Genomic DNA, 48,372 nt, shown 5'->3' on the forward strand with positions numbered 1-48,372 from the left:
GGCGTCGGGCGGGGCGGGTTCGGCGTCGGGCGGGGCGGGTTCGGCCTCGATCGGGTCGGCGTCGGTGCGGCGTGTCGGCGACCCGGAGGACGAGCGCACCGCCGCTGTCGGATCCATCGGCCGTGAGGGCGCCTTCGCGGAGTCCGCGCCGCGCGAGCGGGACTCGGCGGGGCGCGAGCGCTCGGCCGACCCCGTGGAGAAGGCCGGGCAGGACGAGCCGGCGGCAGCCGCCGAGACCCCGAAGCCGTCGGCCGGCACAGCAGTGCGGTCGGGCACCGCCTCGAGCACCACGCGCGGCAACGGGCCGGCGCAGGAGAAGGCGAGCGCCGGCGCGGCTCCGGGGAAGGACGCGTCCGACTCGACGCAGGACGTGGCCCCGAAGAAGGCCACGAACCCGGCGCAGGACGCACACGCCAGGAAGACCGCAGAGCCGGCGAAGGACACGGACTCCGAGAAGGTTGCGCCTGCGAAGGCCACGGCTGCGAAGGACACGGCGCGGCCCGCCCAGCAGGAGCAGCGCGACCGGACACCCGCCGTGGGCGAGGCGCCCGACGAGCCCTCCGCCCCGAGCTCGGCAGAGGACGAGAGCGCTCCGGCGCCGGCCGCCGAGGCGCGCCCCGCCGGCCGGACCGGGAGCGACCAGGCTGCCCCCGCCAAGCGCACCAAGAAGGGCAAGCCGGTCATGCCGTCGTGGGACGAGGTGCTGCTGGGCGTCCGCGGCCGCTGAGGAGCGACCGCTCTCCGGTCCTCACGGTCGGGAGATCCTGCACCGCGAGTCGCGAGTTCGTGCACCGCGAGTCGGGAGTTCTGGCAGCGCGATTTGCGAGCGTCGGATGGCGGGCACGATCGGCGGGAAGGGCACGGCTCACGTGACAGGGCATGTCGTGCCCAAGATCGTCATCTGTGACCGCTGACCCGCCGAATCGGGCGGATTGCGGTCCCAAGTAGTGATCATGGGTCGGCCGCTCCGCGCCGCACGCGGATCCGCGGGCATTGCAAAGGTGGGCTCAAGGGTGTCCCCACCGGCGCAGGCGTCGCGACGGACTGCTGGGTGTCGGTAAGAACGGCCCGGAAGCGGCCCGAGGAATCATCGCCCTGGCGCACTGCAGCCTGGAAGAACGCACCGCACACCGATCACGCTGTCGCACAACTCCTCGACGGGGTGTGCGACGTCGTCGGGGATGTGCGGCCACCGGAGAGCCGGGCGTGGGTCAGAGGAACTGCCCGAGCAGCAGCACCACCCACGCCACCCCGAGCCCCACCGCCACGCCGAGCCCGATCCAGCGCCAGAAGGGCAGCCGACGGATCAGCCAGAGCGAGGGTGCGAGACCGCCGACGACCAGCACGTTCGCCGGGATCCAGAGCAGCCCGAACGCCTCGCCGAAGGCCCGGCTGAGCGTGATGTCGCCGATCGCCGCGAGCACCGCGAAGAAGGCCGCGACCACCAGCCCGGTCGCCCAGGGTGTCGGCTCGTCGGGATGCGGGGGGACGAGCGGGACCGGTTCGGTGGTGCGGCCGTGCACCAGGTCGATGCCCCCGGTCAGGGGGTCGACGTACTCGACAGGCCTGCCCAGGACGTCGGACACCCGCCCGGCCAGCTGGCGCCCGCGCCTGCTGACGATGTCCTGCTGCTCGGGCCGTACCTCGATCCCGCGGATGCTGGCCGCGACCGCGCCCCACTGCTGCAGGTCGGCCGTGAGGTCCGCGGGCAGCACGGCATCGCCCGGCCGCCGCTCACCGAGCACCACCTGACCCCCCGCAGCGAGGTGCACGTGATCAGGGTACGGGCGCGGACACCGCGTGGAAGGCCACCGCGGCAGCCGTTGCGACATTGAGAGAGTCGACGCCCGTGGCCATCGGGATCCGCACCCGGACGTCGGCCGCGGCCAGCGCCTCCGGCGTCAGACCCGGCCCCTCGGCCCCCAGCAGCAGCGCCACCCGCTCCCCCGCCAACCCGGCGGCCGAGATCGGGACCGCGTCCGGCGCCGGCGTCAGCGCGGCGACCCGCAGACCGGCCTCCCGCAGCAGGTCCAGCGACTGCGGCCACGGGTCGGGCAGGGCCGCGAACGGCACCCGCAGCACGTGCCCCATCGACACCCGCACCGACCGCCGGTACAGCGGATCGGCGCAGCGCGGTCCGAGCAGGATGCCGTCGACGCCGAGGGCCGCGGCGTTGCGGAACAGGGACCCGAGGTTCTCGTGGTCGTTGACGCCCTCGCACACGGCGAGGACGCGGGCGGTCCGAGCGAGCTCGCCGGCGTCGACCGGCGCGGCGCGGTCCGCGACCGCGAGCACCCCGCGGTTGAGGTGGAAGCCGACGGTGGTGGCCATGGTGTCCGCGTCCGTCGCGTAGGCGGGGACGTCCAGATGTGCGAGATCGGCGGTGAGCTCCTCGATCCGACGGGGTACCCCGAGCAGGGACCGGACGGGATAGGGGGACTCGATCAGACGTCGGACGACGACCACGCCCTCGGCGATCACGAGCCCGCGGCCGCCGGGGCGGTCGGGGCGGCGGTCGGCGGTGGTGAGGTCGCGGTAGTCGTCGAGCCGGGGGTCGGTGGGGTCGCCGATCGCGGTGATGATGGCCACGGCGACCGATCGTCCCAGGTGGTCTGCCGTTCGTCGCACGGGGTCGCCCGGTCAGCCGGTACCGCCGCATCCGGGGATGTGTCACGGTGGAGAGCCGCCGCGGGCGGACCGGCAGCTAGGAGGCATCGGGAGAGCATGGGCCAGGACGTCGACCGGACCCGGTTCAGTCGGCGGGAACGCCAGCGGTATCGAGCCAAGGTGCAGCGTTGCCTCGAGGCGTTGACGACGATGCTGCGGGAGCACCCGTTCGCCGAGGACGACCCGATGACCGGTATCGAGGTCGAGCTGAACCTGGTCGACGGCTCGCTGAGTCCCGCGATGACCGGCAAGGACGTCCTCGATGCCATCGGCGGCTCCGAGTTCCAGACCGAGCTCGGCCGCTGGAACATCGAGCTGAACCTCCCGCCGCGCCCGCTGCCCGGTGACCAGTGGCGGCACCTGGAGCACGAGCTGCTCGACGAGCTGGCCGTCGCGCGGGCCAAGGCGCGGGACTGCAAGTCCCAGCTCGCCATGATCGGGATCCTGCCGACGCTGGAGCGCAGCCACCTCGTCGCCGAGTCGATCTCCGCCGACGACCGGTACGCCGTCCTCAACGACCAGATGCTGGCGGCGCGGGGCGAGCCGATCCACGTCGACATCTCGGGCGGGGACCCGGGCGGGCTGCACGCCGTGGCGCCGGAGCGGTTCACGGCGGACTTCGAGACGATCATCCCCGAGGCCGCCTGCACGTCGATGCAGCTGCACCTGCAGGTGTCGCCGAGCTCCTTCCCGGCGTACTGGAACGCCGCGCAGTGCCTGGCCGGCGTGCAGCTCGGACTGGGGGCGAACTCGCCGTTCCTGTTGGGCTCGCGGTTGTGGGCCGAGACCCGGATCCCGCTGTTCACGCAGGCCTGCGACGTCCGGACGGTCGAGCTGCGCAACCAGGGCGTCCGGCCGCGGGTGTGGTTCGGCGAGCGCTGGATCTCCTCGGTGCTCGACCTGTTCGCGGAGAACGCGCGGTACTTCCCGGGAATCGTCCCGTTCCCTGGCGACTCCGACCCGATGACGACGCTACGCAACGGCGGGGTGCCGGACCTCGACGAGCTCAAGCTGCACAACGGCACGATCTGGCGGTGGAACCGGCCGGTCTACGACGTCGCGGACGGGCAGCCGCACATCCGGCTGGAGAACCGGGTGCTGCCCGCCGGGCCGACCGCGGTCGACATGGTGGCCAACGCGCTGTTCTTCTACGGGCTGCTGCGCGTGCTCGTGGAGGCCGACCAGCCGCTGTGGCAGTCGATGTCCTTCGAGGCGGCCGAGGAGAACTTCACGACCGCCGCGCGGCACGGCATGGAGGCGCCGCTCTACTGGCCGGGCACGGGGTGGATCAAGCCGGACGAGCTGGCCCTGCGCAAGCTGCTCCCGCTCGCCCACGAGGGCCTGGCCCGGTGGGGCGTGAGCTCGGCCGTGCGGGACCGGTACCTGACGGTCGTCGAGCGGCGGTGCGTGACGGGCCGGACGGGCGCGACATGGCAGCTCGACACGGTCGCGGCGCTCGAGGCCCGCGGCTCGAGCCGGCAGGGTGCGCTGACCGGGATGCTGGAGCGGTACCTGGAGGCCTCGGAGGCCAACGAGCCCGTCCACACCTGGGCCCTCCCCGCCTGAGCCCGGCGTTCGGCGACACGCCGCCCCTTCGCGAGTCGGAGTTCCGGCAGCGCGGGTCGAGAGGTGTGCGCCGGCGGTGAGCACCGGGTGTTCGCGATAGTGAACTCCTGCTCCGTTCCGCCTCGCCGCGGCACCGTGCATTCCTAGGGTTCCTCTCGTCCCACCGGCCACCCGCCTTAAGGCACAGCCGGTCCTTCGCTCGCCGAACCCGCGGCCCTCCGCGGGCGGGAGCGCCCGCCCACGAGAGGGAGCGATGTCTCCAGTCCGCATGCCCGGGAGGCGGTGACGTGGCCGCCTTCCGGATGTTCGGCCGCCCGGCCGGGGCGCCGCGGGAGATCGTCCCCGGCAGCGCCACCAGCCACGCACGGCTCTCGCGGCGCGCGGAGGACCTGCTCGCACCACCGCGACGCGACCGGGACCGGCCCGACGCCCCCGTCGACCCGCCGACCGACCCGCACGGCTTCCCGCCGATCACGGCCGACCCCGCGACGGGCGCGCACCGCAGCTGGCCCGACGCCGGCTCACCTGCCGTCGCCGCGGCCTGGTCCGTCACTACGGCCGAATCTCCGACGCTGCGAGGGGGGCTCGAGCCGGCCGAGTGGAACGGGAGCCCGGCTCCACCGGCACGCGTCGGCACACGACCGACCGGGCCCGCTCCGGACCTGGCCGGAGCCGGGCACCCCGTCCCGCACCCGGCGGAGGCAGCCGCGCTGGCCGCCGCCTTCGCCGCCGACTACCTCTCCTGGGACGAGGACGACCCCGACCGTCGCGCCGCCGTGCTCGGGGACTACCTGGCCGACCGCCGGCCGGTCCGACTCGGCTGGTCCGGGCACGGCCGGCAGCGCGCCGACTTCGCCCTGCCCGGGCTCGTCCGGCCGGACGGCGAGGGCCGCGTGCTCGTCGACGTCCGGGTCCGCGTCACCCCCTACCGCCGGGTCCCCGGCGGCCGCGCGGGCCCCGGGGACGACCCGGACGACGGGCCCGCCGTCCCGGCCGCCGCACCCGCCCCCGCCGCCCGCGGGTGGCGTGGGCTCCCCGGCCGGTGGGTGCGCATCGGCGTGGCCGTCCGGGTGGAGGGCGACCGGCTCGTCGTGGACGCCGAGGAGGAGCTCGACGACGAGGCCCCCGACCCGCCCGCCACCGATCCCGACCCGGCCCCCGGCCCGGCCTTCGAGACCGACCTCGACGACGCTCCCCTGGAGATGCGATGACCGGCTTCCGTCCACCGTCCGTCGCCGGCGTGTCCGGTGGTGTCGGCACGACCACGCTCGCCCTCGCCCTGCACGGCCGGGACAGCGGGACCGGCGCGGGCGCCGAGGCCGACATCGTGGTCTGCCGCAGCAGCGCCGAGTCGCTGGACCGGGCGGTGCGGATCGCCGACCTCGTCGATCCGACCGCGGTGCCGCCGGTGCTCGCCGTGACGGTCGACGGCGCCGACCGCCGGCACCCCGAGCGGCTGGACGAGCTCGGCCCGGGCTGGTCCGCGGTCGTCCTGCTACCGCACGTGGGACGGTGGCGCGGGATCGTCGACCCGTACCGCGAGGCCGCGGGCCTGCTCGGGACGCCGCGCGAGCGGCTCCCGCGTGCCCTGCGGCCCTACCTCGACGCCGTCGCACGCCTGGCGCGGGCGGTCGCCGATTCGGGCAGGCTCGGCCGTCCCGCGGCGAGCGCGATATCCCGGCCGGTCCCGCCACCCGCACGACCGGCGGCCGGCGGAGAGCGCCCGTTCACGTCGTACCGTGCCTTCGTCCCGGTCGGCGCCGACGGCCCCCTGACCTCGATCGCCGTCCCCTCGCACCCGGGCCCCGAACACCTCCGGCCGGCGGATTCGGCGGCGGTCGAGGTGCCAGGGGCCACACCGGCGGTCCCTGCCGCCTCCACCCGCGTCCAGCCGATCCTGTCCCCGTCCGACGCTGCGCCGACGGTCACCGGTGGATCGCCTGACCGGGGCGTCGGCGCCGGCCCGCACCCCGATCTCCGTCCCGTCCGCGGGATCCGGCTCCTCGAGGTCGGGGGCCGGTCGGCATGACCACCACCGCCGGCCGGCAGGGATGAGCCCGTGTTCCGCCTGCTGCTCGCCGCCGCGCTCGTGGCGGCGGGACTCGCAAGCGCGAGCCCGCCGGCCCCCGCCGTCCACCTCGCCGCCGCCGAAGCAGGACCGACCGGGACCGGGTCGTCCGAGCAGCCCGATGTCGACGACGTCCGGGTGGTCCCCGCCCCCACCCGCGCACCCCTCGTCGAGCGGGTGGCGGCGCAGCAGTGCCCGGAGCTCGCGCCTGCCCGTGCGGGTGTCGTCCGACGGGTGGCCGCCCGGTCCGCGGACGAGCCCGCCCGGTCACCGACCTGCGGCGAACCTGCTCGGCCCTGCGCACGGGCGTCGCGAGGATGCTCCGCCGGCCCGCACCGGCCGGCAGCTGCGCGACCGCCTGTCCGGACGCCCTGCGCAAGGCCGTGACCGGAGCCCGCGACCGGGCCGTCCCCGCCGCCGCACCGACCGCGTGGACGGGCGGCCGCACCGCCTGCACCCCGCCCGACCCGACCGGCGGCGACGGCTGCGTCACCGGCGCGACCCGGCACGGCGTCGCGGCGGTGACCGCGGCGTTCGGCCCCCTCGGCAGCGGCCCCGCGATCCGCTCGGCCGGCTGCTGGGACGCCCACGCCTGGAACCCGCGCAGCGACCACCCGCAGGGCCGCGCCTGCGACTTCTTCCCCGGCACCGCCGGGGCCTTCCCCGAGGGCGACGAGCTGGCCGCCGGCTGGGCGGTCGCGAACCACCTGCGCACGCACGCCGGGCCGCTCGCCGTCGCGTACCTGATCTGGCAGGGCCGCTACTGGGACCCCTCGGTGACCGACGAGGGCGGCTGGGGCCGGCCCTACACGAGCAGCGTCTACGACACGAGCGACGTCACCGGCGGCCACTTCGACCACGTCCACGTCAGCTTCGCGCAGTGACCGAGGAGTGAGGCCGTGCCCCCCATCGACCTGACCGCCCACCTCGCGCGCCTCCTGGCCACCGGGGTCGCCGCGGTGCTCGGTCTCGTCGGGCCGGGGGCGGCGGCCTCGCCGGCCGACCTCCCGGTGGTCCGGACGGCGGCCGAGCGCGCCGACAGCGGGGGCGAGCGGGTTCGCCGGATCCCGGCCCCGCCACGCCGCCCCGCGACCCTCGGCCCCGCCCGGAGCCGCGCCGCGCAGGACGGTGCCACCCGCGACTCCGCTCTGAGCCCGAGCCGGCGCGCCACCACCGGTACCACCGGCCGCCTCACCCGCACCGGCGAGGGCCGTACCGCAGCCGCGACCCTCGGCTGGGGCACCCTGAACCGGGTGGACGACTTCAGCGACGGCCTGGACGGCTGGGGGCTCTACGACGGCGCCGGGCACGGCGGGAAGGGCCGCCGCTCCCCCGACGCGTTCTCGATCGAGAACGGAGTCCTCGTCGTCACCGGTTCACCGGACGGCACCACGGGTGGCATGGCCTGGAACCCGGGGCAGAAGTACGGCCGCTGGGAGGGCCGCGTCCGCGCCCCGGAGAGCGACCGCAGCTACCACGCCCTGCTGCTCCTCTGGCCCGACGCCGAGGACTGGCCCTCGGGCGGCGAGGTCGACTTCATGGAGATGTCCGACCCCGACCGGCAGAGCACCGACATGTTCCTGCACTACGGCTCGGACAACTCGCAGCTGCACGGCAGCGTGGAGATCGACGCCACGCAGTGGCACAACTGGGCGGTGGAGTGGACGCCGGACCACATCGCGGCGTTCGTCGACGGCGAGGAGTGGTGGCGCACGGAGGACAGGAAGACGTTGCCGCCGGGGCCGATGCACCTGACGATCCAGCTGGACTGGTTCCCGCACGGTGGCGAGGTCCGCGAGTCCCGGATGGAGGTCGACTGGGTCCGCCAGTACGACCTCTGACGCGGAACGACCGGTGCGGAGGACCCTCCGACGCGAGTGGGCCCCGGCCGATCCGGCCGGGGCCCACTCGTTTCCCGAACTGACGCGCCGCTCCCACCACGAAGCGACGTACTGAAGTTAGCCTACCCTTCGCTCGGTCCGCAACCCCCTGGCGGAAATCCGCGCGAGACCGGTCGGACCGGGGGCCTAGCGTTGAGCCGTGCACGAATCCGCCCGGGACGCCGCGACGACCGACCCCGACGTCCCGGCAGCCGACCCGATCGTCCCCGCCGACGACCTCACCACCGACGACCTCACCACCGGAACGACCGACCCCGCGGCCACCGCCGCCCCGGCCACCGAGCACGCGACCCCCGCCGGACCCCGCCGGGGTGCCCTGGCCGCGGTCTGCGTGACCGTGCTGGCGTGGGCGAGCGCGTTCGTCGGGATCCGGTTCGTCGGCCGCACCTACGAGCCGGGGGCGCTCGCCCTCGGCCGCCTCGCCGTCGGCACCCTCGCGCTCGGCGCCCTGCTCCTCGCCCGCGGCCGCTGGGTCCGTCCGTCGCCCCGCGAGTGGGCCCTGCTGGTGTTGTGCGGCCTGGCCTGGTTCGCGGTCTACAACGTGGCCCTCAGCGCCGCGGAGCAGCGCGTCGACGCCGGCACGACGGCGATGCTGGTCAACGTCGGGCCGATCCTGATCGCCCTGTTCGCGGGCGTGCTGCTGCACGAGGGCTTCCCGCGGTGGCTCGTGATCGGGGCGGGCGTGGCGTTCACCGGGGCCGTGGTGATCGGTGCGTCGACGGCCGGCGGCGACGGCTCGGACCTGCTCGGCATCGTGCTGTGCGTGGTCGCGGCCGTCACGTACGCCGTCGGCGTCCTGGCCCAGAAGCCCGTGCTGCGCCGGCTCCCCGCCCTGCAGGTGACGTTCCTGGCCTGCGCGATCGGGACCGTCGCCTGCCTGCCGTTCGCCGGCCCCCTCGCCCGCGACCTGGTCGCGGCCGACTGGAGCGCGACGGCCGGGCTCGCCTACCTGGGGCTCGTCCCGACCGCGCTCGCCTTCAGCACCTGGGCCTACGCCCTCGCGCGGATGGACGCCGGTCGCCTCGGGGTGACCACCTACCTGGTCCCGCCGATCACGGTTGGGCTCTCGGCACTGCTGCTCGCCGAGGCCCCACCGGCCCTGGCGCTGCTCGGCGGCGCACTCTGCCTCGTCGGCGTCGGTCTCACCCGTCGCCGGTAGGGCCGGCGTCGGGTCGGAGTCGCACCGGCCGGACCTGCCCGGGGCCTGGCCGAGCCCGAGAACGAACCAGGCCCCCGGCCGGAGCCGGAGGGCCTGGTCCTTCCCGAACTGACGCGCCGCTCCCACCACGAAGCGACAAGATGAAGTTAGCCTTACCTTGGTAGCGCCGTCAAGCCCTTGATCCGGAGAAGTTCGCGATCCCCGATCGGCGAGCCAGGACCAGGCCGACGACCAGCACGGACAGCACCGTCACGATCCCGCCGACGACCAGCGGCGCGCGCCCGCCGAAGTGCTCGGCCAGCAGCCCCAGCAGCGGCCCGCCCAGCGGCGTCCCGCCCAGCAGGAGCAGCATGTAGAGCCCCATCACCCGGCCGCGCATGGTCGGGTCGACCGAGAGCTGCACGGACGAGTTCGCGGCCGTGGTGAAGATCAGCGCCGCGAACCCGACGGGCACGAGCGCGAGCCCCGCCGCGAGGTACGTCGGCATCAGCCCGGCCACCACCAGCAGCGCGCCGAACACCACACCGGCGCCGGCGACCAGGCGCAGCCGCGGCTTCCGGGTGCGCCGGGCGGCGGCCGTCGTCCCGAGCACCGACCCGACGGCCAGCAGCGTGGTGAGCAGGCCGTAGCCCTCCGCGTCGCGCCCGAAGACGTTGCGGGCCAGCAGGGCGAGCGTCATGAAGAAGTTGATCCCGAAGGTCGAGACCAGGAAGACCAGCACCATGACGGCCATGAGGTCCGCCCGGCTCCGGACGTAGGCGAGCCCGTCGCGGAGCTGGTGCGGGGCCCGTGGCACCCGCTCGGTCCGGTACAGCTTCTCCGGTCGCATGAGCAGCAGGCCCGTGATCACCGCGGCGAAGCTCACGGCGTTGATCAGGAAGACCCAGCCCGTCCCGACCGCGACGATCAGCACGCCGGCCACTGCGGGCCCGACGATCCGGGCGAGGTTGAAGCACAGCGAGTTGAGCGCGACGGCGTTGACGACCTGACCCGGCCCCACCATCTCGGACACGAAGGCCTGCCGCATCGGGGCGTCGAGCGCGGAGAAGCAGCCCAGCAGCAGGCACAGCAGGTAGACCTGCCACAGCGCGACCACGCCGGTGAGCACGACCGTGCCGAGCACCACCGCGCACAGCCCCATCGCCAGCTGGATCCCGACCAGGACGAGCCGCTTGTCCACCCGGTCGGCCAGCACCCCGCCCCACAGCGAGAGCACCAGCGTGGGCGCGAACTGCAGGGCCGCCGCGATCCCGAGCGCGGTCGCGCTGCCGTGGGTCAGGTCGAGGACCAGCCAGTCCTGCGCGATCCGCTGCATCCAGGTGCCGACGTTGGACACCACCTGGCCCGAGACGAAGAGCCGGTAGTTGGGCACGCGCAGCGAGGCGAACATGCCTCCCGGCGGTGGGTGCGCCGAATCGGAACCTCTCTCGGAACCTGCAGGGACCGGGGTTTCGGCGACAGCACTCACGATGTAGTTAGTTTACTACAACTACCCGAAGAGCGCACGCAGCGGGCCCACCGCGAAGTAGCCCACGAACGCCACCGCGACGACCCACATGAGCGGGTGCACCTGGCGCGCCTTGCCGGTGGCCGCGGACAGCACGACGTAGCTGATGAACCCGGCCCCGATGCCGTTGGCGATCGAGTACGTGAAGGGCATGATCACGATCGTCAGGAAGGCCGGCAGCGCGGTCCGCAGCTCGGTCAGCTCGATGCCCGCGACCTGCCGGAACATCAGCGCCCCGACGACCACGAGCGCCGGCGCCGCCGCCTCCACCGGCACGATGGCGTAGAGCGGGGTGAAGAACATCGCCGCCAGGAACAGCACGCCGGTGAGCACGTTGGCCAGTCCGGTGCGTGCGCCCTCGGCGATGCCCGAGGCGGACTCCACGAAGACCGTGTTCGACGACGACGAGCCGACGCCGCCGGCCACCGCGCCGGCGCCCTCGACCACCAGGGCCCGGCCGATGTTCGGCAGCTGCCCCCGGTCGTCCGTCAGCCCGGCCTGCTGGCCGAGCCCGGTCATGGTGCCCATGGCGTCGAAGAAGTTGGCCAGGACCAGTGTGAACACCAGCAGGATCACGGTCAGCGCGTCGAGCCGCCCGAAGGCACCGAAGGAGAAGTCGCCGACCAGGGAGAGGTCGGGCCAGCCGACCACGCTGTCCGGCAGCGCCGGCACAGACAGCGACCAGCCCTTGGGGTTGGTGGCCGAGGACCCGACCTTGACGATCGCCTCGACGATGATCGCGATGACCGTCGTGGCGACCACGCCGATCAGCAGGCCGGCCCGGACCCCGCGCACCACCAGCACGCCCGTGAGCAGCAGCCCGATCACGAAGACGAAGGTCGGCCAGGAGGCGATCGAGCCGTTGATCCCCAGGCCGACCGGCACCGTCGTGTTCGCGGCGTCCGGCAGGCGGCGGACGAAGCCGGCGTCGACGAGCCCGATCAGCGCGATGAACGCGCCGATGCCGACGGCGATGGCGGACTTGAGCGCGGCGGGCACGGCGTTGAACACCGCGGTCCGGAAGCCCGTCACGGCGAGGACGACGATCACGATGCCGTCGAGCACGACCAGGCCCATGGCCTCGGGCCAGGACATCAGCGGTGCGATCGTGACCGCGAGCAGGGTGTTGATGCCGAGGCCCGTGGCGATCGCGAAGGGCAGGTTCGCGACGAGTCCGAAGAGGATCGTCATGACGCCCGCCACGAGCGCCGTCACCGCGGCCACCTGCCCGATCGGCAGGATGTTGCCCAGCGCGTCCGCCTTCGCGCTCGGGTCACCGGGCGCCACGCTGCCGAGGATCAGCGGGTTCAGCACGATGATGTAGGACATCGTCACGAACGTGACGAGGCCGCCGCGCATCTCGCGGGACACCGTCGTCTTGCGTTCCGTGAGCTTGAACAGACGCTCCAGCACGGGCACACGGTAGGCGTCCGCCCCGTGCGCCGCTCACCCGACGGGCACTGTGGACCAGGTTCGCGCGCCACCCGGTCGAACTGGGTGAACGCCGCGTTTGAGCGGCGGGCGGGCGGGCATCCGGCCGGGTTGCGACGCCGCCGTGATCACCCGAGCGGGTCCGGCACCTCCGCCGCCCGGGCCGCCGCCCGCAGCACCGACCCGGCGATCGGGCGCCCGTGCCCGACGCACGCCGGCTCGACCTCGACCTCGGCGAACCGCCGGAAGGACCGGCGGGCGAGCTCGCGGTCGGTGGTGAACGGCCCCAGGATCACCCCGCCCTCGTACTCGGCCGCGAGGTCGCCGGTGAAGACGACGCCGGCGTCGTCGAGCACGAGGGCGATGCTGCCCGCGGTGTGCCCCGGTGTGGCCAGCACCCGCGCGCCCGAGGACAGCGCGAGGCACATCGACCCCGTGTTCGCGGGGAGCGAGCGCCGGGGCGGACTAGGCTCGGCGCGTGGTCGATCCGCCGCCCCTGCCCCGCAGCACCACCGACGTCACGCTGGTCGCGGGCATCGGCACGCTGCTGTGGCTGTGCGGGGCGATCGGCCTGTTCGTCGCCCACGTCGTGGCCGACCGACCCCTGGACATCTGGTTCACCACCTGCGTGACGGGCACGGTGCTCGGCGCCATCGGGTTCGGCATCTTCCGCTGGCAGCGGGCGGCGGCGCGGCGCGGCTCCCGGCTGGCCCAGCGCGGCCTCGACGGCTGAGCCCGTCGGGCCGCCCGGGTCCACCGCGGACACGGGCACGCGGTCCGGTCCGGGGCGGCGAACTAGGCTCGCGGCATGACCGACCGTCCCACCGCCGTCGTCTCCGGGGCCAGCTCCGGCATCGGAGCCGCCACCGCCCGCGCCCTCGCCGAGGCCGGTTTCCACGTCGTGCTCGGCGCCCGCCGCGTCGACCGTCTGGAGGCCGTCGCCAAGGAGATCGACGGCACCGCGCTACGGCTCGACGTCACGGACAAGGCATCGGCCGCCGCCTTCGTCGAGGCGGTCCAGGAGTGCCGGCTGCTGGTGAGCAACGCCGGTGGCGCCAAGGGGCTCGAGCCGGTCGCCGAGGCGGACGAGGACGACTGGCGCTGGATGTTCGAGGCCAACGTGATCGGCACGCTGCGGCTCACCCAGGGCCTGCTGCCGAAGCTGCGCGCCTCCGGCGACGGGCACATCATCACGGTCACCTCGATCGCGGCGCTCGCCCCCTACGACAACGGCGCGGGCTACACGGGCGCCAAGCACGCCCAGGCGATGCTGCACCGCACGCTGCGCGGGGAGCTGCTCGGCGAGCCGATCCGGCTCACCGAGATCTGCCCGGGCATGGTGGAGACCGAGTTCTCGCTGGTCCGCTTCGGGGGCGACCAGGAGAAGGCGGACAACGTCTACCGCGGCCTGCAGCCGCTGACGGCCGAGGACGTGGCGGACGTGATCGCCTTCGCGGCGACCCGGCCGAGCCACGTGAACCTGGACCAGATCACGCTCATGCCGCGGGCCCAGGCGAGCGCCAGCCGCGCCTACCGGGAGGACTGACCGCCGGGCGACTCAGACGGTGTCCTCCGACCGCCGGTTCTCGTAGGCGGCGTCGGAGGGCGCGGGGCCCGCGTCGGCCTCGGCGATGCGCTCCTCGGAGTCCGCGAGGATGCCCTCGGCCTCGGCGTACCGGTCCTCGTCCGGCCCGGTGACCCGCGCCTCCTCGGGCAGCGGCTCGGCGCGGGTCTCGGCGCGCTCGGCGGCGGTGTCGTTCACGGACGGATCGGTCATGGCCCCTGCCTACCCGAGGCGGCCGGGCACCAACCGCGCGCCGGGCCCGGCCGCGCGATCGGTCGGAGAGCCGCAGGCCGGTCGGTCAGAGGGCCGACAGCCGCTGCCACTGGTCCCAGGACAGGGTCCAGTCCCAGATGTCGCCGTCCTTGGCCGAGAGCTGCACCGGGGTGCCCGTGACCTCGACCGGGTCGCCGTAGAGGGCCGTGTCGTAGTAGGCCTTGGCGTTCTCCAGCGACAGGTTGACGCAGCCGTGGGTCACGTTCGAGGAGCCCTGCGCGTTCGCCGAGGCCGGGTTGGCGTGGATGAACTCGCCGTTGTTGCTCATCCGCACGGCCCACTTCTCCACGACGTCGTAGCCGTACTGCTCGCTGACCATCCGCTTGTCGGTGAACTTCTCGGTCACCACGTGGATGCCGGAGCGCGTGTTGCGGTTCGGGTCGGCGGCCAGCCCGTAGCTCGCGGGGTAGTCGGCCACCTGCACGCCGTCCCGGACCACGACCATGCGGTACGACTGCGCGTCCGCCTTGACGACCTGCGCGCGGCCGATCCGGAAGTCACTGGTCACGTCCGCGGCGCCGAACTGCCCGCCGCCGTAGTCGACCCCGTAGAGCTTCGCCGCGACCGAGACCGTCGTGTGGGCCGGCCAGTACTCCTTCGGCCGCCAGTGCACGCGGGAGCCGCCGGCCTCGTCCGGCAGCCAGCCCCAGGCGCCCTCGACCGGCACCGAGGTCCGCACGCTCAGCGCCCGCTCGACGGCCGCGCGGTCCTCGACGTGGCTGTTGAACTGGATCTCGATCGGGGCGGCGATCCCGACGGTCCGGCCGTCGCCGATGTTGATCACGCCCCGGACCTGCTTCGTCGGGACGACGGTGTGGAAGCCACCCGCCAGCGGCACGCCGACGCCGTCCTCGCCCCTCGCGGTGCCGGACCAGGTGTACTCGGTGTCGTAACCCAGGGGCTCGCCGCTGGTCCAGACGGTGCGGTCCGCGTTCAGCGAGCCGGTGACCTGCTTCCCCTGCGGGTTGGTCAGCGCGACCTGCTCGAGGGTGCCGTCCGTCACCGTCACCGTGACGGGCGACGTCGGGCTCACCCCGGTGGCCTGCGCAGCCGGCTGGTAGGCCAGCGTCGCCGCCCTCGCCAGCAACGCCGGCGTGGTGTCGCCGCCGCGCCCGGCGGCCGTCGCCGCCGTGACCACACCGACGGTCCCGACCGCGATCACGGCCAGGACCAGCAGGAACCGCCTCATCGTCCTCCCCCGTACGTAAACCTCGCCCCACATCAGGACGCGGAGGGGCGGCGGACGTTGCCCGCGCCGGGCGTCCGACCGACGAGGTTACGCGTCACCACCGACAGCGACGACCGCCGACGCGGGCGGGGTTGCACACGCCCCGGGGCGGTGAAACGTCACCATCGGTCACAGGGTGCAGCCGACGAGCACGGGCTCCGGGTGCAGGTCGATCCCGAACCGCTCACGCACGCCCCCGCGGACCTCGCGGGCCAGCGCCAGCAGGTCGGCGGTGCTGCCGCCGCCGCGGTTGGTGAGGGCGAGGACGTGCCGCGTCGACAGCCCGACCCGCCCGCCGGGCCCCTGGTGGCCGCGGCCGAACCCCGCGTGCTGGATCAGCCAGGCGGCGGGCAGCTTGGCGCGGCCCTTCCCGGCCGGCCAGCGCGGCATCGCCGGGTCCGGGACCGCCGCGTCGTCGACGATCGGGTTGGTGAAGAAGGAGCCGGCGCTCCAGGTGTCGTGGTCGGCGGCGTCGAGCACCATGCCCTTGCCGCGGCGCAGCTCGAGGACCGCCTCGCGCGCCGCCGCGGCCGGCACCGTGGCCCCGGGGTCGACGCCGAGCGCGCGGGCGAGCTCCGCGTAGCCGATCGGCATGCTGGCCCCACCACCGGGCAGCGCGAACCGCACCCGCAGCACGATCGCGGCATCGGTGTTCTTCAGGACGCTGGTGCGGTAGCCCAGGCCCAGCTCGGCGGCCGGGACGTGGGTGCGGACGGCACCCGTGCGCCGGTCGTAGAGGTCCACGTCGACCAGCAGGGAGGAGACCTCCACGCCGTAGGCCCCGACGTTCTGCACCGGGGTCGCCCCGGTCAGGCCCGGGATGCCGGACAGGCACTCCAGCCCGCCGAGGCCCTCCGCGACCGTTGCGGCGACGACCGCGTCCCAGTCCTCCCCCGCCTCGACGGTGAGCAGCACCGTCCCGTCCGGGCGCCGCTCGAACGCGATCCCGCCGCCGGTCAGCCGCACGACGGTGCCCGCGAACCCCTCGTCGGCGACGACGACGTTGGACCCGCCGCCGAGCAGCAGCAACGGCTCGCCGGACTCGTCCGCCGCACGGACGGCGTCGACGGCCGTACCGGCGTCGGGCGCCTCGATCAGGCGCGCGGCGGGTCCGCCGAGCCGCAGCGTGGTCAGGGGGGCGAGCGGCGTGCCGGCCCGGACGGGGGTGGTCTGCACAGGGCGCCACGGTAGCGGGCGGGGTAGCCTCCGGCCGTGTCCCGCCCGACGGAGTTCCGCGCCACCAGCCCGTTTCCGGTCGACCGGGTGTACGCCACCATGGTCGACCGTCAGGTCCTCGCCGACCGGCTCGCCACGATGGGCGGTCCGGGCGCGGCGATCCTGGAGTACACCGGCGACGAGAACGGCGCCAAGTACCGGATCCGGCACGGCATCGACGAGAAGGACCTGCCCGGCGTGGTCAAGTCCTTCGTCGGCTCGCGCGGCATCACCATCGAGCGCGACGAGACCTGGACCCGCTCCGGGGAGGGCTACGACGGCACCGTCGGCGTCGAGCTGCCGGGGATGCCGGCCGGGGCGCGGGGCACCATGCGGCTCTCCCCGCGCGGCGAGGGCTCCGAGCTCGTGGTGAACGTCGACGTCACGGTGAAGGTGCCGATCATCGGCGGGAAGATCGAGGAGTCGGTCGCCCAGCAGATCCACCACCTGCTGGAGATGGAGACCGAGTACACGCTCTCCCGCGTCTGACCGGGCAACCCGGTTGCGCCGGCCGGCGGCGGGAGCGGATCCTCCCGGCGACCGCCCGCTGCCCGGAGGACGCCCCGTGACCGCCCCGACCGACGTCGACCTGTACGCCGGGGGCACGGCCACCCTGCTCGCGGCCTGGGAGGAGTACGCCCGCGGGACCTCCGGCGCCGCCGTGCACCGCCTCGGGGGCGTCGCCGCCGCGGTCTTCCCGCACGGGCCGGAGCGCGGGGTCTACAACAACGCGGTCCTCGACCGGGACCTCCTCCCGGCGGAGCGCGCCGCCGCGCTCGACGCGATGGAGGAGGTCTACGCGGTCGCCGGGATCGGCCGGTTCGCGGCCTGGGTGCACGAGGACGACCGGGCGATGCGCGCCGACCTCGAGCGCCGCGGGTACGGCCTCGACGAGACCACGCGGGCGATGGGCATGTCCCTCGACGACCTGCGGACCCCGCGCCCGTCGCTCGACCTCGCGGCGGCGGACTGGACCGAGTACCTGCGCGTGATCGAGGTGCCGACGGACCTGCTGGCCGGGGCCGACCACGCCGCGTTCCACGTCGTCGTCGTGCGGCACGACGGCGGGAACGCCGCCGCCGCGATGGCCTACGACCACGGCGAGGACTGCGGGATCTACAACGTCGGCACGCTCGGGCACGCCCGCCGGCGCGGCCTGGGCACCGCGCTGACCACGGCGCTCCTGCACGACGCGCGGGACCGCGGCCGCCACACCGCGAGCCTGCAGGCGACATCGATGGCCGAGCGCCTCTACGCCGCGATCGGCTTCCGGGACCTCGGGCGGATCCTCGAGTTCGTCCCGCCGTGACGATCGCCCGCGGCGCGGGTGCCAGGCGCGTGACACCGGACTGACAGGTCCGCCCCGCACCCTTCCGTCATGGCTGACTTCGACGGCCGCTCCGGCCGAATATTCCACGACAGCTGGCTCCCGGACGGCGAGGCGCGCTGCGCCGTCGTCGTGCTGCACGGCTACGGCGAGCACGTCGGGCTCTACGACCCGCTGGCCCGCCGGCTCGTCGCCGACGGGCACGCGGTCCACGCGCTCGACGCCGTGGGGCACGGGCGCAGCGAGGGCGAGCGGGCGGTGATCCCGTCCTGGGACGACTGGGTGGACGACGCGCGCACGCTGGTCGGGCTCGTGCGCGGCCGGCACCCGTCCGCACCCGTGGTCGTCCTCGGCCACTCGGGCGGGGCCGTGACCACGATGCTGCTCGGGCTGCGCGACCCGCGGGCCGCCGACGCCCTCGTGCTCTCCGGCGGACCGCTGCGCCCGCTGGGGTGGGTCGACGAGGAGCTCGCGACCGGGGCGGCCGAGACCGCCGAGGGCGAGCCGACGGAGTTCCTGAGCACCCACCCGGACTACGTGCACGCGCTGCTGCACGACCCGTTGACCTGGAAGGGCGGCTTCCGCCGGGAGACCCTGCTCGCCCTCGCGGCCACGTGGCCCGAGATCGCCTCGGCGCTCGCCGACGGCCGGCCCGCCGTGCCGGTGCTCATGGTGCACGGCGAGGCCGACCCCGTGGTCCCGGTGCAGGACGCCCACGAGGTCGCCGCGCGGCTGCCGGACGCGACGCTCCACTCCTTCCCCGGGGACCTGCACGACGTCCTCAACGAGCACGACCGCGAGGCCGTGCACGAGGTCGTCGCCCGGTTCGTCGGCAGGATCGCCGCGCGCGAGGGCGCGGAGCTGGTGTCGGGCCCCTCCGCATGAGGTGACGCGGGCGCGGACGACCACCGGCCCGACGTCCGTCTCCGCGGGCATCGTGACCACGGGCCGGCGACGGGCGTGGTGCACCCCACGGCGGGCCTGACGTCCGCGATGGCACGCTTGTCGTCGTGCAACCGGAAGCCGACCGCCGCTACGTCATCACCTTCAGCTGCCCCGACCGCACGGGCATCGTCGCGCGGATCGCCGGTTTCCTGGCCGAGACGGGCGCCTGGATCGTCGAGGCCGCCTACCACGCCGACGCGGAGGAGGGTTGGTTCTTCACCCGCCAGGCCGTCCGGGCGGACTCCGTGCCGTTCGACGTCGACGAGCTCCGCAGCCGGTTCGCCGTCATCGCCGAGGAGTTCGGACCCGAGGCCACGTGGCAGGTCACGGACAGCGGCGTGCCCAAGCACGCGGTCCTGCTCGTGACGCGCGAGCCGCACTGCCTGCACGACCTGCTCGGCCGCGTCGCCGCCCGCGAGCTACCGGTGACGATCGACGCCGTCGTCGGCAACCACGAGGACCTCGCGCCGCTGGTCAAGGCGTACGGCATCCCGTTCCACCACGTGCCCTTCCCCGCGCCGCGCGACCGGAGGCGCGAGCAGGGCAAGGTGGAGTCGTTCGAGAAGGTCCGCCAGATCGTCGACGCCCACGAGCCGGACGCGATCGTGCTCGCCCGGTTCATGCAGATCCTGCCCGCGCACCTGTGCGAGGAGTGGGCCGGCCGGGCGATCAACATCCACCACAGCTTCCTGCCGTCGTTCGCCGGCGCCCGGCCGTACCACCAGGCGCACGCCCGCGGCGTGAAGCTGATCGGCGCGACCTGCCACTACGCCACGGCCGACCTGGACGCCGGCCCGATCATCGAGCAGGACGTCATCCGGGTCGACCACGGCGACACCGTCGCCGACATGGTCCGGCGGGGCCGGGACGCCGAGCGCCTGGTCCTCGCGCGGGGCTTCCGCTGGCACCTCGAGGATCGGGTGCTGGTACACGGCAACAAGACCGTCGTCTTCCGGTAGGCAGCACGAACGGCACTTTCGCTCACATCTAGCGAGCGAAAGCGCCGTTCGTTCCTCTGCGGGTCAGGCGGGCTTGATGTTGATGTTCCGGTGGAACAGGTTGCCCGGGTCGTACTGGCCCTTGATCGCGGCGAGCCTCGCGTACTTGGCAGCGCCGTAACTCGCGAGAACCCGGTCCTCCTCGTACTCGTACATCCCGTTGACGTACGTGCCCGCACCCATCGACATCGGCCGCAACGCCTCCCAGAAGTCGCGAGCCCACGCTCGCTCGGCCGGCAACAACGCGGGGTCCGGAGCATTGCCGATGAGGAAGAGCGCGTAACGCGGAGACCGGCCACCACCGAAGGCCGTCGCGTCCTCGTCCTGCTCACAGTAGGCGGCGTCGAGCCGATAGGTCAGCAGAACCGACAGAGGCGACTGACGTCGTGGAAGGTGCTCGAGAATGACCTCGATCGCCTCGTCCGTGAATTCCTCCAGCAGACACGACTTCTCGTAGTAATGGTGTCCCCAGCAGTTCGACTCGTCGAACAGGGTCTGGAGCACGGTGTACGGCATCGGCATCGTCGCGTCGATGAGCGGCTGAGATCCGCTGCGGATCCGGTCGGCCACCGCAGTGAACTCCTCCTCCGACCCGAAGCCCACGAGAAGGACGCCGACACAGCGCCGGAGGTGATGCTCCTCGGGGATGAAGGGTGCTGGAGGTGCGTCCACACCAGCGATCATCGCGTTGACATCGGGTGGCAGGTCTGCAACGACCTCGCGAAGAACTCGAAGCGCTTCCGCACCCCGGTCGTAGGGCCACAGAAGCAGTCCGAAGCGGATCATCGGCCCGGCCTCGTGCAGCCGGAACTCGAACTCGGTGACCACGCCGAAGTTGCCACCGCCGCCCCTGATGGCCCAGAACAGATCGGGGTGTTCGGTCTCGGAAACCCTGAGGGTCCGGCCGTCGGCCACGACGATCTCCGCGGAGAGGAGGTTGTCGATCGTGAGCCCGGCCTTGCGGGACAACCAGCCCATACCTCCGCCGAGTGTCAGGCCACCCAGGCCGGTGTGCCCCACCATTCCTGCCGTGACCGCCAGACCGTGTTCCTGTGCCGCGGCGTCCAGGTCCGAGTTCAAGGCCCCACCCTGAACTCGAGCGATTCGCTTCGCCGGGTCCACCTTGACGTCACGCATCGCGCTCAGGTCGATGACGAGTCCGTCGTCGACCGTCGACGCCCCGCTCATGCTGTGCGCCCCGCTGCGTACCGCGATCTCGAGTCCGTTGGTTCGGGCGAACGACACGGCCGCTGCCACGTCACCGGACGAGGCGCACTGCGCTATCAGGGCCGGACGCCGATCGATGTCGGCGTTGAACACCTTGCGCGCCACCTCGTAGCCCCCGTCCGACGGTTCGATCAACTGCCCCGTCAACGCCGCGCGCAGTTCTGTCGCGTCGTACCGTGCCGTGCTCGTCATCGCCCCTCCTCGGTGTCGCAGGACCGAGGCTGTGACTTCGGTCACTGATACGCCATACGTATTCCTGCGGACCCGAGAACGCCGAACGGCGCCCCTCCCGGGGGAGGAACGCCGTCCGGGGACTGCGCGGTCAGGCGGCGGCGCGCTGCTCCACCGGCTCGAGCGCGATCTCGAGGACCTCGCTCACGTCGGCGACCGGGTGCACCCGGAGCTCACCGCGGACCGACTCCGGCAGGTCGTCGAGGTCGGGCTCGTTGCGCTTCGGGATGATCACGTCGGTCAGCCCCGCCCGGTGCGCGGCCAGCAGCTTCTGCTTGACCCCGCCGATCGGGAGCACCTTGCCCTGCAGCGTGACCTCACCGGTCATGCCGACCGAGGACCTCACCGGGCGTCCCGACGCCAGCGACGCGAGCGCCGTCGTCATCGTGACGCCGGCCGACGGGCCGTCCTTCGGCACCGCACCGGCGGGGACGTGCACGTGGAGCTTCTTCGACGCCAGGTCACCCGCCAGCCCGCGCGAGCGCAGGTAGGACAGGGCGATGGACACCGACTCCTTCATCACGTCGCCCAGCTGACCGGTCAGGGTCAGGCCGGGGTCGCCCTCCATCGAGGTCGCCTCGATGAACAGGACGTCGCCGCCCGTGCCGGTCACCGCCAGGCCGGTCGCCACGCCCGGGACGGAGGTGCGCTCCGCCGACTCCGGGGTGAACTTCGGCCGGCCGAGGTACTTGACGAGGGTGTCGGCATCGACGTGGATCGGCGCCTCCTCCCCGCTGTCGAGCCCCACGGCGACCTTGCGCAGGACCTTGGCCAGGCCCCGCTCCAGCTGCCGCACGCCCGCCTCGCGGGTGTACTCGGCGGCGATCATGCCCAGCGCGACCTCGGAGAACTCGACGTCCGTCGGCTCCAGGCCGGCCTTCTCGACCTGCCGCGGCAGCAGGTGGTCGCGGGCGATCGCGATCTTCTCCTGCTCGGTGTAGCCGTCGAGCGTCACGACCTCCATCCGGTCCGCCAGCGGACCCGGGATGGCCTCGCCGACGTTCGCGGTCGCGAGGAACAGCACGTTGGACAGGTCCAGGTCCACCTCGAGGTAGTGGTCGCGGAACGTGTGGTTCTGCGCCGGGTCGAGGACCTCGAGCAGGGCCGCGGACGGGTCGCCGCGGTAGTCGCTGCCGACCTTGTCGATCTCGTCGAGCAGCACGACGGGGTTCATCGTGCCGGCCTCGCGGATCGCGCGGACGATGCGGCCGGGCAGCGCGCCGACGTAGGTGCGCCGGTGGCCGCGGATCTCCGCCTCGTCGCGCACGCCGCCGAGGGCGACGCGGACGAACCTGCGGCCGAGCGCGCGGGCCACGGACTCACCCAGCGACGTCTTGCCGACGCCGGGCGGGCCGACGAGCGCCAGCACGGCACCCGAGCCCCGGCCACCGATGGTGTCCAGGCCCTTGCGGTTGCGCCGCGAGCGGACGGCCAGGAACTCGACCAGCCGCTCCTTGACGTCGTCGAGGCCGGCGTGGTCGGCGTCGAGGATCCGCCGGGCCTCGACCAGGTCGTCCGTGTCGACCGTGGTCTCGTTCCACGGCATGTCGAGGATCGTGTCGAGCCAGGTGCGGATCCAGCCGGACTCCGGGCTCTGGTCCGACGCCCGCTCCAGCTTGCCGACCTCGGTCAGCGCGGCCTTGCGGACGTGCTCGGGCAGGTCGGCGGCCTCCACGCGGGCGCGGTAGTCGTCCTCGCCCTCGGGGTCGCCCTCACCGAGCTCCTTGCGGATCGCGGCGAGCTGCTGGCGCAGCAGGAACTCGCGCTGCTGCTTCTCCATGCCCTCCCGGACGTCCTGCGAGATCTTCTCGGTGACCTCCTGCTCGGCGACGTGCTCCTTCGTCCACTCGAGGAGCTTCTCCAGCCGGCGGGTCACGTCGGTCTCGGCGAGCAGCTCCAACTTGTGGGAGTTGTCGAGCCAGCTCGCCCAGCCGGCCAGGTCGGCCAGCTGCCCCGGGTCCGTCGTCTGCTGGACGGAGTCGATGACCTGCCACGCGTTGCGCTGCTGCAGGATCCCGACGACCAGGGCCTTGTACTCCTTGGCCAGCTCGTGGGTGCGCCCGGTGACCGGGCCCTCCTCGACCGTCTCGGCCTCGACCCACAGGGCCGAACCGGGGCCGGTCACGCCCGAGCCGATGCGGGCCCGCGACTCGCCGCGGACCACGGCGGCACGCTCCCCGTTCGGAAGCCTGCCTATCTGTTCCAGGACCGCGACCACACCGATCGCGGCGTACTTCCCGTCGAGGCGGGGGACGACCAGAACCTTCTTGCCGTCGGCTGCGTCGACGGCCGCCTGAACCTCCGGAGCGTCGAGCCGGACGGGCACCACCATGCCGGGCAGCACCACCGAGTCGGTCAGCGGAAGCACCGGCAGCTTCAGCGTCTGTGTCATGCCCGGGTCAACGCTTACACCGCAAGCCTCATTCCAGCGTTCAAGTATGTCCGCTGTGGGTGAACGCAGGAACCTTGAGCGAAGTCGGCTCAGATCGGACGGGCCAGGTCGTCCACGACCTCGGCGCCGGGGAGGGCGGCGAGCACGACCCCCGGGACGGCCAGCTTGGAACCGCGGATCCCGCTGCCCACGACGACGGCCTCCGCGGCCGCAACCTCGGGCGCGATCAGCAGCGGCCAGCCCTCGGGCAGGCCGAGCGGGGTGATGCCGCCGTACTCCATGCCGGTGAGCTCCACGGCCTCGGCCATCGGCGCGAAGGAGGCCTTGCGGACGTCCAGGCGCCGCTTGACCACGCCGTTGACGTCCGCCCGGGTGGTCGCCAAGACCAGGCAGGCGGCGTAACGGACCTCGCCGGAGCGCTTGCCGGAGACGACCACGCAGTTGGCGGAGAACTCGGGCGGGGAGCCGTAGGCCTCGCAGAAGGCGGCGGTGTCGGCCAGCCCGGGGTCGATCTCGGCGACCAGCACGCCGCTCGCGTCGGGCAGCCCGGACAGGGCCTTGACGACGGGTTCGGCGAGCAGTTCGGGGTGGTCGGCGGCGGGGAGCGGGGTCAGGCTGCCGAGCACGCTCACCAGCTGTTGCCACCCCGCGAGGCGGCGACGACGGCCGGCCTGACGTCGACGAGGTAGACCAGCATCGCGACCGTGCCGGCCAACCAGAAGAGCGTGAGCTCGCTGCGCAGCCCCTGGAAGGAGGCGACCACGCCGAGCAGGCTGGGCGACGAGATCACCCCGAAGATGGGGATGATCAACAGGAACAGCGCGGCCGCACCGGTGATGCCCAGCCAGGCGTTCTTGGTCAGCTTGCTGGCCGCCTGGAAGGCGTCGGCACGCTGGCGGACGGCGTGCACGAAGGCGTAACCCGAGCACGCCGCGACCACGATGCCGATCACGCACAGCACCAGGCGGTCGAGCATGGTGAACACGTTCACCGGTCCAGACTACGTGCGGCGGCGGGATCAGGACATACCCGCACACCGTGAGCGGTGTCCCTGCAGAGGCCGACGGCCCCGGAGCGGGTGCTCCGGGGCCGTCGGGACGCGGTGGGCGTCAGACGCGGTCGGCGTCAGCTGTCGGACGGGGTGCCCGTGCGCCGGGTGGCCGGCTTGCGGGTGGCCGCCTTCGGCGCCGTCTTCGCCGGGGTCGCCGGGGTCGCCGCCTTCGCGGCCGGCGTCTCGCTCCGCGGCGTGGTCTCCGTCTGCGGGGCCGGCTCGGTCACCGGGGCGGTGCGGCTCGCCGCACGGCGGCTGGTGCTGCGCGTGGTGGCGGCGGCCTCGTCACCGGCCTCGTCGACGGCCTTCGCCGCGTCCTTGCCCGCCTCGGCGACGGCCTTCGACGCGTCCTCGGAGACCTCGGTGATGGTCTCGGCGACCTCGTCGGCGGCCTTCTGCGTGCGGACGGCGACCTTCTCGCCGACCGAGCGGGTCTGGCGGGTCAGCGTGGCGAGGGCCTTCTCCGCGGCGTCGTGCGCGTCGTCGACGAGGGCGTCGACCCGGGCGTCGAACTTGCCGGTGAGCTCCTCGACCTGGCCGAAGGCCTGCTTGACCTGCGGCTGCCTGCGGATCTCGGTCCAGGTGCCCTCACCGTGGCGGGCGAGGTCGGCGTAGGCCTTCTCCGCCCGCGCGCGCCACGCCTCGACGACCCTGCGCAGCTCCTCGGTGGTCAGCTTGCCGCGCAGGCCCTGGATCTCGCCGGGCAGCTCGGAGGCGAGCTTCTGCGCCGCCTCGGCCTGGGCGGTGGCGGCGGTGCGCGCGTTCGCGTAGGCGCCGCGGATGCTCGAGTAGGCGTACTCGCCGGCCCCCAGGACGGCCAGCAGCGGGGTCTTGACGGTCTCCGCCTGCTCGGCGGCGGACTTGGCAGCCTGCTCGCGGACCTTGCGGACGTCCGCGGCGGTCGGCAGCGACACGGCCATGGTGATCACTTCCTCTGTTCGGTCGGCACGCCGGGATCGACCTGTAGGTCGTTCTCCCGCCGGAAGGACTGGTAGATGTCGAGCAGAACCTGCTTCTGACGCTCCGTGAGGGAGGTGTCCGAGAGGACCGCGTCGGTGACGACGCTGGCGGGCCGCTCCTCGAGGATCCCCGCCTTGACGTAGAGCGCCTCGGCGGAGATCCGCAGCCCCTTCGCGATCTGCTGCAGGATCTCGGCCGACGGCTTGCGGAGCCCGCGCTCGATCTGGCTGAGGTACGGGTTGCTGACGCCGGCCGTCCGGGCGAGCTGCCGCAGGGAGACCTGGGCGGCCTCCCGCTGGGCGCGGATGTAGGAGCCGATGTCGTCCACGGTCTTCTCGACGACGTGACCCACCTGGCCCACGGCCTGGTCGATCAACGGCTTGTCCTCCGACATGCGCTCACCTCCCCGGACACGATCGACCCTACGCGGCCGTGCTAGCTGCTGCAAGCGTAGTGCTTGCGCAGGTGGCGTGGCCCTCGTCACGATTCAGATCCTCGGACGCGTCGGGGTCGCGGGCACCCGGCCTACTGTGTCGACGTGCAGGGCACCCCTCCGCCGGACGGCGTCGCGGCCGCTCCCCCGACGGTCGCGCCGCTACGCGGGCAGGGCCGGGCCACCGGCGCCGTCGCCGTCGGGGGTGCGCTCGGGGCGCTGGCGCGCTGGGGCGTCGGGCTCGCGCTGCCGTTTACGTCCGGCGCCTTCCCCTGGGGCACCTTCCTGATCAACGTCGTCGGGTGCGTCGCGATCGGCGTGTTGCTCGTGGTGCTCACCGAGCTCCGCACCGCGCACGCGCTCGTACGGCCCTTCCTCGCGACCGGGGTGCTCGGCGGCTTCACCACCTTCTCGACCTTCTCGGTCGACGCCCAGCATCTGCTGCTGGGCGGGCACGTCGGCCTCGCCACCGCCTACCTGGTCGGGACGCTCGTCGCGGCCGTGGCGGCGACCTGGGCCGGTGCGGCCGGGACGCGGAGGCTCGTCCGGTGACCCCGCTGCTCGTCGTGCTCGGCGCGGCCGTCGGGGCGCCCGCCCGCTACCTCGCCGACCGCCTGGTCCAGTCCCGGCACGCGACCGGCTTCCCGTGGGGCACGTTCACGGTCAACGTCGTGGGCTCGTTCGTGCTGGGGCTGGTGGCCGGGGCCGCCACGTCGCCGGCCGTGACCGCGCTGGTCGGCACGGGGTTCTGCGGCGCGCTGACCACCTACTCGACCTTCGGCTGGGAGACCGTCGGCCTCGCCCGGGAGGGCCGCCGCCTGCTCGCCGTGCTCAACGCCGTCGGCTCGGTCCTGGCCGGGCTCGGCGCCGCGGGCCTGGGCCTGGCGGTCGGCGCCACCCTGTGAGCGGCGCCGGCCACCGCCCCACGGGGTCTAGAAGACGAGCTGGGAGACCGTGTAGATCACCAGCCCGGCCAGCGCGCCGACGACCGTGCCGTTGATCCGGATGAACTGGAGGTCGCGGCCGACCTGCAGCTCGATCTTGCGCGAGGTCTCCTCGGCGTCCCACCGGGCCACCGTGTCCGTGATCAGCGTGGTGATCTCGCGCCGGTAGTGCCGCACGACGTAGCCCGCGGCGTCGGCCAGCCAGCCGTCGATGCGGGCCCGCAGCTCGGCGTCGCCGGCCAGCCGGGCGCCGAGCGAGACCAGCCCGTCCCGCACCCGCGCCCGCAGCTCGCTCGACGGGTCCTCGGCGGCGTCGAGGATCATGCTCTTGACCACGCCCCAGGCCTGCCCGATGAACTTCTGCACGTCCGGGTGGTCGACGATCTGCTGCTTGATCTGCTCGGCCCGCGCGATCGTCTTCGGGTCGCTCTGCAGGTCCCGTGCGAACTCGGCGAGGAAGCGGTCGATCGCGTGCCGCAGCGGGTGCTCCGGGTCGGTCTTGACCGCCCAGGCGTAGCCCTGCACCTCGTTGAACAGCTTGTCGGCCACCATGTCGTCGACGAACCGCGGCGTCCACATCGGGGCGCGGTCGTGCACGACCCGCAGCACCATCTCCTGGTTGGCCGTGACCCAGTCGTAGGCGCGGTCGCACACGAGGTCGACGAGATGGCGGTGGGCGCCGTCGTCGAGGATCCCCTCGAGGATCTTGCCGAGCGGCGGCCCGACCTCCTTCTCCAGCACCTTGCGGACCAGCACCTGCTCGATCAGGTCCTGGACGACGTCGTCGCGCAGCACGGTGACCACGCCGCGGGCCGCGGCGGCCAGCTCGGCGGTGATGCGCTCGGCGTTCTGCCGCTGCCCGATCCAGCTGCCGACCCGGTTCGTCACGTCGACCCGGCCGAGCTTGTCCCGCACCACGAGCTCGGAGAGGAAGTTCTCGCCGACGAAGTCGCCGAGGCTGTCGCCGATCGTGTCCTTCTTGCGCGGGATGATCGCCGTGTGCGGGATCGGCAGCCCGAGGGGCCGCTTGAACAGCGCCGTGACCGCGAACCAGTCCGCCAGCGCGCCGACCATGCCGGCCTCGGCGGCGGCGCGGACGTAGCCGGCCCACGCCTGCCCCTGCAGCTCCAGGTACCGCATCACGAAGAAGACGACCGTCGCGCCGAGCAGGAACCCCGTCGCGACGAGCTTCATCCGGCGCAGGTCGCGGCGCTTCTGGGCCTCGGCCTCGGGGCCGAGGCCCAGCCCGGCCGGAATGCTGCTGCCGCCGGCGGGCCGCGACGGCGCGGCGGCGAGGGCACGGTCGGAACTCACGGGTTCATAGTGCCCGTCGCCGGATCCGCGCGTGGGACGGAACCTGAGAAATGGCGACGGCCGGGTCCGACGGTCATCCGCCGGGCCCGGCCGGGTCCTGGGGAGCGGGGGTCAGCCCGCGCGGCCGGCCTTCACGGCCGGCTCCGGCTGCCGCACCTGGGCCGACCGCTGCCGGACGGCGGCCTGGACGGCCTCGACGATCACGGCGGCGTCGGGCACCTGATAGCCGGTGAAGGAGGGGCGCACCCGCCACTGGACCCAGCCGTCGGGCCGTTCGGTCGGCGGGGCGAGCACCCCGATGCCGTCCGTGTGGAGCACGACGTCCGTGTGCAGGGACAGCTCCGCGGGCAGCTCGTGGTTCGGGGTCATCGGGAACCACCACGTGTCGTGCGGGGTCGCGGCGACCGGGACCACCATCCCGCGGTCACGCAGCGTGGCGCACACCTGTCGACCGATCGCCGCCGGCACCTCGATCACGTCGAGCACCGTCCCGGTGTCGAGCAGGACGTCCGTACCGGGGCCCGGCACCAACGGCCACCCGTGCTCGACGTACTCGACGGCGGCCGCCCGCAGCTCCGCGCCGTAGACGGCCCGGTAGCTGTCCCACCACGACATCCGGCTCATCTCCTCATCCGTACCGATCACCCGTGACCCGGCGCGCCCTCCGGGGCGTCGCTCACATCACATGCAACACCATCGACGGGCGCCGGGTTCGTGTTAGCCGGTCGCACGCGGTGACCGCACGTGACATAGAGGTGAGTGGCCGGCACCACCGGCGACCGGTCGGTCACCCACCGGTGGTCGGGGGCCGACCGGTCGCCGCCCCGGGACCGGCGGCTACTCCGTTCGAGGTTGCGACCGATCGGCCCACGGGACCACCGGCGAACGGCCGTACCGCGATGATGGGGCCATGCTGCTCGTCACCGGCGCCACCGGGTTCCTGGGAAGCGCGCTCGTCGCCCTGCTCGCCCGCCGCGGCCGCCCGGTCCGCGCCCTCGTGCGCGACCCCGCCCGGGCCGCCGCCCTCCTGCCCCAGGGCGTCCCGACGGCCGTCGGACGGCTCGACGACCCGGACTCGCTCGACGCCGCACTGAAGGACGTCGACGCGGTCCTGCACCTCGCCGGGGTGGTGGGCGGGAGCCCCGAGGAGATCCGGGCCGTGAACGTCGACGGCACCCGGGCCGTCCTGGAGGCGATGCGCCGGGCCGAGGTCCGCAGGCTCGTCCACGTGAGCAGCAGCGCGGCGGTGATGGACGCGTCCGGGCTGGTCGGCGAACGGCCGTCCGGGCCTCCGGTCCTCACCGACCCCTACTCGCGGACCAAGGCGGAGGCCGACGCGCTGGTGCTCGGCGCGGAGGGGGTCGACGTCTCGGTCGCGGTGCCGGTCAGCATCTACGGGCCCAGCCCGGCCGGGCCACAGAGCTACAACGGGCTGCTGCGCTTCCTGACGCGCGGGGAGATCACCGAGGTCGTCGACGCCCCGATCGGCTGGGTGCTGGCGGAGGACTGTGCGGAGGGCGTGCTGCTCGCCCTGGACCGCGGCGAGCCGGGGCGGCGGTACGTGCTGTGCGGGGAGGTCGCGCCGTTCGGCCGGGTGCTGAACCGGGCCGCCGAGCTGCTCGGCACGCCCCACCGGGTCCGGGCGCTCCCGCCGGGCTCCACGCTCGGGCCCGACGCGTCGACCTTCGCCCGGCGCTCGGAGGTCTACGGCAGGTTCCCGGCGGTCCACGTCGACGACGCGGGCGCCCGCGCCCTCGGCTTCGCCCCGCGGGGGGTCGACGAGGGACTGGCGCTCACCTGCGAGTGGCTGGAGACCCTCTAGAAACGCCGCTGCCGGCGACCCCGAGGGGATCGCCGGCAGCGGAAGACTCAGATACCGCTCAGAGCGGGGTCACCGAGTCGGCCTGCGGGCCCTTGGCGCCCTGGCTGGCCTCGAAGGAGACGCGCTGGTTCTCCTCGAGGGTCCGGAAGCCGTTGCTCTGGATGGCCGAGTAGTGGACGAAGACGTCCGGCCCGTTGTCGTCGGTGGCGATGAAGCCGAAGCCCTTCTCGGCGTTGAACCACTTGACGGTGCCCTGCGGCATAGCTTTTTTCTCCCACACACTGAACGGATCCGGTCGACATGCCGACGGCCGGAGGTTGCGCGGAGCCCGACGGGTGGGAACGGAGGGATCCCGACCACACGTGCGGAACTCGCTGTCACACGTTCCACGCACGCTGTCTCAACGATCGAGGAAGACACGACTGCAACCGGGGCGAACGGTACCACGGCCGGGCGTGACCCCGGACGCAGATCTCCGGCGGGTCCGCGGGACCTCGCCGTAATCCGGCCTTGTCCGGTTCGTTGCGATACCGTGACCCACGGCCGAGGTTCGCGACGGGCCGGCAGGGAAGGCACGACAGCACGTCCCGCGCGGCGGAACGCCGTCGCCGCGACCGGGCCGGAGCCGGTCCTCCCCCGACCGACCCCTCGACGTGTGAGAGCGCCCCATGCCCAGCCTCGCCCCCGACCGCCCGCAGAGTCCCGCCGCCGAGCCGGCCACCGACGGACGTCGCTCGAGCCTCGAACACGTGCTCGTCATCGTGTTCATGATCGTCCCGTTGCTGGCCGTCGCGGCCGCCGTCCCCGTCGCCTGGGGGTGGGGGCTCGGCTGGGTCGACGTGGCCCTCTTCGTCGTCTTCTACCTGGCCAGCGGGCTGGGGGTGACCGTCGGGTACCACCGGCACTTCACCCACGGCTCCTTCAAGGCGCGCCGCGGGCTGCGGATCGCGCTCGCCGTCGCCGGCTCGCTCGCCCTGCAGGGCAGCGTCGTGTCGTGGGTCGCCGACCACCGCCGGCACCACGCCTACTCCGACAAGGAGGGCGACCCGCACTCGCCGTGGCTCTTCGGCACCGGCGCGAAGGCGCTGGTCAAAGGGTTCTGGCACTCGCACATGGGCTGGCTGCTCGACCGGGACAAGACCAACGCCCGCCGGTTCGCCCCCGACCTGCTCGCCGATCCGGCCCTGCGGCGGATCGGCGACAACTTCCTCTGGTTCGCCCTCACCAGCCTGCTGCTGCCGGGCCTGCTCGGCGGGCTGCTGACGTGGTCGATCGGCGGCGCGCTCACCGCTCTGTTCTGGGCCGGGCTCGTGCGGGTGGCGCTGCTGCACCACGTCACCTGGTCGATCAACTCCGTGTGCCACATCTGGGGCGACCGGCCCTTCGCCGCCCGGGACCGCTCGGCCAACGTCTGGTGGCTGGCCCTGCTGTCCTTCGGCGAGTCGTGGCACAACCTGCACCACGCCGACCCCACCTGCGCCCGGCACGGCGCCAAGCCCGGGCAGGTCGACATCTCGGCCCGGCTGATCCGGATCTTCGAGGTGTTCGGGTGGGCGCACTCGGTGCGCTGGCCGACCACACGGCGTCTCGACCGGCTCTCGCGGGGCGCCACCGCCGAGCACGCGGCGTGACGAGGTCGTGGTCCCTGCTCCACGTTCGGTGACGCCACGCCCGACCGGGTGAGGGTGATCGCAGTCGTACGCCCCCGGGTGACGGCGGCACGTGCCCGACACGCGTCGCCGTCCCCCGTCCGAGCGGCCCCAGGGTGGCAATCCCCGGTTCGAGGTCGCCCGATCCGGCGACGCTGCCCCCATGCCGTCACCGAGCGCGATCAGGGTGGGAAGCAGTCCCGACACAGGGCTCTGGCCAGCACGAACACCTCCTTCCCATGATTCGCCCGTCCCGCCGGGTGATCATCAGGAGGCTTGCCGTGCGGAAGAAGATCGCGCTCTCGCTCGTCGCGGTGGCGACCGGCGGGAGCGTCGCCGTCCTCGGAGCGGGAACGGCGTCGGCCGCGCCCGTGGCCGACCAGCTACCCCCCGTCGCGGTACCGGCGGTACCTGTGGTGCCGGCCGTGCCGGAGACGCCGGTGGGTGCGCTGCTGAACAACGTCCTGCAGGGGCTGCAGGGGCTGCTGCCCGGGTTGCTCGGCGGGGTGGTCCCGCCCGACCCGGCGGCCGTGACGCCGGTGGCGCTGCCGGTCGACGCCGGCGCGGTGGCCGCGGATCCGGCCGCGGGTGTTCCGGCCGGCGGTGTTCCGGCCGGCGGTGTTCCGGCCGGCGGTGTTTCGGCCGGCGGTGTTCCGGCCGCGGGTGTTCCGGCCGCCGGGCTCCCGGCCGGGGGTGATCCGGCCGTAGCCGCTCCCGCGGCGGGCGATCCGGCCGCCGGGCTTCCCGCAGCGAACGACCCGGCCGCAGGAGACCCCGCGGCGGCTGCGCCGGCCGCGGCCGCTCAGCAGGAGGTGACCTCCGCCGCCCCCGGCCAGCTCCCGCCGCTGCCCGCCCCGCCGGCGGTCCCGGACCCCGGCGCGGCCCTGCCCGTCGCCCCCGCCCTTCCCGATCCGGCCGATCCGGCCCTTCCCGATCCGGCGCTGCCCGTCGACGCGCCGGTCGTGCCCCCGCTCCCGGTCGACCCGGCCCTCCCGCCGGTGCCCGACCCGGCCGCCGCGCTCCCGGCCGACCCCGCGCTGCCCGTCGACGCCCCGGCCGTACCGCCCCTGCCTGTCGACCCGGCCCTCCCGCCCGTGCCCGGCTCGGCGTCGGCGCCCGCCGCCGCGGCTGCCCCGGGCGCCGCTCAGCAGGAGGTGGCCCCGACCGCTCCCGCCCAGCTCCCGCCGCTGCCCGCCCCGCCGGCGGTGCCGGACCCCGGCGCAGCCGTACCCGTCGCGCCCGCCCTTCCGGCCCTTCCCGATCCGGCCCTTCCCGATCCGGCGCTGCCCGTCGACGCGCCGGCCGTGCCCCCGCTCCCGGTCGACCCGGCCCTCCCGCCGGTGCCCGACCCGGCCGCCGCGCCCCCGGCCGACCCCGCTCTGCCCGTCGACGCCCCGGCTGTACCCCCGCTCCCGGCCCCCGCAGTGCCCGCGGTCCCCGAGCCCGCAGTGCCGCCGGTCCCGCCCGCACCCGCCGCCCCGGCCCCGCCCGCGCCGACGGGCTGAGCTCCCTCGCCTTAGGGGGTCGCTCCAGCTGCACCGACGGGGCCGAGCTCCCTCGGCGTAGGGGGTGTCGCTCCGGCTGCGCCTGCGGGCTGAGCTCCCTCGTCGAAGGGGGTGTCGCTCCGGCTGCGCCGGCGGCCGGAGCTCCGACTCGCCGTCGCGGTGACCGGCTGAGGCCTTCCGCCTGCGCCGACCCGCACACCAACTCGTGGCCCGGTCGCCCGGCTCCTCGGCGACCGGGCCGCGTCACGCCTGGACTTCGCGGCCGCCATGCTCCCCCAGGCATCGCGCTGCGACATGATCGCCAGATGTGGCACCTTTCCGGCCGCCCGTGGCCGGGAGATACCGCTGTCGGTGATCACCGCGTCAACGGACGCGCCGGCGCGTTCTGACGAAGCGGGTCGACCCTCATGATCGTTCCGAGAGTCACGCGACAGTCATCCAACCAGCGCTCCCGTACCGCTCGCGCCGATCACGAACAGAATCTGGACAGGATTTCGGACCTGACCCCGATCTGCCGAAATCAGGGCTCGCCATGATCGTCGTCAGTGTGACGAGACGGTCGATCACACGGCTGTCGCGTACCACTCGAAGCGATCATGAGCCGCCTTCATTGCCCTGTACGCGTCGATTCCGCCTCGGTGGGAGCTGACCCCGACTCGCGGAAGCCCACAGCCCGACTCGCGGAAGCCCACAGCCCGACTCGCGGAAGCCCACAGCCCGACTCGCGGAAGCCCACGGCCCGACTCGCCGAAGCTCACAGCCCGACTCGCGGTGCAGCAACTCCCGACTCGCGGTGCAGGAACTCCCGACTCGCGATGGCCCTGCCCTCGGGGCCGGAGGCGGGTCAGTCCACGCGGGTGTCGGCGAAGCCGTTCTCCAACGCGAGCATGACCTCGTCCAGCAGGTCCCGGAGCTCGACGTCGTCCGACCGGAGCCACTGCTCGTAGGCGGAGAGGGCGGCGCCGAGGCAGACGTGGCCGAGGGTGCGCGGGAGCAGGGCGGTGGCGGGTTGCCCCAGCCGCGCCCCCGCGTAGTCCGCGACCACCCGCCGCCACTCGGCGTACCGCAGCGTCGAGTGGGCCTGCAGCGTGGGTGTCTCGAGGATCAGCCGCAGCCGTTGCCGGTGCCAGGGCTGCTCGGCCGCCGGGACGTCGTTGAAGTCGAGGACCGTGGCCCGGATCCCCTCCATGACCGGCACGTCCGGGGGCAGCGCGGCGAACCGCTCCCGCATGCGCTCGAGCATGTCGTCGAACGCACCCCACGGGACGTCGTTCTTCGAGGCGTAGTAGCGGAAGAAGGTGCGCCGGCCGATCCCGGCGGCGTGCGCGACGTCGTCGACCGTCGTGGTGTCGAACCCGCGCTCGGTGAACAGGTCCAGGGCGATGTGTTCGATCTCCGAGCGGCTCGTCACCGGCCGGCGTCCGGCGCGGCGCGGGCCCGTCCCGTGATCCTCAGCGACAGCGGACATCGACCCTTCCTCCGCCCGGGGACGCCGGGCTAACGTCGGTGAGACCGGGCTCACCGCGGTGCCCGTCGTCGAGGTCATCGTACGACCGGCCGCCGCGGTTACCGCCCGGTGCAGTGCGAGCAGTCGTCTAACAATCGGTCGACAGTCGGCAACGACGCCGGAAGGAGCACCACGTGGGCAAGCTGGAGGGCAAGGTCGCCCTGGTGACCGGAGCCGCACGCGGGCAGGGCCGCAGCCACGCGCTGCGGCTCGCCGAGGAGGGCGCGGACATCATCGCCGTCGACATCTGCGCGCAGGTGGAGACGGTCGCCTACCCCATGTCGACCAAGGAGGACCTGGACGAGACGGTCGCCGAGGTCGAGAAGCTGGACCGCCGGATCGTGGCCCACGTGGCCGACGTCCGGGACGAGAAGGCGCTCGCCGCGGCGGTCGCGGACGGCGTCGCCACGCTCGGCGGGGTCGACATCGTGCTGGCCAACGCCGGCATCGCGTCCATCGGGACCGCCGAGGACGGCAACGAGGCCGCCGTCTTCCGCACGCTGATCGACATCAACCTCACGGGCGTCTGGAACACCGTGCACGCCGCCGCGCCCACGATGATCGAGCAGGGCCGGGGCGGCGCCGTCGTGCTGACCAGCTCCACCCAGGGTCTCACGGGCCGGGGCGGCAACGGCACCGCGTCGATGGACGGGTACTGCGCGTCCAAGCACGGCGTCGTCGGGCTGATGCGGACCTTCGCGCACTGGCTCGCCCCGCACAACATCCGTGTGAACAGCATCCACCCGACCGGCGTGAGCACCCCGATGATCGTGAACCCGGTCGTCGAGCGGTTCCTGGCCGAGTCCGCGGACGTCGGCGACGCCCTCGCGAACCTCATGGACGTCCCCACCGTCGAGCCGCGCGACATCAGCAACGCCATCGTCTGGCTGGTGTCCGACGAGGGCCGCTACGTCACCGGCACCACCCTGCCCGTCGACGCCGGGTTCACGGTCCGATGAGCGGCCGCGTGGAGGGCAAGGTCGCCTTCATCACCGGCGCCGCCCGCAATCAGGGCCGCAGCCACGCCGTCCGGCTCGCGGAGGAGGGCGCGGACATCATCGCGGTCGACATCTGCGAGCCCGTGCCGAGCATCGAGATGTACCCGCCGGCCACCGAGGAGGACCTGGCGCAGACGGCGAAGCTGATCGAGGACCTCGACCGCCGGGTGGTCACCGCGAAGGTCGACGTCCGGGACTCCGCCGCCCTGCAGGCCGCGGTCGACGCCGGGGTGGCCGAGCTCGGGCGGCTGGACATCGTGTGTGCCAACGCCGGGGTGTTCGAGATCCAGCCGGCGCTCGAGCTCACGGACGCCGCCTGGCGCGAGATGATCGACATCAACCTGACGGGGGTGTGGAACACCTGCCGCGCGGCCCTGCCGCACCTCGTGCAGGGCGGCCGCGGCGGCTCGATCGTGATCACCAGCTCCACCGCGGGGTTGAAGGGCGTGCCCAACACCGTCCACTACACGGCGGCCAAGCACGGCGTCGTCGGGATCATGCGGACGCTCGCGAACGAGTTCGCCCCGCACTCGATCCGCTGCAACACCGTGCACCCGACCGGCGTCGACACGGTCATGATCCAGAACGAGAAGACCTGGGGCCTGTTCCAGCCGGACGACCCGCACCCCACGCGGGAGTCCGCCGCCCCGATCTTCGAGTCGACGAACGCGCTGCCGGTGCCGTGGGTCGACCCGATCGACATCTCCAACGCGATCCTCTTCCTCGCCTCGGACGAGGCCCGCTACATCACCGGGGTGACGTTGCCGGTCGACGCCGGCTTCACGATCAAGTGAGGTCGCGCGGCGGTCGGTGACGGCGGGGCCGGGGGCGCGGCGGCGCCCCCGGCCCCCGACGCCGTCACGGGCTGTCCCGGCGGGGGCACACGGAGCGTCGGCGCCCGTGCCCCGACGGTGGCGGTCCTACCGCCCGGCCGTCGGAATCGGACGCATCGCCGATACGGACCTGATTTTGTCGGTGGGACCGGGCACACTCTCGCGGGTGAGGCCGGACACTCCCACTCCGGCCCGCCGAGCCGAGGGGGGACCCGGGTCATGAGCGCGACGACGACCACGTCGGCCGCGGTGTCGACGCCACCGGACCGCGCGGAGCTGGAGGCGCAGCTGGAGCGCTTCCGCGCCGAGCTGACCGGCTACAGCTACCGCATGCTCGGTTCCTCGTTCGAGGCCGAGGACGCGGTGCAGGAGACGATGATCAGGGCCTGGCGGGCCCTGGACAAGTTCGACGGGCGGTCGTCGCTGCGTTCCTGGGTGTACCGGATCGCCACGAACGTCTGCATCGACGCGCTGAACGGGCGCAAGCGCCGTGCCGTGCCGATGGACTTCGGCGGGCCGTCCGAGCCGAGGATCGAGAACATGCGCGAGCCGCTGCCGGACGACACGTGGCTCGAGCCGATGCCCGACGCGCGGGTCACCCCGTCCGGCTCGGACCCGGCGGACACCGCGGTGGCCCGGGAGTCGATCCGGCTGGCGTTCGTGGCGGCGCTGCAGCACCTGCCGCCGAAGCAGCGGGTCGTGCTGATCCTGCGCGAGGTGCTGTGCTGGAAGGCTGCCGAGGTGGCCGAGCTGCTGGGCACGTCGGTGGCCTCGGTGAACAGCGCCCTGCAGCGGGCCCGGGCCACGCTCGACGACCGGGGGGTCGGCGGCGCGGACGACGCGGCGGCCTCCCCGCCCCCCGAGGACCACGTGGAGCTGCTCGCCAAGTACGTCGCGGCGTTCGAGAGCTACGACATGCAGGCGCTGGTGGCGCTGCTGCACGAGGACGCCGAGCAGAACATGCCGCCGCTCGAGCTCTGGCTCAAGGGCCGGGACGACATCCTCGCCTGGATGCTGGGCCCCGGTGCGGAGTGCCGCGGCTCGCGCATGCTGCCCACCTTCGCCAACGGCGCTCCGGCGTTCGGGCAGTACCGGCTGCACCCGGACGGGGTGCACCGGCCGTGGGGCCTGCAGGTGCTACGTATCGAGGGCGACCGGATCGCCGGGATCAGTACGTTCCTCGACGCCAAGCTGTTCGAGTTCTTCGGGCTGCCGATGGAACTCCCGCCCGGTTCCTGACCGTTTCCCGTCGTTTCCGCGATCTCGACGAGAAAGTGCGGGGAACGCGATGGGAAAGGGCCGAGAACGCAGGGACGCACCGGACCCGAGATCGGGTCCGGTGCGTCATCCCCGGTGGGACGCCGAGCTCAGTGCGTCACTTCTGCCAGATGCCCTGGACGTCGCCGGCGTCGCAGGAGGTGCTCTGCGGGGCGGCGTCGTTGACGGCCTGGCCGCCCAGGATGCCCAGGACGCTGAGCGCCGCGTCGACGTCCACGCCGCAGACGTTGACGTTCTTGAGGACCTCGGCGTCGTTCAGGGCGTTCACGGCGATCAGGCCGTTGGCGGACGAGCCGCCGTCGCTGATCAGACCGATGTTCTTGACGTCGTTGTCGGCCTCGTGGTGGCCGTGGCCCTTGTCACCGGCGAACGCGAGCGGGGACACCGCAACGAGGCTCGCAGCGACGCCGACGGTGACGATCCCAGCCTTCTTCAGCACAGTGCTTCTCCTGTTACGTACGGGGATCCGGTTCATGGACCCATCGTGTTTCAGCGTGTGACTTGGGGAGCCCCGCTGATGACGGAAAAGCTATCCGCACCACGACCGAACTACCGAGCCGTCTACCACTATCGTGTGTACGGCATTACTTTGCGTCAGGATACTGGTCTCTTCGGGCACGGATGCCCTCCGATGTCAATCTCTTCCATCCGAACGTCGTCACTCTTTGCAGTGAATCATGACTCGTTCAGCCGCATATCCTTTTGCGGTGTCACTCTTGGTGACGCACCGTCCCCGACCCGGGAACGGGCGCCCCACGATCGGGCACACCTCGCGGACCCGGAATCGGGCGATTCGGCCGGGCAGAGGTGCGCGGGGTGAGCGAAAGGCAGTCACCGCGTGCGACCGGGGACACAACGGGTCGCCCGCCGTTCGCCCGCCGCTCCGTACCGGTGATCGCCGCGCTGCTCGTCGTGGTCCTGCTGGTGGCGGCGGGCGGTTACGGTTACCACCGGGACGAGCTCTACTTCCTCGCCGCCGGCCGGCACCCCGCCTGGGGCTACGTGGACCAGGGCCCGCTCACGCCGCTGCTCGCCCGGCTGGCCACGGCCCTCGCCGGGGACTCGCTGGTCGTTCTGCGGGTGCTGCCCGCGTTGTTCATGGGTCTGCTCGTGGTGGTCACGGCCCTGCTCGCCCGCGAGTTCGGCGGCGGACGCGGCGCGCAGGCCCTCGCCGCGGGCTGCACGGCGGTGTCGGCGATCGTGCTGCAGACCGGCCACCTGCTCTCCACTACCACGTTCGACCTGCTGGTGTGGGCCGTCGTCGCCTGGCTCGCGGTGCGGGCGCTGGGCACGGGCGGCCCGCCGTGGCTACTCGTCGGGCTCGCCGCGGGGATCGGGCTGCAGAACAAGCCGCTCGTGGCGTTCCTGCTGCTCGGGCTCCTCGTCGGGCTGGTGGTCGCGGGGCCGCGGCAGCCGCTGCGCGATCCGTGGTTCTGGGGCGCGGGCCTGCTCGCCCTCGCGCTGTGGACCCCGTACCTCGCGTGGCAGGCGGTGCACGGCTGGCCGCAGCTGGAGCTCTCCGGCGCGATCGCGGCGGGCGGGTCCACCTCCAGCGAGCCCTGGTGGCTCGTCGTCCCCTTCCAGGTGGTGCTGGTCTCCCCGCTGCTGGTGCCGGTGTGGGTCGCCGGGCTGGTGGCGCTCTGGCGCAGCCGCACGTACCGGCTCTTCCCCGTCGCCTACGCCGTCCTGGCGGTGCTGTTCATGGTCACCGGCGGCAAGCCCTACTACCTCTGCGGCCTCTACCCCGTGCTGCTGGCGGCGGGGGCGGCGCCGGTCCTGCGCTGGGCCCGGGCCGGGCACGGACGGGCCGGCCTCCTCGGCGCGGCCCTGGTCCTGAGCGCGCTGACCAACGCCACGCTGATGCTGCCCGTCGTTCCCGTCGCGGCGCTGCGGGACACCCCGGTCACGGCGATGGTGCCGGACGTCGGCGAGACGGTCGGGTGGCCCGAGCTCGCCGGGACGGTCGCCGGGGTGGTCGCCGCGCAGCCCGCGGGCGCTGTCGTGCTGACGCGCAACTACGGCGAGGCGGGGGCGGTACAGCGGTTCGCACCGGGAGTCCCCGTCGTCAGCGGCCACAACTCCTACGCCGACTGGGGCGTCCCCCCGGACTCGGCGGACACCTCCGTCGTCATCGGGTACGGACCCGAGGTCCTGCGGCAGTGGTTCGGGTCGGTCGAGCCCGCTGCGGTGATCGACAACGGCATCGGGCTCGACAATCAGGAGCAGGGCCGGACCGTGTGGGTGTGCCGGGACCCGGTCGCGAGCTGGACCACGCTCTGGCCGCGGATCCGACACGTCGGCTAACGGGCGCGCCGGACACGCCCCCGCGGCTTCCACACCGACAGCACCGTGGCCACCACGAGCAGGGCGACCGAGACGGAGGGCGGCATGAACAGCCGCGGGACCTCCACCGCGTCGGGCACCCCCGCGGCGAGCGCCCGCCCCTGTCGTCCCGCGTCCTCCAGCCCCGGCCGCAGCAGCACCACGATCAGGGTCACGAGCAGCAGGTTCATCACCAGCTTGAGCGCCACCCACCAGTGCCGGACCAGCCCCCACCGGGTCACGAGCCCGAGCGTGGACCCACTGACCAGGCTCAGCAACGCGACCGTGAGCAGCGGCCAGAACAGCAGCGGCAGCACCTGGTGGCAGGCCGCGGTCCAGGAGGCGTCGAGCATCGGCACGAACACCAGGACGGCGAGGGCGACGTCGAGCCCGATCCACGCCGCCGTCGCCACGATGTGCACCACGAGCACGGCGAGGCGCGCCGCCCGGGGCACGGGCAGGCGGATCGGGTCCCGCACGGCGCGCGGGCGGGCGGTCACGGTCGTCATGTCCCCTCCTCGACGGCTGCCCCGAGGGTCGCAGCGCGAGGGCCCGGGCGAATCGCACCGGCGCGGGCACCTGCGGTACCGCTCCCGTTGCTGGTCGGGGCCCCCGCCTACTCCCCCGGGCGTAGACGCGGGGGAACTCGGCCCCCCGGACGCCGCGTGACGGGCCCGCCAGTTCTCGACCTTCCGCCGCGCCAGCCCGTGGGCCTCGGCCACGAGCTCGTCGAGCAGGCCGGTGGTCCGCAGGCCCGGGTTGAGCACGCAGATCCAGTGCTGCGCGGCGTAGATCGGGTGCGGCAGGAACACGTCGAGGGCGGTGAGGTCGTCGCCGAGCGCCAGCCGTGCGTGGCGCGCCTTCGACACCCCGAGGTTGAGCCGGAAGACGCCGGGCCGGTCGAGGTGCGAGACGCTGTCGTAGCGGTCGCCGGTCACGATGGTGGCGAAGGGTTGCTTCCGCTCGTCGGGCAGGTCGCCGAGGGGGTCGTGCACGAAGAACAGGTCGCCGGCGGCCTCGAGCAGGGCAGCGCCGGGGCAGCTGGTGAGGATGTGCCGGGGCAGCTCGTCGATGTTCATGCCTTCCACCGTGTCAGCGAATGCGGATTGAGACTCCGGCGGAAACCGGCGGACGCGCTGGACCCGGCCGGGCAGACTGGGCGCATGACGGCGTCAACGCGCTCGGCGCCTCCCCTGCTCGCGGTCCCCGCCGGCCGGATCGCGCTGCGCGACGAGGGCACCCGCAGGACCTGGCAGGTGGAGGTGCCCGCGTTCCGGCTCGCGCCCGTCCCGGTGACCGTCGGGGAGTACCGCGGCGGCGACGGCCGGCTGCCGGTCACCGAGGTCTCGTGGTTCGACGCGCTGCGTTTCTGCAACGCCCGGTCGGCCGCGGAGGGTCTCCAACCCTGCTACACCCTCGGCGCCGATCCGGACGGGCTCGACGTCGAGTGGGACAGGTCGGCCACCGGCTACCGCCTGCCCACCGAGGCCGAGTGGGAGTTCGCCTGCCGGGCGGGCAGTGCGGACGTGCGGCCGGGCGAACTCGACGACATCGCCTGGTACCGCGGGAACTCCGGCGGGCACCCGCACGGGGTCGGCACGCGCGCGCCGAACGCGTGGGGCCTGCACGACATGATCGGCAACGTCTGGGAGTGGACCTGGGACCGCTTCGACACCGAGGTCTACGGCCCCTACCGCGTGTTCCGGGGCGGGGGCTGGTTCGACCCGCCCCGCGCCTGCCGCGCCTCCTGCCGCCGCAAGAGCCACCCGACCCTGAGGATCGACGACCTGGGCTTCCGCCTCGCCCGGTCCGCCTGAGAACACCGAAGGCCCCCGGCGGCGTGATTCGTCACGCCGCACTGGGGCCTGGTGGCACGGCCTTCCGGGCGGTGGGTGCGCGACCCGGGGGTCGCGTCGGCCGGCGTCGGTTAGCGGAGCGGCCCGAACGCCGCCCGCATCTCGGCCGCGAACAGCTCGGGTTCCTCCCAGGCGGCGAAGTGCCCGCCCCGGTCGACCTCGTTGAAGTAGCCGAGGCCGGGATAGACCGTCTCGACCCAGCTGCGCGGGGCGGCCCAGATCTCGCCCGGGAAGGTCGTGAAGCCGACCGGGACCGCGACCGGCGGAGGAGCCTGGCCCGCCGCGGCGGCCGCGGCCCGGACCCGTCCGAACTCCCAGTACCACCGGGCGGCCGAGGCTCCGGTACCGGTCAGCCAGTACAGCGTGATGTTGTCGAGGAGGGTGTCCCGGCCGAGGCTGCCGGCGGGTTTCCCGTCCACGAAGGCGCTGGAGATCTTGTAGTAGCTGTCCGTGTCGTGGTCGATCAACCAGGCCGCCAGCCCGACGGGCGAGTCCAGCAGGGAGTAGCCGATCGTCTGCGGCCGGGTGGACTGCTCGAGGAAGTAGCCGAAGCCGTCCGTCGTGAAGGTGGTGAGCGCCTGGTGCGCGGCACGTTCCTGCTCGGACTCAGCCGGCAGCTGGTCCTTGAGCCCGAGCGCCCCGGCGAGCAGGTTGACGTGGATGCCGAGCAGCCCGTCGGGCGCCTGGCGACCCATGGCGTCCGTGACGGAGGCGCCCACGTCGCCGCCCTGGGCGACGTAGCGCGGGTAGCCGAGGCGGTCCATCAACTCGGCCCAGGCGCGGGCGATGCGGTCGGAGTCCCAGCCGAGCTCGGCCGGCTCACCCGAGAAGCCGTAGCCGGGCAGGGACGGCAGCACCAGGTGGAAGGCGTCCTCGGCGGTGCCGCCGTGCGCGGTGGGGTCGGTCAGCGGGCCGACGGTGCCCAGCAGCTCGACGACCGAGCCGGGCCAGCCGTGCGTCATGATCAGCGGCAACGCGTCCTGGTGCGGCGACCTCACGTGGACGAAGTGGATGTCCACCCCGTCGATCTCGGTGGTGAACTGCGGCAGCGCGTTGAGCTTCGCCTCGCAGGCGCGCCAGTCGTACTCGGTCGCCCAGTAGCGGGCGAGCTCCTGGACCGTCACCAACTGCACGCCCTGGGAGCGATCCGTGACGAGCTCCCGGGCGGGCAGGCGCACGGCGCCGAGGCGGCGGCGGAGCTCCGCGAGCTGCTCCTCCGGGACGTGGACCTCGAACGGGCGCACGACCGTCCGATCGGCCTCGGGCGCGGTGCGCTGCGCGGGCACCGCTCCGGCGTCGGCGGTGCGCGAGGTGGGCTCGGTGGGCAGGGACATCGGACATCTCCGGCGGTCGGGCGTCACACGAGGGGACTCAGGCGGACGACCCCAGTGGAGGCTCCGCACCTCCGCCTCACCCGCACCGAATGACCGGGCGCAGAGCACGGACGCCGGACGGGGGTGTAAGGGCCGTCCAGTGGTTTCGACCTGGAGACGCAGTGGCCCGTCGGCCTTCTGAACCGTGGATGTCCCGCCGCTCGCCCTGAGCGTCTCGGGACGAGCCGGGCCGAGCGGCACGTCCTCAAGATCGGAACGGTATTACTATACCGACGCGTGCTAGGGTTCCGGTATAACTATACCGACCTGGGACGCGAGGTAGTCGTGATCGAACTGAAGACGCCTGCGGAGATCGAACGCATGCACGTGGCCGGGCGTTTCGTCGCCGAGGTGCTCACCGAGGTCGGCCGGCTCGCCGACGTGGGCGTCAATCTCCTGGACCTCGAGCACCACGTGCGCGGCATGATCGAACGGCGTGGGGCGGAGTCGTGCTACTGGGACTACGCCCCGTCCTTCGGGCGCGGCCCGTTCCGCAACGTCATCTGTCTGGCGGTCAACGACGCCGTCCTGCACGGCCTCCCCCACGACTACACGCTGCGCGACGGCGACGTGCTCACCGCGGACATCGCCGTCGGCATCGACGGCTGGGTGGCCGACTCGGCGCGCACGGTCGTCGTCGGCACCGCCGCCGAGGAGGACCTGCGGATCGTCCGCGCCACCGAGGAGGCCTTGGAGGCGGCGATCGGGATGGCGCGCCCGGGCAACCGGCTGGGCGACATCTCGGCGGCCATCTGGGCGGTGGCCCAGGACCACGGCTACCCGGTCAACGACGAGTTCGGTGGTCACGGCATCGGCCGCACGATGCACGAGGACCCCCACGTCCCCAACAGGGGCCGGGCAGGCCGCGGCCTGAAGCTCCGCCCGGGACTGACCCTCGCGCTCGAACCCTGGTTCGCCCGGACGACCGACCAGATCGTCCACGACGCCGACGGGTGGACCATCCGGTCCGCCGACGGCTCGCGCACGGCCCACTCCGAGCACACGGTCGCGATCACCGAGGATGCCCCGTTGGTGCTCACCCGGCGCGAGTCGGAGGATCCCGGTGCGACACCCGAGCGTTCCGGGGAGAGCCAGGCTGGGAGAAGCGCCTGGTGAGAAGGTGTGGCCAGGGGCGGGGTCGAACCGCCGACCTTCCGCTTTTCAGGCGGACGCTCGTACCAACTGAGCTACCTGGCCCTGGCTCCGGAGAACCGAGAGAGTGGAGCGACCCAGACGGGACTCGAACCCGCGACCTTCGCCGTGACAGGGCGACGCGCTAACCAACTGCGCCACTGGGCCTTGCTTATGGACTTACCGTACCCCCAACGGGATTCGAACCCGCGCTGCCGCCTTGAAAGGGCGGAGTCCTAGGCCGCTAGACGATGGGGGCTCGGATCACCGCTGGTGTTCCTCGACCTCCAACGGCTGTCCGTTGGGAGCGAGGAAAGCATATGACACGCCCTCACGCCGCCCCAAATCGCCCCCCACCTACCGCGTTCCCGCAGGTCAGACGCCATGCGGAGGCCCCGATCGGGCCGGTTCGGCCCGGTCGGGGCCCAGTGTGACCTGCGGTACACCTTCAGCGGCAGACCGGCGGCGGCAGGTCCGGGTTGGCGGAGACCAGGCCGAGCATGTCGAGCAGCAGCCGGAGGTCGTCCGGGTCCTGCGAGTTCTCCGCGACCACGAGCCGAGCGCGGTGCACCTCGTCGTCCGAGACCCGGTAGGCGTCGGCCGCGCTGCGTGGGCCCGGGATCGCCCCGGACGCCCGGTCCTCACCGCCACCGGCGACCCCGTTCGCGACCCCACCGACGGAACTGCCCCTCACGCTGTCGATCCCGCTCAACGACGTCTCCCCTTCGGTCGCGACCCCTGGCGGCCCGGGGCGCCCCAGGGCGGAGACGGGCACGGCGGGACGCACGACCGCCGATCCCCCGACCGGCGCCGCGTCCCGTGACCGGCGCACACCCTGCGGCCACCCCCGTGGCCGTGGCCGGAACGTTACCCATCCGAGACCCGCCCCGCATGCCCCTTCCCGGGTGAGGACGGCGACGGTGCGTCACACCATCGCCACGGTGCGAACACCCGCACCCGCCGGACCCACGTACCCCCTCGGGGTATACTCGCCCCCGAGAGCGACACACGGGCGACCCGAGGAGGAACGCGATGCCCGGTTACTCCGACGCCCGCGAGGCCCATCTGCGCCGGCTGCGGCGCATCGAGGGCCAGATCCGCGGCCTGCAGCGCATGGTGGACGACGACGTGTACTGCATCGACGTGCTCACCCAGGTCTCCGCGGCCACCCGCGCGCTGCAGTCCTTCGCTCTCGAGCTGCTCTCCGAGCACATGGCGGGGTGCGTCGTCGACGCGGCCCGCAACGACCCCGAGGAGGGCGCGGCGAAGGTGAAGGAAGCCGCCGACGCCATCGCCCGGCTCGTCAAGTCCTGACCACGGTTCTGATCACCCGCACCCGGGAGGCTCCCCCATGAGCGTCGAGACCCCGTTCCGCACCACCGTCACGGTCGTCGGCATGACCTGCGGGCACTGCACCAGCTCGGTGCAGGAGGAGGTCGGCGAGGTCGCCGGCGTCCGCTCGGTCGAGGTCGACCTGGCCAGCGGCGCCGTCACGGTCACCGCCGACCGGGAGGTCGGCCGCGCGGAGATCGAGGCGGCGGTCGTCGAGGCCGGCTACTCACTGGCCTGAGCCCGCCCGTCGCGACGGCACCCCGGAAAGGGGTGCCGTTCGTGCGTCCGGGTGACGGCCCGCCGTTACCCTCCCGGCATGGCCGGCTTCCGGGAACGACGCCCGTCGCGCCACGGCGCGCCCGCCCGCAGGGCCGCGGAGCCCGAACTCGGGCAGCACGACCCCGAGCTCGACTCCTACCTCGCCGCCCTCTCGCGCGACGCGACGCCGGGCGCCACCGAGACCACGGGTCGCTTCGGCTCCGCGCAGGTCTTCCAGCTCCGGCTGCCCGCGCTGCGCATCGAGCAGCTCCGCAGGGTGGCCGAGGAGCGCGGGACCTCCCCCGGCGCGCTGGCCACGGAGTGGGTGCTCGAACGCCTGGAGCAGGAGGACGCCCCGACGGGGCCGATGCCGGTCACCGCGGCCGAGGCGGGCCGGCGGGCCCAGCTCCGCCTCCGCCGTCGGCGCTGAGCCCGCGGCGACTCAGCGCGGCGCCGAGACCAGCACCTTCGCTGCATCGCCCTCGGCCAGGCAGGGGCTTCCCGTGAGCCGCATCGGGTCGACGGCCCCGGCCAGCGCCCGGTACCCGGCCGCCGAGAGGTGCAGGCCGTCGCCGGAGTCGAAGGCCGGGGCGAGCCGGCCGGGATCGGCGGGGTCGGCCACCGCGGCCGCGAAGTCGAAGACCCCGTCCGCGTGCGCCGGCCCCTCCGTGCGGATCCACCGGTTCACCGCCTCCCGCTGCACCACGGCGAACGGCGTGCCGTGCGCGCCGGTCGCCGAGGGCGTGATCGTGGTGAGGAAGATCCGTCGCCCGTCGGCACGGACCCGATCGGCGTAGGCGACGAGCCCCGTGACGATCTCCCCGGCGTCCCGGCCGGCGGCGAGGTCGTTGGTCCCGATGTGCAGGACGACGTCCGCGGTGCCGGGCACCGCGCCGACGTCCGTCGCGTACCTGGCCGCCGGAGCCTCCCCCGTCCCGCCGCCGAGCAGCTGGTTCGCCGAGATCCCGGCGTTGAGCACGGGCATGGCGAGCCCGCCGGTCAGCCGGCCGGCCAGCGCGTCGGACCAGCGGTCGTCCCGGTCGGGGTCGCTGCCGACGCCGTCGGTGATCGAGTCCCCGACCAGGATCACGGCGTTCTCCGCCCGCGGGGCCAGCACGTCCACCCCGGTGAGCACGAACCACGAGGAGACCGCCCGGGTGAACGGGGCGGGGTCGACCGAGTCGGCGACGTCGCCCGGCCCGGACACGTACGAGGTCTGCAGTGCGACCGGGTGCACGGCGACCCGGTCCGGCTCCGCCGGCAGGTACAGGCTGACCGCGAGCGGGGTGCCGCGCTGGGTGACGAAGGCCAGCGGGTCGCTGGCGAGCTCCTGCCCGGGCGGCACGACGATTGCGGGTGCGCCCGCGAAGAGGACCGGCCGCACGGTGCCGGGCACGAGCGCGGCGCCGGAGCCCGCCTCCGCCGCGGACACGGCGTCGATCCGCAGGGGCCGCGTGCCGAACCGGTTGGAGACCCGGATCCGCAGCTCGGAGCCGGTCGCCTGGGGCCGCACGACCATGCGCAGGGTGCGTCCGCTCAGGTCGGCGCGCTGCCCGGCCTGCGGGCTGGTCCGCCAGGCCGCCACCCACGCGGAGCCGCACGGCACCGGTCCGCCGGCGTCCTCGGCGCCCGATGCGCCGGCCGACGCGAGCGGCAGCAGCGCGACGGCGACGCCGAGCACGGCCGCGGCCGCCACCAGGCCCGCCGCGAGTCCCCGGCCTCCCCGGAACCGGTGCCGTGCGTCCACCTACACCCCTTCGCCCACCACGGATCACCCGACCGGGGCGTGCCGGCGGGCCGATCTCCTCACCCGAACGAACGATTCCGCTCGCCGCTCGGCCTATCGGCCATCCGAGTGGTGACGTTACGTCGACCACTCATGACGGTCCGTCGCCTCACCGAAGGGGCAGTTCACCGCCCCGCGCGAGGCCGGTTCGGCCTAGGGTCAGGGACCGGAAGTGGCGAGGACGTTCGGGATCGGGAGGCCGGTGTGGGCGCGTACGAGGACGTTTTCCGGGCCAGCGTGGAGGACCGGGAGGGGTTCTGGTTGCGGGCGGCGGAGGCGCTCGACTGGCACAAGGCGCCGACGAGGGCCCTGGACGACTCC

General features: G+C 73.5%; 50 protein-coding genes, 3 tRNA genes and 1 pseudogene. 28 read left to right on the forward strand and 26 right to left on the reverse strand.

The window, feature by feature from the left end; translation table 11 throughout:
* Positions 1-727, forward strand: a pseudogene (locus tag ABD990_RS17990) (hypothetical protein); the annotation flags it as partial.
* Between the two features lie 484 nt (positions 728-1,211).
* Here ABD990_RS17990 and ABD990_RS17995 read toward each other — a convergent pair.
* On the reverse strand, positions 1,212-1,772 hold the full coding sequence (locus ABD990_RS17995) for a DUF2537 domain-containing protein (RefSeq protein ID WP_345381716.1): 561 nt from the start codon (positions 1,770-1,772) through the stop codon (positions 1,212-1,214).
* Positions 1,773-1,776: 4 nt separating this feature from the next.
* Positions 1,777-2,589 carry a TrmH family RNA methyltransferase gene (locus ABD990_RS18000; protein WP_345381717.1) on the reverse strand — a complete coding sequence of 271 codons (813 nt, stop codon included), beginning with the start codon at positions 2,587-2,589 and terminating at the stop codon, positions 1,777-1,779.
* 135 nt (positions 2,590-2,724) lie between these two features.
* On the opposite strand from ABD990_RS18000, the gene ABD990_RS18005 reads away from it, so the two are divergent.
* The 6 genes from ABD990_RS18005 (at position 2,725) to ABD990_RS18030 (ending at position 9,361) form a co-directional block, all read left to right on the forward strand.
* Positions 2,725-4,233: a glutamate-cysteine ligase family protein gene (locus tag ABD990_RS18005; protein WP_345381718.1), complete on the forward strand. Its 1,509-nt coding sequence runs from the start codon at positions 2,725-2,727 to the stop codon at positions 4,231-4,233.
* Between the two features lie 287 nt (positions 4,234-4,520).
* Positions 4,521-5,444, forward strand: coding sequence for a hypothetical protein (locus ABD990_RS18010; RefSeq protein ID WP_345381719.1), 924 nt, complete (start codon positions 4,521-4,523; stop codon positions 5,442-5,444).
* Positions 5,441-6,262 (forward strand): hypothetical protein, encoded by an 822-nt coding sequence (locus ABD990_RS18015; RefSeq protein ID WP_345381720.1) that lies wholly within the window; start codon positions 5,441-5,443, stop codon positions 6,260-6,262. Before ABD990_RS18010 ends, ABD990_RS18015 begins: the two co-directional genes overlap by 4 nt.
* 356 nt (positions 6,263-6,618) lie before the next feature.
* Complete coding sequence (locus ABD990_RS18020) at positions 6,619-7,185, forward strand: VldE C-terminal domain-containing protein (RefSeq protein WP_345381721.1); 567 nt, start codon at positions 6,619-6,621, stop codon at positions 7,183-7,185.
* A gap of 15 nt (positions 7,186-7,200) precedes the next feature.
* Entirely contained in the window at positions 7,201-8,142 is a 942-nt protein-coding gene (locus ABD990_RS18025) for a glycoside hydrolase family 16 protein (protein ID WP_345381722.1), read from the forward strand.
* A 199-nt stretch (positions 8,143-8,341) separates the two neighbouring features.
* The gene (locus ABD990_RS18030) at positions 8,342-9,361 is read left to right on the forward strand and encodes a DMT family transporter (protein WP_345381723.1); all 1,020 of its coding nucleotides are present in this window, start codon (positions 8,342-8,344) and stop codon (positions 9,359-9,361) included.
* A 169-nt stretch (positions 9,362-9,530) separates the two neighbouring features.
* Here the strand turns inward: ABD990_RS18030 and ABD990_RS18035 are convergent, their stop codons facing one another.
* The 3 genes from ABD990_RS18035 to ABD990_RS18045 all read right to left on the reverse strand — a co-directional run bounded on the left by ABD990_RS18035 (position 9,531) and on the right by ABD990_RS18045 (position 12,727).
* The gene (locus ABD990_RS18035) at positions 9,531-10,751 is read right to left on the reverse strand and encodes an MFS transporter (RefSeq protein WP_345381724.1); all 1,221 of its coding nucleotides are present in this window, start codon (positions 10,749-10,751) and stop codon (positions 9,531-9,533) included.
* A gap of 99 nt (positions 10,752-10,850) precedes the next feature.
* A complete protein-coding gene (locus ABD990_RS18040) occupies positions 10,851-12,227 on the reverse strand; it encodes an NCS2 family permease (RefSeq protein WP_345381768.1) in 1,377 nt (458 codons plus the stop codon).
* Positions 12,228-12,427: 200 nt separating this feature from the next.
* Complete coding sequence (locus tag ABD990_RS18045; RefSeq protein ID WP_345381725.1) at positions 12,428-12,727, reverse strand: MBL fold metallo-hydrolase; 300 nt, start codon at positions 12,725-12,727, stop codon at positions 12,428-12,430.
* Between the two features lie 50 nt (positions 12,728-12,777).
* On the opposite strand from ABD990_RS18045, the gene ABD990_RS18050 reads away from it, so the two are divergent.
* Both ABD990_RS18050 and ABD990_RS18055 read left to right on the forward strand, forming a co-directional pair.
* Positions 12,778-13,032, forward strand: a complete 255-nt coding sequence (locus tag ABD990_RS18050) for a DUF2530 domain-containing protein (RefSeq protein ID WP_345381726.1) — start codon at positions 12,778-12,780, stop codon at positions 13,030-13,032.
* 75 nt (positions 13,033-13,107) lie between these two features.
* The gene (locus ABD990_RS18055; RefSeq protein ID WP_345381727.1) at positions 13,108-13,845 is read left to right on the forward strand and encodes an SDR family NAD(P)-dependent oxidoreductase; all 738 of its coding nucleotides are present in this window, start codon (positions 13,108-13,110) and stop codon (positions 13,843-13,845) included.
* A gap of 12 nt (positions 13,846-13,857) precedes the next feature.
* Here the strand turns inward: ABD990_RS18055 and ABD990_RS18060 are convergent, their stop codons facing one another.
* The 3 genes from ABD990_RS18060 to ABD990_RS18070 all read right to left on the reverse strand — a co-directional run bounded on the left by ABD990_RS18060 (position 13,858) and on the right by ABD990_RS18070 (position 16,540).
* Positions 13,858-14,076 (reverse strand): hypothetical protein, encoded by a 219-nt coding sequence (locus tag ABD990_RS18060; protein WP_345381728.1) that lies wholly within the window; start codon positions 14,074-14,076, stop codon positions 13,858-13,860.
* A gap of 85 nt (positions 14,077-14,161) precedes the next feature.
* Entirely contained in the window at positions 14,162-15,325 is a 1,164-nt protein-coding gene (locus ABD990_RS18065; RefSeq protein ID WP_345381729.1) for a L,D-transpeptidase, read from the reverse strand.
* Positions 15,326-15,493: 168 nt separating this feature from the next.
* Positions 15,494-16,540, reverse strand: coding sequence for a UDP-N-acetylmuramate dehydrogenase (locus ABD990_RS18070; protein ID WP_345381730.1), 1,047 nt, complete (start codon positions 16,538-16,540; stop codon positions 15,494-15,496).
* Positions 16,541-16,576: 36 nt separating this feature from the next.
* Here ABD990_RS18070 and ABD990_RS18075 point away from each other — a divergent pair, with 36 nt between their 5' ends.
* The 4 genes from ABD990_RS18075 to purU all read left to right on the forward strand — a co-directional run bounded on the left by ABD990_RS18075 (position 16,577) and on the right by purU (position 19,810).
* A complete protein-coding gene (locus tag ABD990_RS18075; protein ID WP_345381731.1) occupies positions 16,577-17,068 on the forward strand; it encodes a DUF2505 domain-containing protein in 492 nt (163 codons plus the stop codon).
* A 76-nt stretch (positions 17,069-17,144) separates the two neighbouring features.
* Positions 17,145-17,888, forward strand: coding sequence for a GNAT family N-acetyltransferase (locus tag ABD990_RS18080; protein ID WP_345381732.1), 744 nt, complete (start codon positions 17,145-17,147; stop codon positions 17,886-17,888).
* A 69-nt stretch (positions 17,889-17,957) separates the two neighbouring features.
* Positions 17,958-18,791, forward strand: coding sequence for an alpha/beta fold hydrolase (locus ABD990_RS18085; RefSeq protein WP_345381733.1), 834 nt, complete (start codon positions 17,958-17,960; stop codon positions 18,789-18,791).
* A gap of 125 nt (positions 18,792-18,916) precedes the next feature.
* Positions 18,917-19,810, forward strand: a complete 894-nt coding sequence (gene purU / locus ABD990_RS18090; protein WP_345381734.1) for a formyltetrahydrofolate deformylase — start codon at positions 18,917-18,919, stop codon at positions 19,808-19,810.
* A gap of 63 nt (positions 19,811-19,873) precedes the next feature.
* Here the strand turns inward: purU and ABD990_RS18095 are convergent, their stop codons facing one another.
* The 6 genes from ABD990_RS18095 to ABD990_RS18120 form a co-directional block, all read right to left on the reverse strand.
* Positions 19,874-21,268: an FAD-binding oxidoreductase gene (locus ABD990_RS18095; RefSeq protein ID WP_345381735.1), complete on the reverse strand. Its 1,395-nt coding sequence runs from the start codon at positions 21,266-21,268 to the stop codon at positions 19,874-19,876.
* A gap of 130 nt (positions 21,269-21,398) precedes the next feature.
* A complete protein-coding gene (gene lon / locus ABD990_RS18100; protein WP_345381736.1) occupies positions 21,399-23,699 on the reverse strand; it encodes an endopeptidase La in 2,301 nt (766 codons plus the stop codon).
* An 89-nt stretch (positions 23,700-23,788) separates the two neighbouring features.
* Positions 23,789-24,331 (reverse strand): YbaK/EbsC family protein, encoded by a 543-nt coding sequence (locus ABD990_RS18105; protein WP_425569619.1) that lies wholly within the window; start codon positions 24,329-24,331, stop codon positions 23,789-23,791.
* Entirely contained in the window at positions 24,328-24,675 is a 348-nt protein-coding gene (locus tag ABD990_RS18110; protein WP_425569621.1) for a DUF2516 family protein, read from the reverse strand. The genes ABD990_RS18105 and ABD990_RS18110 overlap by 4 nt, the downstream gene beginning before the upstream one ends.
* 149 nt (positions 24,676-24,824) lie before the next feature.
* Positions 24,825-25,670: a hypothetical protein gene (locus tag ABD990_RS18115; RefSeq protein WP_345381738.1), complete on the reverse strand. Its 846-nt coding sequence runs from the start codon at positions 25,668-25,670 to the stop codon at positions 24,825-24,827.
* 5 nt (positions 25,671-25,675) lie between these two features.
* Positions 25,676-26,104, reverse strand: a complete 429-nt coding sequence (locus ABD990_RS18120) for a helix-turn-helix domain-containing protein (RefSeq protein WP_345381739.1) — start codon at positions 26,102-26,104, stop codon at positions 25,676-25,678.
* Positions 26,105-26,248: 144 nt separating this feature from the next.
* Between ABD990_RS18120 and crcB (ABD990_RS18125) the strand changes: the two genes are divergently transcribed.
* Positions 26,249-26,695: a fluoride efflux transporter CrcB gene (crcB, locus tag ABD990_RS18125; protein ID WP_345381740.1), complete on the forward strand. Its 447-nt coding sequence runs from the start codon at positions 26,249-26,251 to the stop codon at positions 26,693-26,695.
* Complete coding sequence (gene crcB / locus ABD990_RS18130; RefSeq protein ID WP_345381741.1) at positions 26,692-27,048, forward strand: fluoride efflux transporter CrcB; 357 nt, start codon at positions 26,692-26,694, stop codon at positions 27,046-27,048. The genes crcB (ABD990_RS18125) and crcB (ABD990_RS18130) overlap by 4 nt, the downstream gene beginning before the upstream one ends.
* 27 nt (positions 27,049-27,075) lie before the next feature.
* On the opposite strand, the gene ABD990_RS18135 is transcribed toward crcB (ABD990_RS18130), so the two are convergent.
* Both ABD990_RS18135 and ABD990_RS18140 read right to left on the reverse strand, forming a co-directional pair.
* On the reverse strand, positions 27,076-28,281 hold the full coding sequence (locus ABD990_RS18135; protein ID WP_345381770.1) for a DUF445 domain-containing protein: 1,206 nt from the start codon (positions 28,279-28,281) through the stop codon (positions 27,076-27,078).
* Positions 28,282-28,512: 231 nt separating this feature from the next.
* Positions 28,513-29,025 carry a hypothetical protein gene (locus ABD990_RS18140; protein WP_345381742.1) on the reverse strand — a complete coding sequence of 171 codons (513 nt, stop codon included), beginning with the start codon at positions 29,023-29,025 and terminating at the stop codon, positions 28,513-28,515.
* A gap of 286 nt (positions 29,026-29,311) precedes the next feature.
* Between ABD990_RS18140 and ABD990_RS18145 the strand changes: the two genes are divergently transcribed.
* Positions 29,312-30,223: an NAD-dependent epimerase/dehydratase family protein gene (locus tag ABD990_RS18145; protein ID WP_345381743.1), complete on the forward strand. Its 912-nt coding sequence runs from the start codon at positions 29,312-29,314 to the stop codon at positions 30,221-30,223.
* A gap of 58 nt (positions 30,224-30,281) precedes the next feature.
* On the opposite strand, the gene ABD990_RS18150 is transcribed toward ABD990_RS18145, so the two are convergent.
* Entirely contained in the window at positions 30,282-30,485 is a 204-nt protein-coding gene (locus ABD990_RS18150; RefSeq protein ID WP_037051431.1) for a cold-shock protein, read from the reverse strand.
* Between the two features lie 406 nt (positions 30,486-30,891).
* Here ABD990_RS18150 and ABD990_RS18155 point away from each other — a divergent pair, with 406 nt between their 5' ends.
* Complete coding sequence (locus ABD990_RS18155) at positions 30,892-31,854, forward strand: acyl-CoA desaturase (protein WP_345381744.1); 963 nt, start codon at positions 30,892-30,894, stop codon at positions 31,852-31,854.
* A 299-nt stretch (positions 31,855-32,153) separates the two neighbouring features.
* A complete protein-coding gene (locus ABD990_RS18160) occupies positions 32,154-33,377 on the forward strand; it encodes a hypothetical protein (protein WP_345381745.1) in 1,224 nt (407 codons plus the stop codon).
* A gap of 844 nt (positions 33,378-34,221) precedes the next feature.
* Here ABD990_RS18160 and mftR read toward each other — a convergent pair.
* Positions 34,222-34,845 (reverse strand): mycofactocin system transcriptional regulator, encoded by a 624-nt coding sequence (mftR, locus tag ABD990_RS18165; protein WP_345381746.1) that lies wholly within the window; start codon positions 34,843-34,845, stop codon positions 34,222-34,224.
* A gap of 173 nt (positions 34,846-35,018) precedes the next feature.
* On the opposite strand from mftR, the gene ABD990_RS18170 reads away from it, so the two are divergent.
* The 3 genes from ABD990_RS18170 to ABD990_RS18180 all read left to right on the forward strand — a co-directional run bounded on the left by ABD990_RS18170 (position 35,019) and on the right by ABD990_RS18180 (position 37,954).
* Entirely contained in the window at positions 35,019-35,843 is an 825-nt protein-coding gene (locus ABD990_RS18170; protein ID WP_345381747.1) for a mycofactocin-coupled SDR family oxidoreductase, read from the forward strand.
* On the forward strand, positions 35,840-36,676 hold the full coding sequence (locus tag ABD990_RS18175; RefSeq protein WP_345381748.1) for a mycofactocin-coupled SDR family oxidoreductase: 837 nt from the start codon (positions 35,840-35,842) through the stop codon (positions 36,674-36,676). Before ABD990_RS18170 ends, ABD990_RS18175 begins: the two co-directional genes overlap by 4 nt.
* Before the next feature lie 258 nt (positions 36,677-36,934).
* Positions 36,935-37,954, forward strand: a complete 1,020-nt coding sequence (locus ABD990_RS18180; RefSeq protein ID WP_345381749.1) for a sigma-70 family RNA polymerase sigma factor — start codon at positions 36,935-36,937, stop codon at positions 37,952-37,954.
* Positions 37,955-38,090: 136 nt separating this feature from the next.
* Here the strand turns inward: ABD990_RS18180 and ABD990_RS18185 are convergent, their stop codons facing one another.
* Complete coding sequence (locus ABD990_RS18185) at positions 38,091-38,432, reverse strand: hypothetical protein (protein ID WP_345381750.1); 342 nt, start codon at positions 38,430-38,432, stop codon at positions 38,091-38,093.
* Between the two features lie 377 nt (positions 38,433-38,809).
* Between ABD990_RS18185 and ABD990_RS18190 the strand changes: the two genes are divergently transcribed.
* The gene (locus ABD990_RS18190; protein WP_345381751.1) at positions 38,810-40,297 is read left to right on the forward strand and encodes a glycosyltransferase family 39 protein; all 1,488 of its coding nucleotides are present in this window, start codon (positions 38,810-38,812) and stop codon (positions 40,295-40,297) included.
* Here ABD990_RS18190 and ABD990_RS18195 read toward each other — a convergent pair.
* Positions 40,294-41,394 carry a DUF6194 family protein gene (locus tag ABD990_RS18195; RefSeq protein ID WP_345381752.1) on the reverse strand — a complete coding sequence of 367 codons (1,101 nt, stop codon included), beginning with the start codon at positions 41,392-41,394 and terminating at the stop codon, positions 40,294-40,296. The genes ABD990_RS18190 and ABD990_RS18195 overlap by 4 nt on opposite strands.
* Positions 41,395-41,478: 84 nt before the next feature.
* Here ABD990_RS18195 and ABD990_RS18200 point away from each other — a divergent pair, with 84 nt between their 5' ends.
* Positions 41,479-42,132 (forward strand): formylglycine-generating enzyme family protein, encoded by a 654-nt coding sequence (locus ABD990_RS18200; protein WP_345381753.1) that lies wholly within the window; start codon positions 41,479-41,481, stop codon positions 42,130-42,132.
* A 110-nt stretch (positions 42,133-42,242) separates the two neighbouring features.
* Here the strand turns inward: ABD990_RS18200 and ABD990_RS18205 are convergent, their stop codons facing one another.
* The gene (locus ABD990_RS18205; protein WP_345381754.1) at positions 42,243-43,505 is read right to left on the reverse strand and encodes an epoxide hydrolase family protein; all 1,263 of its coding nucleotides are present in this window, start codon (positions 43,503-43,505) and stop codon (positions 42,243-42,245) included.
* 324 nt (positions 43,506-43,829) lie between these two features.
* Between ABD990_RS18205 and map the strand changes: the two genes are divergently transcribed.
* Positions 43,830-44,660, forward strand: coding sequence for a type I methionyl aminopeptidase (gene map / locus ABD990_RS18210; RefSeq protein WP_345381755.1), 831 nt, complete (start codon positions 43,830-43,832; stop codon positions 44,658-44,660).
* A 7-nt stretch (positions 44,661-44,667) separates the two neighbouring features.
* On the opposite strand, the gene ABD990_RS18215 is transcribed toward map, so the two are convergent.
* The 4 genes from ABD990_RS18215 to ABD990_RS18230 form a co-directional block, all read right to left on the reverse strand.
* Positions 44,668-44,741, reverse strand: a tRNA-Phe gene (locus ABD990_RS18215).
* Between the two features lie 28 nt (positions 44,742-44,769).
* A tRNA-Asp gene (locus tag ABD990_RS18220) sits at positions 44,770-44,843 on the reverse strand.
* Between the two features lie 18 nt (positions 44,844-44,861).
* Positions 44,862-44,934 (reverse strand) — tRNA-Glu (locus ABD990_RS18225).
* A gap of 189 nt (positions 44,935-45,123) precedes the next feature.
* Positions 45,124-45,369 (reverse strand): hypothetical protein, encoded by a 246-nt coding sequence (locus ABD990_RS18230; protein ID WP_345381756.1) that lies wholly within the window; start codon positions 45,367-45,369, stop codon positions 45,124-45,126.
* Positions 45,370-45,707: 338 nt separating this feature from the next.
* Here ABD990_RS18230 and ABD990_RS18235 point away from each other — a divergent pair, with 338 nt between their 5' ends.
* The 3 genes from ABD990_RS18235 to ABD990_RS18245 all read left to right on the forward strand — a co-directional run bounded on the left by ABD990_RS18235 (position 45,708) and on the right by ABD990_RS18245 (position 46,695).
* Entirely contained in the window at positions 45,708-45,989 is a 282-nt protein-coding gene (locus tag ABD990_RS18235; RefSeq protein WP_037051449.1) for a metal-sensitive transcriptional regulator, read from the forward strand.
* A 37-nt stretch (positions 45,990-46,026) separates the two neighbouring features.
* Positions 46,027-46,245 carry a heavy-metal-associated domain-containing protein gene (locus ABD990_RS18240; RefSeq protein ID WP_345381757.1) on the forward strand — a complete coding sequence of 73 codons (219 nt, stop codon included), beginning with the start codon at positions 46,027-46,029 and terminating at the stop codon, positions 46,243-46,245.
* A gap of 78 nt (positions 46,246-46,323) precedes the next feature.
* Positions 46,324-46,695, forward strand: a complete 372-nt coding sequence (locus ABD990_RS18245) for a hypothetical protein (protein ID WP_345381758.1) — start codon at positions 46,324-46,326, stop codon at positions 46,693-46,695.
* A gap of 12 nt (positions 46,696-46,707) precedes the next feature.
* Here ABD990_RS18245 and ABD990_RS18250 read toward each other — a convergent pair whose 3' ends face one another.
* Positions 46,708-48,012: a GDSL-type esterase/lipase family protein gene (locus tag ABD990_RS18250; protein ID WP_345381759.1), complete on the reverse strand. Its 1,305-nt coding sequence runs from the start codon at positions 48,010-48,012 to the stop codon at positions 46,708-46,710.
* 132 nt (positions 48,013-48,144) lie between these two features.
* Here ABD990_RS18250 and ABD990_RS18255 point away from each other — a divergent pair.
* Positions 48,145-48,372: acetyl-coenzyme A synthetase N-terminal domain-containing protein (locus ABD990_RS18255; protein ID WP_345381760.1), on the forward strand; the 228-nt coding region annotated here is incomplete at its 3' end.

It is taken from the genome of Pseudonocardia yuanmonensis (assembly GCF_039542425.1).
In the GTDB taxonomy this organism is placed as follows: domain Bacteria; phylum Actinomycetota; class Actinomycetes; order Mycobacteriales; family Pseudonocardiaceae; genus Pseudonocardia; species Pseudonocardia yuanmonensis.

Excerpts from the sequence above, each read along its gene's own strand:
- ABD990_RS18005 (WP_345381718.1), top strand. The coding sequence starts at position 2,725 with ATGGGCCAGGACGTCGACCGGACCCGGTTCAGTCGGCGGGAACGCCAG.
- ABD990_RS18015 (WP_345381720.1), top strand. The coding sequence starts at position 5,441 with ATGACCGGCTTCCGTCCACCGTCCGTCGCCGGCGTGTCCGGTGGTGTC.
- ABD990_RS18020 (WP_345381721.1), top strand. The coding sequence starts at position 6,619 with ATGCTCCGCCGGCCCGCACCGGCCGGCAGCTGCGCGACCGCCTGTCCG.
- ABD990_RS18035 (WP_345381724.1), bottom strand. The coding sequence starts at position 10,751 with ATGTTCGCCTCGCTGCGCGTGCCCAACTACCGGCTCTTCGTCTCGGGC.
- ABD990_RS18040 (WP_345381768.1), bottom strand. The coding sequence starts at position 12,227 with ATGCGCGGCGGCCTCGTCACGTTCGTGACGATGTCCTACATCATCGTG.
- ABD990_RS18045 (WP_345381725.1), bottom strand. The coding sequence starts at position 12,727 with ATGTGCCTCGCGCTGTCCTCGGGCGCGCGGGTGCTGGCCACACCGGGG.
- ABD990_RS18055 (WP_345381727.1), top strand. The coding sequence starts at position 13,108 with ATGACCGACCGTCCCACCGCCGTCGTCTCCGGGGCCAGCTCCGGCATC.
- ABD990_RS18060 (WP_345381728.1), bottom strand. The coding sequence starts at position 14,076 with ATGACCGATCCGTCCGTGAACGACACCGCCGCCGAGCGCGCCGAGACC.
- ABD990_RS18065 (WP_345381729.1), bottom strand. The coding sequence starts at position 15,325 with ATGAGGCGGTTCCTGCTGGTCCTGGCCGTGATCGCGGTCGGGACCGTC.
- ABD990_RS18085 (WP_345381733.1), top strand. The coding sequence starts at position 17,958 with ATGGCTGACTTCGACGGCCGCTCCGGCCGAATATTCCACGACAGCTGG.
- ABD990_RS18095 (WP_345381735.1), bottom strand. The coding sequence starts at position 21,268 with ATGACGAGCACGGCACGGTACGACGCGACAGAACTGCGCGCGGCGTTG.
- lon (WP_345381736.1), bottom strand. The coding sequence starts at position 23,699 with ATGACACAGACGCTGAAGCTGCCGGTGCTTCCGCTGACCGACTCGGTG.
- ABD990_RS18110 (WP_425569621.1), bottom strand. The coding sequence starts at position 24,675 with ATGCTCGACCGCCTGGTGCTGTGCGTGATCGGCATCGTGGTCGCGGCG.
- ABD990_RS18115 (WP_345381738.1), bottom strand. The coding sequence starts at position 25,670 with ATGGCCGTGTCGCTGCCGACCGCCGCGGACGTCCGCAAGGTCCGCGAG.
- ABD990_RS18120 (WP_345381739.1), bottom strand. The coding sequence starts at position 26,104 with ATGTCGGAGGACAAGCCGTTGATCGACCAGGCCGTGGGCCAGGTGGGT.
- ABD990_RS18135 (WP_345381770.1), bottom strand. The coding sequence starts at position 28,281 with ATGAAGCTCGTCGCGACGGGGTTCCTGCTCGGCGCGACGGTCGTCTTC.
- ABD990_RS18140 (WP_345381742.1), bottom strand. The coding sequence starts at position 29,025 with ATGAGCCGGATGTCGTGGTGGGACAGCTACCGGGCCGTCTACGGCGCG.
- ABD990_RS18145 (WP_345381743.1), top strand. The coding sequence starts at position 29,312 with ATGCTGCTCGTCACCGGCGCCACCGGGTTCCTGGGAAGCGCGCTCGTC.
- ABD990_RS18150 (WP_037051431.1), bottom strand. The coding sequence starts at position 30,485 with ATGCCGCAGGGCACCGTCAAGTGGTTCAACGCCGAGAAGGGCTTCGGC.
- ABD990_RS18155 (WP_345381744.1), top strand. The coding sequence starts at position 30,892 with ATGCCCAGCCTCGCCCCCGACCGCCCGCAGAGTCCCGCCGCCGAGCCG.
- mftR (WP_345381746.1), bottom strand. The coding sequence starts at position 34,845 with ATGTCCGCTGTCGCTGAGGATCACGGGACGGGCCCGCGCCGCGCCGGA.
- ABD990_RS18175 (WP_345381748.1), top strand. The coding sequence starts at position 35,840 with ATGAGCGGCCGCGTGGAGGGCAAGGTCGCCTTCATCACCGGCGCCGCC.
- ABD990_RS18180 (WP_345381749.1), top strand. The coding sequence starts at position 36,935 with ATGAGCGCGACGACGACCACGTCGGCCGCGGTGTCGACGCCACCGGAC.
- ABD990_RS18195 (WP_345381752.1), bottom strand. The coding sequence starts at position 41,394 with ATGAACATCGACGAGCTGCCCCGGCACATCCTCACCAGCTGCCCCGGC.
- ABD990_RS18200 (WP_345381753.1), top strand. The coding sequence starts at position 41,479 with ATGACGGCGTCAACGCGCTCGGCGCCTCCCCTGCTCGCGGTCCCCGCC.
- ABD990_RS18205 (WP_345381754.1), bottom strand. The coding sequence starts at position 43,505 with ATGTCCCTGCCCACCGAGCCCACCTCGCGCACCGCCGACGCCGGAGCG.
- ABD990_RS18235 (WP_037051449.1), top strand. The coding sequence starts at position 45,708 with ATGCCCGGTTACTCCGACGCCCGCGAGGCCCATCTGCGCCGGCTGCGG.
- ABD990_RS18240 (WP_345381757.1), top strand. The coding sequence starts at position 46,027 with ATGAGCGTCGAGACCCCGTTCCGCACCACCGTCACGGTCGTCGGCATG.
- ABD990_RS18245 (WP_345381758.1), top strand. The coding sequence starts at position 46,324 with ATGGCCGGCTTCCGGGAACGACGCCCGTCGCGCCACGGCGCGCCCGCC.